This window comes from Gemella sp., from assembly GCF_057272915.1.
On sequence record NZ_DBHIUF010000011.1, the window covers coordinates 1 to 57,671 of the forward strand.

Consider the following 57,671-nt stretch of genomic DNA (forward strand, 5'->3'; position numbering starts at 1 on the left):
GTTCTCTTTTATTTTTTATTTTTTGTCACATATGTATTATAACCTAACATTTTTTTATAATTTTCAAATTTTCAACTACCTATTCAGTATTAATACTCATACCTAATTCCTTACAAGTATTACTAATTTCAATATTTCAACAACTCTCTATATTCATCTTTTCAAAATATCAATTAATAGGGGCTGACTCAAAAGACCTAAATTTTAACAAAGTGTATATGAGAATTCATAGACGCAGTGGTTTATTGATATCTAAATTCACTTTATAAAAGCTTTTTAGATATCTAATAAACTTTGCGGGGGTGACTCTAAAAAATCGATTTCTTCGAAATCACGATTTTTGAGTCACTCCCTATTAAACTACCTATTATTTAGTATTTTTTCTTCTTCTCAGTACGTATACTAAACAAATTAATGCAAGTCCTACAAAGGTTGTAGGTAAAGCTAATGTTCCTGTTTTAGCTAATAGAGAATTTGATTTACCAACAGTTCCAAGATTTGCTTGAGAATTGTTTGCTACCATTCCTTGATCTTTAGCTATATCTGCTAATCCTACACTTGATTTATCTTTATCTTTCTTAAATACATCACCAAGTAAAGTTGACAATCTAGATTTTTCTTTACTTACCTTCTCTGCTGCTTTTTTAAGAGTTTCTAATGCACTGTTTACTTCATCTTGTTTTGCATTTGCATTAGATAATACTAAGATAGCTGCTTTAAGAGCTGCTTTATATTCTTTCTTAGCTGCTTCTTCTGCTTCTTTAAAGCTATCTTGTGATGCAAGGTCTCCATTTTTCTCAACTTCAGCCGCAAGCTCTTTTTTATCTACACTTTGTACTTCTGCTTTTGGTTGTTCTACTTTGCCAGTATATTCTTTAGGAGCTTCTACTTTTTCTGGTTCTACAACTGCTCCTGCTTGCTCCCCTGTGTATTCTTTAGGTGCATCTACTTTCTCTGGCTCACCTTTTGCCTCTTTTGGTTTAACACCAGTAAGTTTAGAAATAGCTACATTTAACTCTTCAACAGCTTTATTCACTTCTTCTTGTATTGCATGTTCATCTTCTAAAAGTTGTTTAGCTTTATTAATTGCTTTGTTGTATGCCTCTTTAGCATCTAATGACGCATATTCATACTTATCACTATCAGTTGTAACTTTGAAATTATCAGAAGCAAGTTTCAATTGACTCTTATCTACTTTAACCTCTTCTTTAGGCGCATTTTTCTCTATAAGAGCCACAAAATTACTAAATCCACCTACTGTAAAGACGAATCTACCATCTACTACTTCACCATTAACCGGTTCAATTGTTCCATCTTTTTTTTCATGACCAAATTTTGCTGGCATTTTATCTAATGATAGAGTAACTTTTCTAGTTCCATCAACTTCTACAACTTTATTATTTCTATCTTCTAAATGGATATCATAAAATACTACATCATATTTAGTTAAATCAATCTTACTATCAGTTAGCTGTTTAAGAATTTTTTCCTTGCTAGCTTTTTCAACATCTCCAACTACAAGTTTATAATCATTATAAAGTTTAGCTTCTCCAAACTCAACAGTCGCTGGAGTAGTTGCACCTTCTGCAGTTGTAACACTAGCTACTTTCTCAGCTACACTTAATTGTAACTCTTTTGTATTACGACCGTTTCCTACTACAAGTTCAAAATTATTTTCAGAAGATCTATATCCCTCAGGTAATACTACTTCAACAGTATATTTACCATTATTTAATCGTTTTTGGAATTCTTTTTCACTGTATAGACTTCTTGATAATTCTGTTTTTTCACCCTGTTCATTTGTAACAAATACTTTTGCTCCAGCAGGTATCACTTTATCAAATTTAATTATTGTCGTATTTCTCTTTTGTTCTTCGAATGTGAATTCTACTGTTTTAGTTGAATTATCTTTAGTAATTTCAAAAGCAACTTCTTTAGGACTAGTTAATTTAAGCGCTTCATCAGTTAAAACTACTTGTACAGTATATTTACCATACGGTAGAGCTGTTAGGTTCTTACCATTTTTCGTGAAGTCTTCTCCTACTAATTCCCCTTTTTCATTCTTAATAGCATATCTTACGTTAGTAGAATAATCACCTGTTCCATCTTTAGCTGTAGTTTTAACTTCTACAGTACCTTTTTCAGTATTCTGAACTTTTGAAATTCCAACACTATCTTTGTTCCCTGCAAAGTCACTCACTTCATAAGTAAATTTATCTAGAGATACTTTTTCTGGAAGAGTAAATGTACCATCTATATTTGGTTCTACTTCCACTTCTTTTTCAACAGTTTTACCGTCTTTGCCTTTTTTAGTCACTTTATAGCTTAATTTCTTATAAAGTAATCCACTTCCATTTTCTTTTACAGCATATGGTTTAAATGTTCTAGTTTTTTCATCATAAACTCCACCTGTACCAACAATTTGTGGTGCAACTCTATCAAGCGTAACGTTAAACGCTGTTTCTTGCATCTTCGCACCTGTTGCAACAGGACTATAACTAACTACATATTGATATTCTCCATCTGGTAGTGGATTTCCGTTTTTATCTTGTCCCTTCCAGTTTGTTTCAGTAACTAACACAGCTTTTTTATTTGTAGCTTTATTGTGGAAGAAGTTCTTTTTACCAAAAACATTACCATTTTCATACAATGGATTTTTACGTTCAACATCATCTTTAGCATAAACTGATAATTTAAGATTCTCATAGTTTCTTAAGAAAGTTGCTTTAAATCCAATCTCATCGTGTTGTCTATCCCCATTTGGAGAAAATGCCAATTTTCCAAAATAATTAGACTTACTCTTAGGATCAGTATACTCTCCTAAAACTTTAATGTTCTTTTCTTCACCATTTACATCAACAGTAACTAATGAAGTAAAGTTATTTTTATCATCACGTTCTGTTGTATTAGGTTTATAGTAATAGAATGGTTTTTCATTCCCTTTAAATTCATATATTGGTTTTTCTACTACAGGTAGATTTTGGAACTCACCTTTAAAACCAACATATGGAATTCCAGCAACAGCTGTATTCGTATCTTTAGGATCAAAGAATCTTACAAATCCTTCAAGATAATAACCATTTGGCATTTGTCCTTCTAATTCATTTCTAAATTGCGTAGCATCAACTGTGATAGTAACTGTTTTTTCTCCTTTTGCAGGAACTACTACAGTCTCTCCACCATTACTTTCTGATAATTGTCTAGGTTTTAGTGTAATTTGTCCATTTTCTACACCATCAGTATTTAAATAAGACTTGTAAACAAGTTCCTTAGGTTGATCAGATAAGTTATGTAGTACTACATTAAATTTAAATGTATCTTGGACATTACCTAAAGAGATACTTCCATAATCATTATCTCCAGTTACATATAAATCACCAAATGCCGCTTTAGAAACATCAATAACTCCAGCTCCTTGTTGTCTTGGTGATGTAAATGCTTTTGTTTCATTATTATAATTTGGAATCGCAGTACTCATTAATAGGTGTTTTATTAATTTCTGTAATTCTTCACCTTGAAGGTCAGGATATCTTTCTTGGAATACTTGTTTCATTAAAGATATAGCTCCTGCTACATGTGGTGAAGCCATACTTGTTCCACTATCTAATCCGTATGTGCCATTATTGAATGAAGAATAAACATCTCCACCTGGTGCTGTAACATCAGGCTTAAACAATCCATCTCCTGTTACTCCCCAACTTGTAAAATCAGCAAGTTGATTCGCTTGTGGGTGAGGTCTCTTACTGAAATGTCCAGTAAATTTTAATTTATAATGATCTGGATAAGTTGCTAATAAATTACCAAATTTATACCCAACAAACACTACAGGGAAATCACTATCGTAATTATTTAATGCTACATTTAGTAATTCTTCTCCACCTTCTTTAGTGTTATATAAAACAGCACCTACAGCTCCTGCTTTTTTAGCGGCTGCTACCTTATCCGCAAAGGTATTTCCACCCCCACGCATCATTACTGCAATTTTACCTTTTACATCTTGGTTTTTAAGATCATTTTCTAAACCATAGCCAGCATTAAAGTATGAGTACTCAGTTTTCGGATCGAATCTTTTAGCAAATGGTCTAATTGTAGCTTCTCCATTATCCCATTCTTCATTTCCTTCTAATCCTACTAAAGTCATTACTTCAGTATTCATTACACTATTATTTATTGCTGCTACAGCTATTGAGTCAGGTGTTACAGACGGTGTTCCGATTAATCCGTAATCTGGATTAGATGCACTTGGTTTACTTTGACCATTTCCAAATACATTATCATTCCCCGCCGCAACTACTACGTTAACTCCAGCCTTTTTAGCAAGTGCAATTGCATCGATAGTACCTTGTCCAACTTCCGTTACTGCTCCAGCTGTTGCACCTAAACTCATATTAATAGAATCAGCACCTAATTTAACAGCATCCTCAATAGCTTTAACATATAAAAACGTACTTGTTTTTGCCCCACCTTGTTTATCTGAGAAAACTCTCATAAAGATTAATTGTGACTCTGGCGCAACTCCAGCTACATATTCATTGTTTGGTGCTTTTTTCGTTGGATTACCTACTGAAGTACCAACAACATGCATACCGTGAGATTTATCTTTTTTCTCTTTTAAGTTATTATCCCAATCGTAGTAGTTAAATGCATAAATCAGTTTATCACTATACCATTTACCATAATCGATTCCAGCTTTTTCTCTTACTGATTCTAGTTCAGCTTTATTTTTATACTTAGCTTTACTAGCATCAGTTAGGTGCAAAATATCGTGATTAGGGTCTAAACCTGAATCAATAACTGCTACGACTCTTCCTTGACCTTTATAACCTTTATCCCAAAGACCTTGAACACCTATAATTCTATTACTGTCGATAACTGTATTTTTTAAAGCAGTATCATCTTCATTATTTTTTGTAGTAGTCTCAGGAACTTCATAATCAACACTCACTTCAACACTGTTTACAAAATCCATCGCCTGAATTTTTTTAGCATCAGCATATGAAGTTTCTAAAGAAAATCCATTTAAAAGTGTATCATATTCAAATAATACTTTATAATCGACACCTTTATCTTTAATTTCTTTTAATGCTCTTTCACGTGGTTCTTTAGTACTTTTTTCACGCTCTTTTCGTCCTTCTTCTGTTTTTAATGAATTAGGATCTACTTTGTCCTCTTTTAAAGATACAATAATTTTAACTTTGTCTTCATCTTTAAAAGTATGTGCAGAGGCATTAGATAAGGCATTAACCTTACCATTTTCCTCAGCATATACCCATTTTTTCTCTAAATTATTAAAATTCATTACATGTAGATTTGTAAGTAATAACGTTGCCGTTACAAACGAAACAGCAGCTTTTCTTCTAAATTGCATTATCCTTCTCCTTTTTTAAGTTTATTTTAATTACATTTCTCTATTTAAACATATATTTTCAGAAAAATCAATAGAATTTTCTTTTTATTGCATAAAAAAATAAAGAAAGGGAGCAACTACAAAATCGCAATTTCTGAGAAATCGATTTCGTATAGTCACTCCCGTAAAGTGTATTATACATATAAAAGGCTATTATAAAACGAATTTAGATATCAAAAAATCTGTATTCTTACATAAACTTTTTATTTGAAATTTTTAGTGCTGCCGCTTTCTTTATCTTTACTCATGTATCTCTAACGGCAGTCCATCTGGATCAAAGAAAAATGCCATTTTCTTATTATCAAAATCATCATATCTTAATTCTTCATGAACAATATTTAATTCATCGAATTTTTTTAGCACTCCTTCCACATCATCTACTTTAAAAGCTAAATGTCTTAACCCACTATGTTCTGGATTTGGCATTTTAGGTCTCAATGGTGCATCCTCCTTAATAAAAATCTCTAATACTAGATTTCCTTGTCTCACATTCAATATTATATCATTCTTCTCTGGACGATTATATTCACTAATAACTTCAAATCCTAATTTACCTACATAAAATTCCTTAGTTTCACTATAATTTGTTCCTATAATCGCTATATGATGCACATTTTTAAACATTTTATTGCATTTCCTTATTTAATTTTTTTACTATGTCTATCGCCAGAGCTAACTCCTTAGGATTCACTTCTTCATAGTCACCTTCGTCAGTATATCTATAAGTTACATCTACTCCCGTCGTCGTTGAATCAATTCCATACTTTTTAAAAGTTCCATGTACTTGGGCAACTCCAGTTTCTTTAATAATATATCCAATATTTTCTGTAGTGATACCCGCACCTGCTAGAATCTCAATTTTATCCCCGAACTTTTCTTGAAGCCGTTTTAAAAGTTCTACACCTTTATTAACATTTGCACCTAGTCCACTAGTTAAAACTCTGGTACAACCTAATTCAATTAATCGTTGAATATTGTATTCTGGTTCATCTGAACAATCAAAAGCTCTATGAAAGACACTTTCCGCTTCAAAACTTTTACATAGGTTTATCATTTTCTCAGTCTCTTCCCAATCAACTTTTCTATCTTCATTTAGAAAACCGAAAACTATTCCTTTTGCACCATGATTAAGTAGTTCTCTAGCTTCTCTAAACATTTGGTCTTTTTCTATTTCTGAATAGCAAAAGCCCCCACCTCTAGGTCTTACCATTGCCATTATAGGTATCTCAACACCATTTTCAAGAGCCATATCTAAAGCTGTCGTCGTTGGGGTTAAACCACCTAAATAACTTGCACTAATCAATTCTATTCTATCTGCACCTTCATTTTGTGCTACTAAGCAATCCTGTACACTATTAGCACATACTTCAATTTTAATCATATCAAATTCTCCTATAATTCTTATAGTTTTATTATATCACAAATTCAACTCATAATATCCGACTACACTACATATTATATATAATAACGTCCTAACAAATATAAATAAGGACATGCGAAATATATTCACACATCCTCACTTATATTTTTATCCAATAAAATAATTTGTATTACTTTTCTCCAAATATTGAAGTTCTAAAGTCATCAGTTTTATCTAGATAAGCTTTAAAAATCGCTTGTTTTAGTTTATGAACTCGGCTATTAGTGTTAGGATATAATATCGAAGTGTAATTATCGGCATCAGCCTGTACTGCTTCTTCAATCATTCTTTCAAGCCTATTAATATTATTAATTCTTACTGTTTCTTGTCGTCCAAAAGAACTATTTGGATTAATAATACTAATAGTTGTTAATCTATTAAACTTAGATTTTCGTTCTTCATACATTGCTTTTTTAAAGTCTACCCAAGATGAGTAACGATTATTAAATACTTTATCAAGCACTAACTTGTCAGTTACATTACCTATTACTTTACCATATGATGTAATAACATGACCATTTTCTTTTGCTTCTTCTGCGTATTGATTAGAAATATATGGTACCATTCCATCTTTAAATCCTTTTGCAGCTAACAATTCAAACGCCATACGACGACCCATTAAATCACCCGGTGTTCCTTCATTATTACTTAAAGCTGAATAAATTGGTGAAAATAGTTTAATTGTATGATAACCATTTCTCTCATACTCACCTTGATCTATATAACCTCTTCTTGTTATAATATCATTTTCAATTAGACTATCAAATGAATTTAACTTATTAAGCTCTTCACTTGTTAAATAACGAACAACATTAGTTGCATAAACGTTACTTCCATCTGGATCTGTTTTAAATTTATTTTCTATTTTTCTTAACATTTCATTTTTCTTGTCAACACCTAGTTTAACAACAGCATTTCCTTCTAGATATTCTAGCATATAAATTACATCAAACATATTATGCATATATTTTTGTAAATCTTCTGCATTTTTAAATCGTTCTGTAGGATCTTTTACCTGAAGTCTAGTTGATTCTTCAGATTTATCATATTTTAGTACAGAGTTAATTGTGATAGTAGGATCATATGGATGATCAGGAGCTTGTAACAATCCTTTAGCATAAAACTCTGGTCCAAGTCCATTTCTTCTTCCATATCCTCCAAGATAAATTTCTCTATCTGAGTTATGTGTCATTTCATGTGTATAAGTTACCGCACCATCTTTATCAAGCATACGATATGCCATATAGTAGAATGCATCCCCTGTAGCGTATGCTCCATTAGAATTATGAACAACATTATTTCCTGCTGGACCGAAGAAGTGTTTTATCGCTGGATGATCAGTTTCAAAATTCGCTTCCTGTGTCTTATTATTTATATCATTTCCAAATCTAAACGCATCATAGACTAAAACACTTCTATATAATTTTTCTTTATTTTTATCATCTAGTATTTTATACCAGTAATCATAGTGATCTCTAAATCTAGCAGCTGCTTCTTTAGCTTTTGTCTCAACATAGTTATTTAAATTAGTTCCTGCTGGATGTTCATTACTTCTATATCTGTCATAAGCTCCAAATCCTATTGTCGAAATGTTCGCTATAATGAATACCGATTTTTCAGGTAATGTTAATAGCGGCAATACCATACTTGGGTATTTCCATGATGGGCTAGTTAATCTATCATATACGCCTATAGATTGTGGAGTGCCTGCTTTTGATTGTTTTTCACTAACTTCTGGAATAGAAGATTTTTCTTCTACAATATAAGCTTTAGTTTGTTCTTTAAACCACTCGTTATTTGTTTTATCTGGTACAAAAACTTTTCTATATTTTTCTAATGCATCAAATAAATTATTAGTTTTATAATTTTTTGCTAATAATACGTTATAAGTTATAACATTATTTTTAGCTAATAGATTATTATATCCAGATTTACCTAATTCAATAACATTATCTAACGCTGAACTATTTGATTTACCGAAGAAATCCAAGTGATACATAACTAAATCTTTTGCTTTTGTTTCACCATATTTGAAATTGTACCAACGCTCTAAATATGTTAATCCTAGAAATAATGCTTCCTTATTGTTTTTAATTTTTTCTATTACATAATTATCTATTATCTTATTACTATTTTCTGCTATTGCAGCATCTGCAGTAAGAAGTTTCGTTAAACTGTCTCTCAAATCACGTTTAGTAGTCTTGAATTGTTCTTCTAAATATAACTCTGTTAAACTAACTTTATTAGAAACATCTAGTACTTTTCTAATTGATTCTGATTTATAATCCACAGTTTCTAATACAGGTAATACTGCATCTAAAATATTATTATAATTGTGAAGCAATGTATTCGGTGTGTAAATTAAGTTTGTATCACCTATTCTATACTCTGCTACATTTGAAAAATCAGTTTGATAATTTACATTAAGGGTCTCTGATGTATTATCCACGTAATATAGTAATAGTTTATTTATACTTGATTTATTTTTGTTAATATCACTAATCACTTCTTTATCTTTCATAGGAACTACTGACAATAATTCTTTATTATAAAGATTACTACTTGACTCTACTAAATTTCCGTACTTAACTATTGTCTCTCTATTGTAGAATGGTAATAGTTTTTCTATATTTTTATATACTTTTTCTTTAGATGAAACGGCATTTTCAAGATTTCTATAGTCTGTTACATATCTAGAAGAGAAATTAAAATCTTCTGTTTTAATAGTATTTTTAGATGCAAAAACAGCTTTTTTCTCTTTTATTTGTGCATCTTCTAATACTTTTCCTCTTTGAACAATAGAATCCTTAGTTAATATTTCATCATCTTCTTGTACTACGTTCACAACCTTATTATTTTTATTACTATATACATTAGTTGCTTTCATATGATCAAAATCTTTTCCAGCTATAGCATTCCCGTTCGTGACATTAACGTCGCTTAGCACATTAAAAAGTTTTCCGGATTTTTCTAATTCACCAACCGGATCCCAAAGATTACCAACTACTCCACCAACATTCGCAAAACGTTGAACATTATTTAGATTTCCTTCAGCATAACTATTACTAATAAGCGCACTATTTTCTACTGCACCAGCTATTCCACCAATAGACTGATCTCCTTGTGTTGCGTTTGAAGATAAATCAATTGATGCTATTGATTTATCAATTAAGCCACTCTGACCAGAAAGTTTACCTACTAAACCTCCAATTTGATAACTTGCAACTGTTTTATATGTATTAGTTATTCTACCTGTATAGCTACTGTTAGAAATAGTAGAATTATTAACTTGTGATACTAATCCTCCAATTTCATGCTCACCAGCTATTGCTCCATCAGCATGAACATTTTCAATACGAGTATTATTATTTGCTTCCTTCGCTATTGTCGCAGCATTGTATTTTGCAGAAATATTAGCATCTTTTAGTGAAAGATTTTCTACTATAGCGCCATTTAGAACGGCGAAAAGTGGTTTTTTCAAGTTATATATAGCATAATATTTCTCATTATTTGTTCCTACTAACTTTCCATGAAATTCATTTTTCACATAACTTTCTTGACCATCTGAAAGTTCAACTTCACGAGCATCCATAGTTGCACCTAAACGGAACTCTCCATAAGGATTACTATTCATTGCATCAACTAAATTTTTAAATGATGTATATACCCCAGTTTCACTTTGCTGAGTTTTTGGTAAATAATATGTATAATCATTCGAAATAACATTGTTTTCGTGTTGAATTAGATTTTCTGCATGAGCTACAATTTTGTACACTTCTTTGTTGTTCTTTGTTGTACTCTCAATTTTAGTAACAGGTAACATTATATCTTTAAAGTTTTCTGATTTCACCTTCATGAAATACTTCGATGAATTATCTAAAGTACTATCTACAGATGTAACATGTCGATATTTATTCTCTTCAAATTTATATAATTCTACATTAGAAATATTTCTAAGCTCTAATTTCTTATCAACTTGTTTTTCTTCTTTAATTTCATCTTTAGGACGTTCCGATTCACCATTTGTAGGATTTGCCTCGTTTCCAGGTTTAGTCTCTCCAGTACTTGGTTGTTCAATTTTACCTGTATATTCTTTCGGCGGTTCCACTTTTTCTGGTTCGACTATTGCCCCAGCTTGTACTCCTGTGTATTCTTTCGGCGGTTCTACTTTTTCCGGCTCAACTATTGCCCCAGCTTGTACTCCCGTATATTCTTTCGGAGGTTCTACTTTTTCTGGTTCGACTATTGCCCCAGCTTGTATTCCCGTATATTCTTTCGGAGGTTCTACCTTCTCTGGTTCGACTATTGCCCCAGCCTGTATTCCCGTATATTCTTTCGGAGGTTCTACCTTCTCTGGTTCGACTATTGCCCCAGCCTGTATTCCCGTATATTCTTTCGGAGGTTCTACCTTCTCTGGTTCGACTATTGCCCCAGCTTGTACTCCTGTGTATTCTTTCGGCGGTTCTACTTTTTCTGGTTCGACTATTGCCCCAGCTTGTACTCCCGTATATTCTTTCGGAGGTTCTACCTTCTCTGGTTCGACTATTGCTCCAGCTTGTACTCCTGTGTACTCTTTTGGTGCTTCGGCTTTCTCAGGTTCTACTATTGCTCCAGCTTGTACTCCTGTGTATTCTTTCGGCGGTTCTACCTTCTCTGGTTCGACTATTGCTCCAGCTTGCACTCCCGTGTATTCTTTCGGCGATTCTACTTTTTCCGGCTCAACTAATGCTCCAGAAGTAACGCCTCCATATTGGGGTTCAACTTTTTCTGGTTCAACTATCGCTCCAGCTTGTACTCCCGTATATTCTTTCGGTGGTTCTACCTTCTCGGGTTCGACTATTGCCCCAGCTTGCACTCCTGTGTACTCCTTCGGTGTTTCTGCTTTTGCTGGTTCTACTATCGCCCCAGCTTGCACACCTTTGTATTCCTTAGGTGGTTCTATCTTCTCTGGTTCTACTATCGCTCCAGCTTGCACTCCTGTGTAAACTTTCGGTACTTCTGCTGTTGCTGGTTCTACTATAGCTCCAGATTGTACTCCTGTGTACTCTGGCTTAACTTCTACTGCAGGTTTTACAAGTTTTTCACCCTTAGTAACAACATTACTTACTACTTTTTTTGTTCCTTTTTCAACTACTTCTGAAACTGGATCTTCTGTTTTTGTAGAAATTAACTCTCTAGAAACTTCTTTTCCCTCTACGGTAAACACCCTTACAACTTCAGTTTTCTTACCTGCTTTTCCTTGTTGTTTTACTCTTGTTGTTCCTTCAGGTAGTTCTGCATTATATTCTATAGTTTGACTATAGTGTAATGGTGTTTCTAATATTTTATCTGAGTATAGTAATTCAGGTTTAGTAAGTTTCCCAGCTAATACTTCATCTTGTGGATTTACAGTATTCACACCCTGTACTTTTTTCTCATCTTTTTTATTAATATTTTCTATTACTTTCTTATCTTCTTTTTTATCTGAATTTTTTTGTGCTGTTTTATTTTCTAGTTTTTTATTTATTAGATTTGCATCTGTACTTTCTTTTAATTCTGGTTGTTTTTTATTATGTTTTTGCGAAGCAATATGTTCTTTAACTTCTTCATTTTCTTTTTTAGTCTCAGCTTCATTTTTAATAAATCCGACAAAACTATATCCAGGAATTGAAGAAATTTCTGGCAACTTATCTCCAACTTTTAAGTTATAATCCATATTGTAGACTGATAACTGTAAGTCCTCCATTGCTCTCACAGGTAACTCTAGAGTAGTTGCACCTAGACTCGTTACTAAAAGAATTGATAGTATTTTACGTGATTTATTTTTACCTTTTGCTACAACGACTACTACTAAACCAAGCATACCGCCCAGAAGCATACTTCCTATTCCATAATTTAAACCAGTATTGGGTAATTTATTTAGTTGTGTTGTTTTAGTCGTTTTAAAAACTAAGTAATATGTTTCTTCTGTACTATTTACAACGCTTGGTACTTCTTTTTTTATTAATTCCTTTTCTTTATCAGTAAGATTGTCTTCTCCTACATATTTATAGTGAACAATTGCATTATCTGCAGCCTTCACTACATAATCTTCAGGTTGAACAGTTGACACTAAGAAAAAAGACCCTATCGTCATCGAGCAAACTCCAACAGTCAATTTTCTTAACGAAAACTTGTTATATTTTTCCCCTAAATATTTTCTCAACTTTATATCCTTCTTTCATATATGATACTAAGATTAATTTTATTTATAATTAATACATTAATTGTAAGCTTTTTCTGATTTAAATGCAAGAAAACAGACATAAGTACAGTCCTTTGATTTATTAATATTTGTTTTTTAAATAAAAAATTACATAATATAATTAACATTTTAAATTTATGTCAACTAATATTCTCTATAAAAAAAACTAGAAGCTACTTTATTCACTTCTAGTTTAAAATCTATTTATTTAACATACCTGCTTGAAGTTGATACATTTTGTAATAATTACCTTTTAACGCTATCAACTCATCATGTGTTCCAGATTCAATAATTTCACCTTTATCCAATACGTAAATACAGTTAGAATCTTGAATCGTAGATAATCTATGAGCAATTGCTATCGTCGTTCTACCTTTTCTCATTTTTTCAAGAGAATGTTGAATTAACTCTTCTGTTTCAGAGTCGATATTTGCAGTAGCTTCATCAAGAATAAGAATTTTCGGCTTACTTGCTATAGTTCTAGCAAATGTTAGAAGTTGTCTTTCTCCAGATGAGAACGTTGAACCTCTTTCTGTAACTAAGCTATCATACTTATCTTCTAATTTATCGATAAAGTTATGTGCATCAACAAACTTCGCTGCTTCAATAACATCTTCTCTTGTTAGACTTTCATTATACATCTTAATATTAGACTCTACTGTCCCGTGATATAAGAATGGATCTTGAAGAACTAGTCCTACACTGTTTCTTAATTCCTTAGAGCTGTAATCTTTAATATTTACTCCATCTATTAAGATTTCTCCTCTATCATAATCATAAAATCTTAAGAATAGATTCATAATAGAAGATTTACCAGATCCAGTGGCTCCCACAAACGCTATACTCTCTCCATTTTTAACACTAAACGAAATATTTTTAAGAACATCACGTTTACCATCGTAAGAAAAGCTAACATTTTTGAACTCAATATCACCACGTGAAATTTTATGGTCACTATCTTTTTGCTCTGGCTCATATTCTTTATTGTCTATTAGTGTGAAAACACGTCCTGCAGAAATTATAGAAGTTTGAAGTATTGAGAAGTTTTGCATAAGTTCAATTAGTGGATTGAATAGCTGATTTGTATATTGAATAAACGCATAGATTATTCCGGCTGTAAAACCAGCACTTTCAAAACTTAACCCAAAATACATTACTATAACACCATATGCTAATACTTTAAATAAAGCCATAGCTGGTCTTAATAATAAACTATCAACCTTTAATGATTTAGTGTAATAACGAAGGTGTTCATTATTAACCTCTCCAAATTCATCAATTAATCGTTGTTCCTGATTAAACGCTTGGATAATCTTCATACCCTCTATAGATTCAGATAATTTAGTATTCATTTCACTAATTTTCGCACGAGAAATTTCTACTAATCTACTAGAAAGCTTCTGGTATAGATATACCGAACCAACCATTACAGGAATAAAAAGTATCATGTAGATTGTTAATTGCCAACTTAAAGCAATCATTGCAGAAAGTGTTACTACAAACATAAGTATCGTATTTAGAAAACTTGAGAAAATTGTTCCAAACATATCTGCAACAGCTTGTGTATCATTAGTTAATCTCGATACGACAGAACCTACAGGAGTTTTATCGAAGTATGACATCCCTAATTTTTGCAAGTTAGAAAAACTATCATTACGCAGATCTCTAACTATACTGTGAGCCACCTTTGCAAAGTAATACTCTCCTAAAAATGTAAACACAACTCTTAGGATAAACAATCCAAAATAAATTATTAAAATATATAATCCAGCTTTAGCAATATTTTTTGTAATAAAATTATCAATATAATATTGAGCTAATAGAGGAATTGCTGTTGCGACTATCGAAGTCATTAATATAAATAATAGTGCCAATATCGATAATCCTTTATAGCGCAACATATAGCGCATTAATCTAAAAAACGTCTTACTTTTCGACATCTTCACTTCCTCCTTTCAAGCTTTCTTCCATTTGTTGACTTTCATAAGTCTCTTTATACCAACCATTATTGGCGATAAGTTCGTCATGAGTTCCTTTTTCAATAATCGTGTTATCACCTAAAACAATTATTAAATCAGCTTCCACTACTGCAGAAAGTCTATGCGCTGTAATGATATTAGTTTGACCACTACGTTGTTCTTTTAAGTTCTCTAAAATAACATGTTCAGTCTTAGCATCAACCGCAGATAATGAATCATCAAGGATTAAAATTTCAGGATTAATAATCAAAGCACGACTCATTGCTAAACGTTGTTTTTGACCACCTGAAAGACTAACACCTTTCTCACCAACAATCGTATCAAACTTCTCAGGCATAGCCATAATATCATCATACAGACCACAAATTTTTGTAATTTCTTCTACTTGTTTATCACCAATTAAAGGATTCGCAAAACGAATATTTTCTTTAATCGACATAGCAAATAGTACTTGATCTTGCGGTACATATCCAATAAGTTTTCTAAGATCACTAATACTATATTCAGCAATGTCCCTATTATTAAGCATGATATTACCAGATTTAATATTAAACTCTCTTAATAATAGCCTTAATAATGTAGTTTTACCTGCTCCAGTAACCCCTACGATACCCAGTGTTTGACCTTTTTCAATAGCAAACTTAATATCTCTTAGGACACTCTTACCTTCTTCAAATTCAAAGTTGTTGATATTATATTCAAGTCTACCATTTTCAGCTTTGATATTACTATCTAAGTTAGTATTTACCTCATTAGCTTCCGCTAATAAACTCTCAATACGCTTATAAGATACTTCACCACGTTGTGATATATTATACAACCAACCAATTGCTTGAAGCGGCCATACTAACATATCAAGATAAGTCACGAAAGTAACTAACTCCCCAACCGATAAATCGCCATTAGAAATAAAAATACCACCAAAGACAAGAGTAAGTGTATAAGATATTCCAACAAATATCAACACCATTGGATCAAATAATGAGTTATACTTAGCAGCGATAACATTCTTACCGAATACTTTGTTATTAACTTCTCTAAAGCTCTTAATCTCATCATTACCATAACCGAATGATTTAGTAACCTTTATCCCAGAGGCACTTTCTTGAACCTTGTTATTTAAATCAGAAAACGACTCTTGTGCCGCCTCAAAACTCTCATAGTTTTTATCACCAATATAATTAGTAGCATATGCTAAAAATGGTAAAGGAATAATAGCTATTAAAGTAAGTTTGAAGTCAATTAAAAATATCATCGTAAATAATGTCACTAAAGCTGTAATACTTGCATCAACCGCTGACATTACTCCACCCCCAGCAACCATTGCTACTGAGTTTATATCATTCGTTGCATGAGCCATTAAGTCACCCGTACGATATTTTTGGAAAAATGATGGAGACATCTTAGTAAAGTGTTCAAATAATCTTGACCTTAAAATTCTTCCTAAGTTGTATGCCGCTCCAAAAATATAAACACGCCAAACATAACGAAGTGCGTACATCGCAAGCGCAGCTAATACAAGGTAACCAACATTTAAGAATAACTCTCCATTAGTTAAATTTCCAGCCTCAATTTTATCAATAACAGTCCCAATAACTTTCGGTGGAATTAAGTTGAAAATACTTACTAATATAAGAGCAATTATCCCTATAATGTAACGCCTTTTTTCTAGCTTCATAAACCAAGCTAATTTTCTAAATAAATACATCTACACATCACCTAACCTTTCTCCTAATTTTGAAAATACTTCTCCGATTTTACCATTAATTACTAGATCAGCCATATTATCCTGAGGTGTAGACGTCTTATTAATAACAACTAAATACTTCCCTCTAAAATAATGTAGTAGATTTGCTGCTGGATAAACACTTAATGAAGTACCACCGATAATCAGTACATCAGCTTTTTCAATAAAGTTAATCGCAGCATTAAATACCGTCATATCTAATTCCTCTTCATATAAAGTAACATACGGTTTAATAACCCCACCACATTTATCACAACTCGGTATTTCTTCATTTTTAGCCAAAAAGTCTTCTAAGTTGTAAAAACTTTTACACTTAGTACAATAGTTAGCATCTACACTTCCATGAAGTTTTAAAACATTTTTACTACCTGCTTGTTCATGAAGAGTATCAATATTTTGAGTAATTACTGCCTTAAGTTTCCCGTGCTTTTCTAAATCAGCTAAATAAAAATGAGCTCTATTCGGTTTAGCATCAGGATAAACTAAATGTTTTTTGTAAAAATCAAAGAAATCTACAGGATATTTCACAAACATAGTTCTGGAAACGAGTTGTTCGGGCGTAAAGTGGCGATTTAATTTAACATTAAATACACCATTCGCACTTCTAAAATCTGGAATATCAGATTCAGTAGAAACACCGGCTCCACCAAAAAAGACAATATTATCATTTAATTCTATTATTTCTTTTAGTTTATCTATATTATTCATAATACTTGCCTCCTTACAAAATATTATAAAAGCCATTAAAAGAAGGAAACCTATTTTCAAGTCTCCTTCTTTAATATTAACTATTAGTTAGTTTCTCTTTCTTTTTGAGCTTTTAACTCTTTAATACGTTGTTTACGTTCTTCAATACGAGCTTTTTTCTCTTCACGAGATGCACTCTTAATTGGACCGCGAGCGATATGTTCTTTACTATCGTTAGTTACAAGGTTTGTTGGTTCTTGTTTCATTTCGATTTCTTCATGACGTTCTACTCTAATACGCATTAAGTTAGTAACAACTTCTACTTGAATATCATCAATCATGTCCTCGAACATTTGGTAACCTTCTGTTTTATACTCACGAAGTGGATCAATTTGTCCATAAGAACGAAGGAAAATCCCTTTTCTAAGTTGATCCATTTGGTCAATGTGATCAGTCCATCTATCATCAATAGCGTTAAGAAGAATGTATCTCTCGAATGAATTCATAGTTTCATCACCAAGTAACGCACGTTTTTCAGCTAACTCTAGGTTAATTCTGTGTAATACAAGCTCTCGAATTTCATCATCGCTCATTACATCAGAATACTCACTATCAGTAATAGGTTTTAGACCTAAGAATTTCTCATTTAGTGATTTGATAATTTCTTCTGTTTCTTCTTTTTCACTATGAGCTTCCATATTTTCTACAATATAAGCCATAGTTTTATCTACTGCGTCCCCAATCATGTCTTGAATAATATCAGTAACAACTTCGTTCTCTAATACTTCATTTCTTTCAGCATACATGATTTCACGTTGTTTACGTAATACATCATCATATTGAAGTACTTGTTTACGTGAGTCATAGTTATTACCTTCAACACGTTTTTGTGCACTTTCAACAGATCTACTTACCATTCTACTTTCAAGTGGCGTATCATCATCTTTCCCCATGATTTTTTGTAATCTATCAGCTCCGAAACGGACCATAAGCTCATCTTCAAGAGATAAATAGAATCTACTATAACCTGGATCCCCTTGACGTCCTGAACGACCACGTAGCTGATTATCGATACGACGTGATTCATGACGTTCTGTACCGATAACAGCCAGACCACCTAATTCACGAACACCTTCTCCAAGTTTAATATCTGTACCACGACCTGCCATGTTTGTCGCAATAGTTACCGAACCACGTTGTCCGGCTTGTTTAATAATTTCTGCTTCACTTTCATTTTGTTTAGCGTTAAGTACTTTATGAGGAACACCGTATTTATATAATAATTTAGATACTAATTCACTCGTTTCAATTGAAACTGTACCTAAAAGAACTGGTTGTCCGTTGTCATAACGTTCTTTTACCTCTTGTGCTACCGCATTAAACTTAGCTTCCATATTTGAGTAAATATAGTCTGGTGCATCAATCCTTTGGATTGGTCTGTTCGTAGGAATTGTTGTAACAAACATATTATAAATGTTTCTAAATTCCTCTTCCTCTGTTTTACCAGTACCTGTCATACCACTAAGTTTTTTATACATTCTAAAGAAGTTTTGGAATGTAATAGTAGCCATTGTTTTACTTTCTTTCTGGATTGGCACACCTTCTTTAGCTTCGATAGCTTGGTGTAATCCTTCAGAGAAACGACGTCCAGGCATTGTACGACCAGTAAATTGGTCAACGATTAAAATCTCTCCGTCTTCAGCAACCACGTAGTCAACATCTAGCGACATTGTATAGTTAGCTTTTAATGCCTGGTTAATATGGTGCGTTAAATCAACATTTTTTAACTCATAAAGATTGTTTAGTCCAAAATAACTTTCTGCTTTATCAATACCATTTTCAGAAAGTTGAATAGATTTAGTTTTAATATCTAAAGTATAGTCTCCATCACTTCCATCTTCTTCCTCTGCTTTTTTCAGAGTTTTAACGAAGGCATTTGCAACTTGATATAATGAAGTTGATTCTTGACCTTCACCAGAGATAATAAGTGGTGTACGTGCTTCATCGATAAGTACTGAGTCAACCTCATCGATTACAGCATAGTTTAATGGGCGTTGAACACGTGCTTCAACTGTTTTAACCATGTTATCTCTTAAATAGTCAAATCCTAACTCATTGTTTGTTGAGTATGTGATATCAGCATTATATGCAGCTCTTTTTTCTTCAGAGTTTAGAGAGTTTAAGTTAAGACCTACAGAAAGTCCCATGTAGTTATAGAAAACTCCCATCTCTTGAGCATCACGTTGTGATAAGTATTCATTAACTGTAACAACGTGTACACCTTCACCTGCTAATGCGTTTAGGTATACTGGCATTGTCGCAGTAAGAGTTTTACCTTCCCCTGTTCTCATCTCCGCGATATCACCACGGTGAAGTGCGATACCACCCATGATTTGAACTTTATATGGTTTCATTCCTAGAGAACGTAATGCCCCTTCACGAGCTGCAGCGAACGCATCTACTAAAATTTTATCTAATATATCCGGTGTATCTTTACCTTTTTCTTTTTGTTCTTGAATATAAGCTTTAAATTCTTCTGTTTTATTTACTAATTCTTCATCGCTAAGATTTGAATATTCTTCATCTTTAGCTAATACTTTGTCAGCTAATTTTGATAAACTTTTTACTTCTCTTTTATTAGCATCAAATATTTTTCCTAAAATAGCCATTAACATTTTCCTTCCGACATATTTTTCTATTAAATGATTTTATAATCATCTTATAATTCATCATTTAATTATAACATTCATTTTCTATTAAAGCAACCACATTACAACGATTTTAAGTTGATATTAAGTAGGCATCATATCTGACTAAGAAAGCTAAATGAATTTATATATTTTTTGATTTTAAATAAGCAAAAATTCTAGTAGAACTCCCTCTTAAAATCCTACTAGAATATTTTTTATTTATATTTTTTTAGTAAACTCTCTACTTCCCTCACATATAAGTCTTGAACATTTTGAGGCGCTAATATTTCAATATCACTACCTAAAGAGAAAATCCAACCTAAGAAATGACTACTACACATGACTTCTACAGAAGTTTGATAAGAATCATCTTTTTTGTGAATAATAATATCTTTACCGAATCTATCGACAATTGCTCCAATTAACGATTCTTTAAACTCCAAAGTCACCCTTTCTAAAGTTCCACCATACATACCGAAGATTTTCTTCGAATAACTCGATATATCTTCTTTTTGAAACTTATCATGACCTAATCTATCATTCTCAGCAATAACAACGTTTCTCATCTTATCAACACGATAATTTTTTATTAAATCTGTCTTAGCATCATAAGCAACCATATAATAATTTTCATCATTCCATACTAGAGCGAATGGACTTACATTATAAACTTCACCATTTTTCCTATCAATCATCTGTTTCTTATAATTCCATTGCCAATAATTAAAATTAATTTGCTTATTTTCTGCAATTGCATTATGAATAGCATCGACATTATAATAAATATTTTCATTTATATATTTATTTTCTTCGAAAGAATATACCTGCCTTTGAATTTTTTGTACCTGTTGTTTACTCGCTAATTTCTTCAGTTTTAAAATTAAATCACGCGATTTTTTCGCAGTTAAGAACTTGCTTGCCTGAATAACATCAATAAGCATTTTAACCTCAGCAAGTTCAAACTCTCTTTCTACTAAAGCATAAGTATTTTCACGACCATTTTTTTCCACCACGATATTAAATCCATAATCTTGTAATAATTCTATATCTTTGTATAAAGTTTTTCTCTCTACAACTATTTCATTTTTTAAAAGTAAGTTTGTTAACTCTTTTACACTTAAATAAGTATTTTCATCGCTATAGTCTCTTAATATTTCTAATAAGTACAATAGCTTTAATTTTTGATATCTTCCTTTTTCCATAAATTTTGCTCCTTATATGCACTTATGTATATAATAACAACTATTTACGAATTTTTCTATTACTTTTATGTATTTTTACATCTTTGTTAACAACTTCTGCAATCACAGAACCACCAGTGACAAAACATACCCTATTATCTCCTACTTTATCATAGATTCTTCCTGCACTTTTTGTACCTTTTGCCACAGTATGACTTGAATTAGCTACGTATCCAACCTTACCAAAAGTTTTCATCATAACTTTTATCGCTTCTTCATCATAATCATTATCAAACTCTTTTTCACAGCTTATAACATCTCCTACTTTAAAAACTGTTGTTCCAAAATAATGTTGCATTCCTGTAATTGTAATATAATCTTTTTCCATTTTTAATCACCTCTTCGTTTTGTGATTTAATTATAGCAAGACATCTGTCCATTTTTTTGTACTTATAATATTTTTTATAAAAAAATAGAACTTAGATTAAATTTAACCTAAGTTCTATGTGTAAGTTATTCTATTATTTGTTTAAAATGCTAGCACAACGTGGGCATAAACCTTCTTCGTTTACTTCATCAACGATGTTCCAACAACGTTCACAACGGTGTCCTTCAGCTTTAGTTACTTTAACAGTAGCAAGATCATAAGCTACACCATCATTTTCTTTAACTTCTACTTTACTTACGATGAAGAATTGGTTTAAGTTAGCAACAGAGTTTAATAGCTCAACTACTTCTGCATCATTGCTGTATACTTCAACAGCTGCTTCTAGAGATTTACCAATAACTTTTTCGTTACGGCTTTCTTCTAATGCTTTATTAACATCATCACGAACCTCTAAAAGTTTATCCCATTTAGCTTCTAATACTGCATCATTGATTAAGTTCTTAACTGGGAAGTCAGTTAAGTGAACAGATTCAGCATCTTCATATGGCATATTGTCGTATACTTCTTCTGTAGTGAATGAAAGAATAGGTGCAAATAATCTTACAGATTTACTTAATACTGTGTAAAGAACTGTTAACATACTTTGACGTTTGTGAGAATCTTCACCTTCGATATAAAGGATATCTTTACCGTAGTCTAGGTAGAATGAAGATAATTCAACGTTAAAGAAGTTAATTAATTCAGTAGTAATACTGTTAAATTGATAGTTTTCGTAGTAATCTAATACTTTCGCAACAACTTTTTCAAACTTAAGAACCATATATTTATCTAATTCTTCAAGGTCTTCATATGCAAGAAGATCTGTTTTGTTGTTGAAGCTTCCATTGTATAAGTTTCCTAGTAAGAAACGGAAAGTATTTCTAATTTTTCTGTATGTTTCAGAAACTTGTTTTAAGATATCTTTAGAGATACGTACGTCTTGAGTATAGTCTACACTTGCAGACCATAAACGAATAATCTCAGCACCTAATTCTTTACCTACATCATTTGGAGAGATAACGTTACCTAATGATTTACTCATCTTGTTACCATTTCCGTCCATAACGAATCCAGCAGATACTAACTCTTTATATGGAGCTACTCCAGATACCGCTACAGAAGTGATTAATGAAGAGTTGAACCATCCACGGTATTGGTCACTTCCTTCTAGGTATAAGTCAGCAGGATATGTTAACTCTTTACGAATTGCACAACATCCTTGGTGAGATGTTCCAGAATCAAACCATACGTCCATGATGTCCATTTCTTTAGTGAATTCACCATTTGGACTTCCTGGGTGAGTGTATCCTTCTGGTAATAATTCTTTAGCTTCTTTGTAGAACCAAACTGTTGATCCTTCTTCTTCGAAGATTTTCGCTACGTGTTCGATTAAGTCGATATCAAGGATAGCTTCACCATTTTCAGCATAGAATACAGGAATTGGCACACCCCAAACACGTTGACGACTGATTACCCAGTCACCACGGTCACGAATCATGTTATATAATCTTGGTTTACCCCACTCACTGTAGAATTTAGTGTTATCTACAGCTTCTAATAATTCAGAACGGAATGCATCCACAGAACAGAACCATTGTGGTGTAGCTCTGAAGATAATTGGTTTTTTACTTCTCCAGTCATGTGGGTATGAGTGAGTAATATCTTCTTGTTTTAATAATGCTCCAGTTTCAGCTAAATGAGCGATAATGTCTTTGTTCGCATCAAATACGAATTTACCAGCAAATTGTCCTGCTTCTTCTGTAAGAACACCTTGGTTATCAACTGGTGATAATACTCCAAGTTTGTATTGTAATTGACCTACAAGATAGTCATCAACCCCGTGTCCAGGAGCTGTATGAACTAGCCCAGTCCCTGAATCAAGAGTAACATAATCTGCTAAGATTAATGTAGATGTTCTATCTAAGAATGGGTGTTGACATAGTAAATACTCTAAATCTTTACCTACTAATACTTCACCAGTTTCATAGTTTTCCCAACCAAATTTTTCAGTTAAGAATGCAACTCTTTCTTTAGCTACTAAGTAACTTTCTCCATTGTACTTAACTACTTGGTATTCAAAATCAGGGTGAACAGCAATACCTAAGTTCGCAGGTAATGTCCAAGGAGTAGTTGTCCAGATAACAAACTTAGTTCCTTTTTCAACTACACCATTCTCACTAACTAAGTCAAACGCAACATAGATAGATGGTGAAGTGTGGTCATGGTACTCGATTTCAGCTTCAGCTAATGCAGATTCTGAAGATGGTGACCAGTAAATAGGTTTTAACCCTTTGTAGATGTATCCTTTGTCTACCATTTTACCGAATACACGGATTTGTTCAGCTTCAAATTTTGGATCTAAAGTTAAGTATGGGTTATCCCAATCACCTAATACTCCAAGTTTTTTGAAGTCGGCACGTTGTTTATCAACTTGTTTTAAGGCATAATCTTTACATTTGTTTCTAAATTTATTAGCTGGCATAGATTTTCTATCAACACCATTGTTTACTAATACTTGCTCGATTGGAAGACCGTGAGTATCCCAACCTGGAACATAAGGTGAAACAAAACCATTCATATTTTTATATTTAACGATAAAGTCTTTTAAGATTTTGTTTAATGCGTGTCCAGTGTGAATGTTACCATTCGCATATGGAGGTCCGTCATGTAGTACATATGATGGTTTCCCAGCATTTTTTTCTAAAATTTTGTTGTATAAATCCATTTCTTCCCAACGTTTTAGGAATTCAGGTTCTTTATTTGGAAGATTTCCACGCATTGGAAACTTCGTATTTGGCATTAATAATGTATCTTTTAATTCTACCATTTTTTCTCCTTTCAAAATAAAAAACTCTTAGTAAAAGTTATAGAGGGCGAAATGTATCCACGGTACCACCTCTTTTAACTCCTACCAAGAGCACTTGTTTGTTCTATTAAAATTATTACACAATAAAGTGATAACTCCTATGCTTCTATAAAACTTTCCACCTACCAGTTTCTCTCTAAAACTCCACATAGTCGTCTTGTCTTTATTTACGATATGTATATTATATTACATAAATCATAAACTTTCAAGTATTTTATGTGAATTTAATTTAAAATTTTCTGAAAACATTTTGAAATTTATAAAAAGACTTCAGTAAAACCTTATATAAATGAGATATGAATAATTTTTTCATTCTTTTATATAATTTTTTCTAAAGTCTTAAATTATTTTTTATCCTCTTCTTAAATTTTTTAATGCATCAGCAGTATATTGAAGTACTTGTTGTTGAGTTAATGAAGCAGTCACGTTAATATTACCACCTGATAGTTCCACGCTATCAACATTAACCGGTAGACCTAAAGCCTTTATTGAAACCAAATTTCCATTCACTCCAACTCCAGTCCCTGTCAGTGCTTCTTTCAAATATTTTTCCAAAGCAAAATCAGGAATAGGTACTTTACCAATTTTTGCATCTTCTAAAATTAACTCTACACCATTATTCGCACCGACGACTCTTATATTTGTGGTAATAATAGTATCCCACAGTCCTAGTTTCACAGGCAATTTCGCTTCAATATGATTTCCAACTAATTTATAACTTCCGTTTAATAATTCTGAATCTTTTTCAACTGCATTTTTAAAGATTGAAAGAAATGTTTTATTATCTAATTTTAAAGATGTTGATAACTTTGAATTTGCAAAACCTACATTAGAAATCAAATCACTATTTAAATCCTGTACTGTTGTAGCTGCTTGAACATTTGCTAGTTTTTCTGAAGTTTTTATACTCTCACTAGGCGTTAATGCATAAGTTAACCCACCACCAAAAAGCGCTAATACTATTAATAACGATAGTAAACTTCTTAGTATTCTCATTTTATACCTCCTATTTTTATAGTTTCTCTTATATTATTATACACTATACTACCTAAAGTTAAAACAAAGTTAAATCTCCTATAATGAATTACTCTTAAATTCTGCATTTTTTCATATACAAACAATATATTTTACGTTATAATAATTAGTAACCTTTTTAGGGTATGAATATAAAAAAAGGAGATATTGTTTATGTCAGAAAAAATTACAATAAAAAAGTTCACCATGAACGTCCTTAATGGTATCGCCTTAGGAACTGTGCTTTGTTTAGTACCAGGTGCCTTACTTGGTGAACTACTTAAATATATAGGAAAGCTATATCCATCACTTGCGTTTTTATCATTATCAATAACTATTTCTAATGCCATGATAGGATTAGCTTCAGGAATAATAATTGGATTATTCTTTAAATTTACACCTGTACAGAGTGTTTCAATCGGATTAGCTACATTATTTGCTGGTGGTTCAATAATACCAACACCAGATAAAACTGGCTTAATGCTAAAAGGTTCTGGAGATATCGTAACGATGATTTTCACAGCTGCACTGGCTACAGCTTTCATACTGCTAATCGGAGATAAAGCTAAAAACTATGCGGTAATTATACTACCACCACTTACATTGGTAATTATCGGAGGTATCGGTAGATTCACACTTCCTTTCTTCTCAGGTGCAACAAAATTACTTGGAGATGGAATTAAACATTTACTTACTTTACAACCGATTATCCTTACTATTCTAATCGCTATGATTTTTGCGTGTCTTGTAGTTTCTCCAATTACATCAGTTGGAGTTGCTCTAGCGATTAATATAGAAGGTATTGCCTCAGGTGCTGCAAACCTAGGAATTTGTGCATGTGGATTTACTCTTGCAATCGCGGGTTGGGCTGTAAACTCTAAAGGAGTTTGTTTTGCGCACTTTATCGGTTCACCAAAGATTTCTATGGCAAATATTTTCGCCAAACCAAAAATCATGCTACCAGTTCTTTGTAGCGCAGCTGTCTCAGGAGTGTTCGCAGCGATACTAAATATTCAAGGAACACCTATGAGTGCCGGATTTGGATTCAGTGGATTAGTAGGACCATTAGCTCACCTTGCGACTACTAACGGAAGTGCTTTAGAATTATTAAAAGCAGCTATAGTCTTCGTAGTAATTCCAGTAGTTTCTGGTTTTTTCTTCGTAAAATTATTCACGAAGATTTTACCGATTATTAAACCAGAGGATTACAAACTTAACTTATAATATAATATACACAGATGTGACTCGACAAATTTTTTTCTAAAATCACGATGTTCGAGTCACTTTTTTATAATATGTAATTCATTAAAACCTTGCATAAATTAGTCGCATAACTTATAATTATAAAGTATTAATTTTTAAGATATAAAATATTATCGACATGTTAAAGGAGTAGCTATGCTAGATCTTATTCGAAATAGAAAATTCAATGTTTATAAAACTTTAAATATTGTGAATCCCTTAATCCCTATTGCTACTGATGAAATGTTCTTACGCACAGTATCTAATAGTGATGATTGTATATTACATTTATATACATTACCAAACTCTGCAATAATCGGTGCACCAGATACACGCGTACCATACTTTGAACAGGCATTATTTGCATTTTATAGAAATAATATAATTCCAGCCGTTAGAAATATCGGTGGTCTTGGGATAATTTCAGACAAAGGAATTCTAAACTTATCAATCGTTATGAATAAACCTAAAGAAAACTTTTCTATTAATGAAGGTTATGAGCTTATGACATCTTTTATTAAGGCAATCTTCCCAGAAGGTGCTGACAAAATCGAAGCGGTAGAAATTGAAAATTCGTACTGTCCAGGGGATTACGACCTAAGCATAGATGGAAAGAAATTTGCAGGGATTGCTCAAAGAAAAATTAAAGAAGCGGTAGTAGTTTCAATCTACATAAGTATTTTTGGTGATCAACAAAAGCGTGCAAACATCATGAAAGATTTCTATGAGATTGGGATCGATGATCAAGAAGTAAGATACAAGTATCCAAATGTTGATCCAGAATGTATGGAAACTCTAGAAAATCTACTTAATAAAAAATTCACACTTGAAGATGTTTTTGAAAGAGTGGAAAAAGTACTTTATGGTTTAGACTGTGACCTAGAAAAAGGTGAATACACAGAAGCAATGGTAGAAGAATACAATTCAATCTTCGAACAAGCAAAAGAAAGAAACGAAAGTTACTTAGAAGGAAAATAAAAAACTCAGAAGTTGAGAAACTCTCAATTTAAAATAATAAATACACAAAAAGCTAGTCAGAAATATTTCTAACTAGCTTTATTTTTTATAATATTTTATAGTAAATGTAAAATTACATTGACCCAAAGCCAACTAAATGGCATAACTAATATCATAGCAGGCACCATATCTACTACTGGAAACATCTTAAGTTTCAATATTCTAAATCCTGCAGCAACCATTAAGAAACCACCACAAGCTTTAAAGTCATTAATCATATCAGGTGTCGTAAGCGGAACTATCAATCCTGCTGATAAAAATAAAAACGTAAAAATAACAAACTGTGGTACTGCTATTAGTGAAACAATATACCCAAGATTACAAGCAAAAATAGCAGCCGTAAAGAAATCTAGAATAGACTTCGTAATCAGTAGACTAGGATCTCCTGTTATTCCTTCACTAAGACTTCCATATATCCCCATTCCACTGGAACAAAACAGCACTATCACCGTAATTAATGTAGCTAAAAACTCCGTTTCTGACATAGAAGTATTAGGTTTTGGAACGACTTTCACCATAAGTTTTTGCATTTTTTGACAGGCTCTATAGACTAAATCTCCAAGATTAAAAAACAAACCTGCTAATGTCCCTATAATAATCGCGAATATTACCGCAGGCATATATTTCATAAGACCAATCGACGCTATACCCATTCCCATCGAACAAAGACCAAATATCATATTCAGCTGTTCTTTATACTTTTCAGGTAATTTATCTCCCAACAACGCCCCTGCTATACCTCCTAGAAATATTGCGACAGTATTAATTAAAACCCCAATCGGCATAACATCTCTCCTCTACTCAAAAAAATACGTAAACTTATTCTAACATGTAGTTTATTTTCTTACAATACTTTTTCAGTTATAGATAAATAATTTTATCTATAGTATAATAATTATAATTATTTTGTGAGGTGGATTTATGGATATACTAGCTATTGGACTTGGAACTATCGGAACTTCATATAGCAATTTATTTAATAAAGCTGGTCATAATGTAGAACATTATATTAGAAAAAGCAGTAAAAAAATTAATATAACAAAATTAAATGTTGATATGTTAGATGGTAGAAATAATAAAAAAGGTGATCACTATACTGATACTTATAAAGTAAATACTCATACAAAAGATAACTATGATTTTATTTTTATTAGTATGCCAGCAGGAAATATTGAAAGTGTTATCGAAACTTTAAACTCTGACAATATCAAAGGAACTATTATACTATGTTGTGGTATTTGGGAAGATAAGAAGTATCTTGAAAAAGTAATGCAAGGTAGAGAATATATTCTTGGTTATCCTGTAGCTGGTGGTAATATTGTAGATACTACTCTTACATGTTGTATTTTTGATCATTTTATACTAGAGAAAAAAGAAAATTCTAAAATAAATAATTATGATAAGCTAGTATCACTATTTGAAAGTTGTAACATTAAGTTAGAAACACCATATGATATGCTTGAATGGATTTGGTTACATATGGCTATTAATGCTGGTGTAGTATCTATCGCAGCAAAACATGCAGATATGGATAATCCTACTGAGGCTGCAGAGAATCTTATGTCTTCATCTAAACTATTAGCTGAAGCGGTTTGTGCAATAAGAGAAACTTCTAAGATTATAAAAGCACGTGGTGTAAACTTAAAACACTATAGAAATGAACTTTGGGGTTATAAACTTCCTATATTCATTTCTGCACCAATAATGAAACGAATGTTTGCTACTAATATTCTTACTAGAAAGATTATGACACTGCATAACAATACAAAAGATTTATTATTCGTCTGTAAATGCCTATACGATACTGGAAAACAATATAATATAAATGCACCAATATTTTATAATGCATATGAAAAAGCAGAAAGTAAATTTTAATATTAAAATGAAGTAATTCTAATTAATTTTATAGAATTACTTCATTTTTTATTTTATCTTTTCTCCATACTATTAATCATAAATACACCAACATCTATAATTGGTAGTTTTGTGATTTTTTCTAGCTCTTTTTTGATATAAGGAAAATGAGTACATCCAAGAACAACAGCTTCTACATTCGTTAATTCAAAATAATTAAACAATTTTTTGAAGTTGAAATCTTCTACTATCTGTTCAGGTTTATAGCCCTCTTCAATCGCCTTAACAAGCTCCAACATCGATAATCCTAATACACGTAGACGCGGATTCGATACATAAAGATTGTTCTCTACACCTGTAAGACCATGAGAGTTCGCAGCCATTACAGCCAGATACTTATACTCAAGACCTAGATTTCTATACATCTGCATAGGAGTAATAATAGAAATATTCATTTTTTCTGCCAATCTATCGAAATCGACAACCGAACTAAGTGAGTTACAGTATACAAAAATTGCATCACAATCTTTCTCTTTTAGTTCTTCAATAATTTTTACAATAATATTTTCGCGTTCTTCATCTTCTAAAGCTTGGAACGTAGTTTGCTCTACTGGATTATTAGAAATTGGCACTAAAACTACATCATCATAGCCATATGAATTTAGTAGCTCCGCACCTAATTTCGAATCAATTGGTGTTCCAGCCATAACCGCTATTTTCATTAAAATTCCTCCTATACACATACTTCATCTGGGTTTTTATTTATTTTATCATTATACTATAAATTTCATTTATACAAAAGATAATAAATTACAACACTTTAATCTTTTTAAATTCATATAACCTTATAAAAAAGACCCCAGGATTTCTCCTGAGGTCTATAGTTATTTGAGAGTGACTCAAAACTTACGATTTAAGATAAATCGAATTCGTCAAATCATTCTCTGTATGGGGCTAAATAATATTATTTAATATCAATTTTCAATTCGTCATCTACATAGTCTAAGTGAATTTCCATTCCATCTTCGATACCATGACGGATTAATTCAACTGAAAGTTTGTTTTCGATTTGACTTTGAATGAATCGTTTTAGTGGACGAGCACCGAATTTTATATCGAATCCAGCGGTTGCAACCCAGCTAGAAATATTATCAGTATATGTTAAAGCAATATTTCTATTAGCAATACGCGCAACAAGTTCGTTAAGAAGTTTATTAGCGATTCCTTTAATATTATCTTGTGTTAATGGTTTGAAGATAATTATATCATCCATACGGTTAAGAATTTCTGGTTTGAAGTATCCGTAAAGTTGGTTAGTAACATTTTTACGAGTTTCTTCAGAAATCACACCGTCTTTAACTTCTTCTAATAGTTCTAATGAACCGATGTTAGAAGTCATGATAATAATTGTATTTTTAAAATCTACTACTACACCTTTAGAGTCAGTAAGTGTACCTTCATCAAGAAGTTGAAGTAAGATATTGAACACATCTGGGTGAGCTTTTTCGATTTCGTCCATTAAGATAATGCTGTAAGGATTACGTCTTACACTTTCTGTAAGTTGTCCACCTTCTTCATAACCGATGTATCCTGGAGGGGCACCGATTAAACGGCTAACTGAGTGTTTTTCCATGTATTCACTCATATCGATACGCACGATATTACGTTCATCATCGAATAAGTTAAGAGCTAATGCTTTAGCAAGCTCAGTTTTACCTACCCCTGTAGGACCTAAGAATAGGAAGCTACCAATAGGTCTGTTAGGATCTGCGATACCAGCACGAGAACGTAAGATTGCGTTAGTTACACTCTCTACAGCTTCATCTTGACCTATTACTTTTTCATGAATAGTGTCAGCTAGATGTAATAATTTTTCTTTTTCAGTTTCTACTAGACGAGTTACAGGGATACCAGTCATTTGACTTACGATAAATCCAATCTCATCTTCAGTAACTTCTTGTTTTAGAAGTTTATACTCTTCGTGTTTAGATTTTTCTTCTAATTCTTCTAACTCTTGAGTTAATTTTGGTAAAGTAGAATATTGTAACTCAGAAGCTTTTTCTAAGTCATAACTATTTTGAGCTTGTTCTAATTCAACTTTAACTCTATCGATTTTTTCACGAAGATTTTTAACAGCTGATAATTTTTCTTTTTCACTATCAACTTGTAATTGAAGTTTATTTTGTTCTTCTTTTAGATTAGCCAACTCTTCTTTTAAGTTTTCTAAACGTCTTTTAGACACATCATCATCTTCACCACTTAAGGCTTTTTCTTCTATCTCAAGCTGCATAACTTTACGATTGATTGTATCTAATTCAGCTGGATTAGAAGAGTTTTCAGTTTTAATAGTTGCACAAGCTTGGTCGATTAAATCGATAGCTTTGTCTGGTAAGAATCTATCAGTAATATATCTATTAGATAATTCAGCAGCTTCTACAATCGCACGGTCAGAGATTTTCACACCGTGGTAAACTTCGAATCTTTCTTTAAGACCACGTAGAATTGAGATTGTATCTTCTACAGTAGGCTCATTAACAAGAACTTTTTGGAAACGACGTTCTAATGCAGAGTCTTTTTCGATATATTGACGATATTCATTAAGAGTTGTAGCACCGATACAGTGTAGCTCACCACGAGCAAGCATTGGTTTTAAGATATTACCAGCATCCATCGCTCCATCAGTTTTACCAGCACCTACAAGCATATGAATTTCATCGATGAATAGAATTATTTTTCCATCTTGTTCTTTAACTTCTTTTAATACAGCTTTTAGTCGTTCTTCGAACTCACCACGATATTTAGCTCCTGCGACTAAACTGGTAAGGTCAAGTTCGAATACAGTTTTGTCTTTAAGACTTTCAGGTACATCACCGCGTACAATACGTTGAGCCAGTGCCTCAACAATCGCAGTTTTACCGACCCCAGGTTCCCCTATCAACACTGGATTATTTTTTGTTTTTCTTGATAAAATTCTAATTACATTTCTTATCTCTTCATCACGTCCTATCACAGGATCAATTTTACCACTACGTGCAGCTTCTACAAGATCACGACCATATTTTTCTAAAACTTCGTAGTTGTTTTCTGGATTTTCGTTCATAACTTTTTTACCTCCTCTGATATTATCGATAACAGCTACTAAATCTTTTAACGTAGTCACCTTATCGATATATTTTTTTACTATACTATTTTTCAAATAACTCGCAAGAACAATATGTTCACACGAAATAAATTTATCTTCATATTTCTCTTTATATTTATTAGCTTCTATTAATAAAGCATTCAAATCATTACTTAGATAACTAGCGTAATTGATATTATCTCCTTCTACACTATTTACCTTCGCAATTTCGTTATCTAACTCTTGAGTTAAATTCACCTTATCAACATTTACTCTTCCTAATATATCACTATATAAATTACTACCAGTAAGAGCTGCTTTTAAGAACATCTCACTCGTAATACTTTGACTTTTTTTCTCAGTTGCAAATTCGGAAGATTTCGCTAAGATTTCTTTCACACTATTAGTAAAACTATTAATATCCATTGTAAATCTCCTTTGAATAAATTATTAGATCAAGAGGTTTTTATATTCGTTGATCAGTATCTCTAATACAATAAAGATACTACCCTCAAAAGATACACCTAAACACTCAATAAACTAAAAGGGTTTATGGAATATATTTAAGTTTTATCTTTTTGACCTTCTTTGACCTTAAATAAATTATAACATGTTTGACCTTTTTTGACAATAGTTTTTTTAAAAAATTTTTAAAAAAGAAAAAAAGCTCACAAACCTTATGTTGACAAGCTTTAAACTATATATTAAACTTAATATTATCTTAGAGATATAAAAATATATGCTCTACTGGTAACTTTCTCAGAGAGATAAATTTCTGCTCTGCAAGACACTTATGAGATTTCATAGGTGTCTTTTTTTAGTAATAAAAAACACCACATATATTGTAGTGCTCAAAAAATTTATAATTGCTATAAATTAGTGATAATTTCTAATATCTTTTCAACATCACTAAAAAATACTTTATTTCCCTTTTTATTTAACGCTATACAAGCTTTCATTTTTTTATCAATTTCTTTACTCAACTTATCATGAACTTTAACTGGACTATTTCCCACTGTATGAATATGAGAAATAAATTTAGTATGCACTGGAAATGCATTTTGAATAAGAAAAGCACACTTTCTTCCTGAAAATTTCCCTAATACTATAGTATCGCAACGTCCAACTTTTTGAATTTTTTTATCTACTATTTTTTCATATTTCTCAAAACGTGAACTTATTGGAATCATCCAGTGTATATTTTCATTTGATAAATCTTTAACAGCATAATAATGTGGTCTGTACGAACCATTTTCTTTATTTTTCATTAAATACCTATCAATTACTAGTAAAAAAATTCATCTTTCAAATGGTAACTATAACCTAATTTAATTTCCATAATTTCTCCTAAAAAAACCTCGTCAATAAATTGACGAGGATTTACGAACTGAATTACTTCTACCCCGCTCCATCAGCAAGCGGCACTATTTGCGAACTGAATTACTTCTACCCCGCTCCATCAGCAAGCGGCACTATTTTCAAAGAATTAAATTAACTCTTCTACACTTTTAGTATATCTATTTTTTTAAGTAATGTCAATTATTTCACTTAAATTTATTTTTTCTTCTCACTCACAAAACCTTTTTTTCTAATAGTTCTTTAGTTACTTTTTCTATTCCTGAAGGTTGTGCATAGAAATCAGTGAATTTCTTAGTCCATGTTTTTGTCTCACGTGCTTCAGCGAAGTCTACCATAGTTTGACGGTATTCTTTTAATACTTCTACATTTGATTTAGGGAATTCATTGTATCCTACATTAGCCGCGTCTGGTAATCTAGGTTTAACTTTTTCCGTAGATAACTCTTCATCTTTAACACCGATACTTAGTCCACATAGGAACAGAGCATTTTCTGGAATATTTAGTAATTCAGAAATCTTATCTCCAAAACCTCTTACTCCACCACAATAAACAATTCCGTATCCTAAAGACTCAGCAGCTAAAGCAGCATTTTGCATCGCAATACCAACATCTAAAGTACCGATAATTAATGGTTCATATTGATTAGAAATATCAAACTCTCCACCTTCAATATCAAATGCTAATTTGATATTAGTATAATCTAAACAATATAGTAAGAACGCAGCAGAATTTTCAATATGAGCCGCATTACCAGGTGCCTTATCACGGATTAAATCAGCGATTTGTTGTTTAGTCTCACCTGTAGTTACGATAATACTATAGTGTTGACCATTCATCCAGCTAGATCCTTGTTTAGAACTAGCTATAATTTGCTCAAGATGTTTCTTAGGTAGTTCTTTTCCTTTTACAAAACTACGAGTCGTACGATGATCTAGTATCGTTTTAATTACTTCATTCATATGTTACCTCCGAAATTTTCTTGTAATAGTAACTTAATTATAACGTGAAAAAGAATAGAATGAAAGGAAATAGGCTGATAAGATACAACAATTTTAATCTTTATATAAATACACTATATCCATCCCATCCTTTATATTTTCTATCTCACCTGTCCTCTTATAACCCAACTTCTCATATAAATAAATATTACCTTGTTCTTGTAAAATCGTATCTAATTGCCAATGATGTGAGCCATATATTTTTTCTACTTCTCTCATAGCAAGTTGAGCCAGTCCTTGATTTCTATATGCAGGCATAATCCAAATAGGTGCTATACGTTTCCTACTTCCATCTTTTCTATCTATGATTCTAACCACTCCAACTTTTTCATTATTTCTAGTAATAAAATAGTAACTAGTCCAAGGCTGTTTATATTTATTCAAAACATTCTCATAACTTTCTGTCGCTGGGTTCATATCATAATCTTGATACTTTTCTAATAAATTCTTAAATGCCTTTACTTGCATTTCCCATATTTCTTTCATATCGGATTCTTTTGCTTTTACTAATGTAATACTCATTTATTATTCCCTCAATTCTCTATTTATCAACTATAACACTATTCAAATCTTGAACAAAAAAATACATTTTTTTAGATAATTATAATCCTCTTTTTTCCCATTCTTTTATAATTCTCTCTACCTCTTCATCTGTCCAACCATCAACAAATCTTGTTGCTCGTAATTCCTCATCTGAGAGATTTTCAATATCAATTGGTTCATATTTATCTCCAAAAATTATCTCACTAAATTTTTTACCTTTATTTTTTTCTTTTTCTGTCATAACTCTTACCTTATTATTCATAAATTTTTAAACTAATATATTTATATGTTGAAATTTTACTGCTATATTCAAAATTCACTTTAATATACTCAAGATTCAATGTAATATTAACACAAATTTCCAATACACCATACAAATGCTTTAGCTATACGTAAATCTGAATCGCTAAAATGACCACCTTTATTCCACTCTAATATTATATTTATCTTATCATTTTTTAACAGTTGTTCCTGTTTTCTAATATTATCTCCAACAGCAGACATTACTTTATTTTTCGTTTTCTCTTCAGTATCTCCTAAACTTAGGTAAATAGTGTTACTTAATGACGTATTATTATTCATAAATTCTTCCCAACCATTAAACCAAACTGACGGAGAAGCTGCAGCAATCCCTGAAAATGTATTTGACTTGTACGCACTCCAGAGACTGAATAATCCCGCTAGAGAATAACCACCTAATATCACCTGAACATCATCAGCAAAATCGTATCTTTCTTTAACCTCTGGTATTAACTTACTTTCAATAAATTCTAAAGTATCTATAGCACCAGAACCGAAAGATTTTTTTCCAAATGCTGGAGGTGCTTCTCAAGGAGAAAGTTCATTATTCCAGTCCTCTATTTTAAAAGCAATAAGTGAGAATTGTTTATCTGTATTTTTTTCAATTTCTTCTACTTCGTTATCCAATACTTCTATATCATGTTCATCAACAGGTTGTATTAATAAATATTGTGTATCCTCTGAAATATATCCAATACATTCTTTATTATCGATGACAAACTTCTCGTTTCTTAGTTCCATTAATTTCTCCTATAATATTTATTATTTTATATTACCGACCAATAGAATAATTTATTTCTTCCTAATCCATATTTTCCAATATAATCTCCTTAACAATTTTCAGATGTGCTTCATCTATTTTTATATAATTAATCAACTCTTTACTAGATACATGTTTTTTTATAAGTGCATAATCATAAAAATCTCGTTTATCATATGTCTTCCATTTTTTTCTTGAAGAAGATTTTTGTAAAATTGGATTATCCTCTAGATTGAAATGATACAAACAAGTTTTCTCTTTTATACTGTCACATATTCTTTCTAAATCACCTAATTTTGCTTTATCTTCAAGAGAAAAATTAACCTTATGCCTATACTGATTTCCTTGTATCTGAATATCAAAAGAAGACGTAGTACCTTCAATAGGAAGATCAATTCCAAAATGATGTCCTCCCCTTATTCTACCAGAGTATGTTTTATACCCCAAATCAGAAATCTTATTCTGTAAATTCGCATAGTGAATCTTCTCGATAACCGACCTTAATCTCATACCATCAAGTACCTTATTACTAGATTCTTCTAAAAAGTATGATTCACCATAACTCATCTTTTCAATAAATTTTTCCACATTTTTCATATAATCAATATAATCTATTAAGAATAGTCTAAAAGTCTCATCTACTTTTTAAGTAAATCATTATAATACTCAATTAACTCACCGTAACTTCTTCTATACCAACTATAAGGAAAATCAAATCCAGGTTCAACTAAACTTAGAAGTATACCTTTAGCATTATAATCTTTTTCAGAATAACGAATTAATTGATTCTCATCAGGTAAAGACTTAACTTTATTTTCTATAAAAATTACATGAGTCTGTCCATCCTCATCAATAACCTCGATAGTTAAATCAATCGAGTTTTTTTCTCTATATACCTTCAATTCGGTATATTTTTTATTAATATCAATAACATTACTAAAAAACTTATGATTAATAAATTCAGATTTTTCCAGAACAACAGCAAATAGATTGCTGTGATATAATTCCAAATTACTTAATGAAGTTGATAATTCAGTGTGTTTTCTATTTTATTCCTAAGAGTTAATAACTCATTATAATTTCCCATTTAACAATTCCTTTACTTTGATAATTAATATAATCTGTTATGTTTTATTATAACATAAATAATAAGAGAATGTTTTTATTGTAAAAAAATAAAGTATAGAAAAATTTAAAACTTATTTTAGTATTATTATATTTACAACTTCCATATATTCATTTTTAGTACAAATTACGCTACGTTTTTAATTTATCCTAAAAATGGAATTAACTACATCATATTACATCTGAAATTATTTAATTTTTTTTCGCACTCATACGATCTTATTAAAAAGTTTTTTTAGTTAATAATAGCTTATTTATCTAATCTAATTACCACTATAATTATGTATGAGTTGTTTTATAGATTTTATTTCTTGTATTATTATATACTTTTTCATAAAATCATAGTCAATATGCTCTTCTTCATTAACAGGAAGTAATATTTTCTGGCGTTTCAAGCGAGCTGTTCCCATCTTATAACCATACCCATACTTTTCTTTTTGACTAGAAATCATAAATGAGATAAACTTCGCCACATGGTCATCTCTGTATTTCGGAATTAGTTTTCTAGTATCATTTCCAAAAAGTGCAGGATATGAGTGATAAAATGAATATCCTACCGAGCCATTACGGTTAACCGATATACATTTTTCTTGCAATGTTGTATTTTTATTAGAAATAAAATACCCTATTCCATTATTGTTTGCTGTTGCTGTAATGTAAGGAGTCCTGCCTTCAATTCTCTCTCGTTCATAAATATCTTTTCCTGATTTAATTTCACAAATATCTTCGATAAAAAACTCTTTCCATGAAACATTTTTCAGTAAATATTTGTTTTCAAATTTCTTAGCCACTATATATATATATATATATATATATTTAAGCGTTTTCGCTGCATTTTCTTTTTCTAGTTTTTTTATAAAGTTACTCATATATTCCCAGTGAGGTTTACCATTTTTGTCGATAGGAAGGAATAATTTTTCCCTTGAAATTCTCTTATCGTTTATTTCACGATTAAAGGAATATTTTTCTTCTAATCTGCTAATAATCGTTGACATGAATTTATAAACATATTCATCTGCATATTCTGAAGTTAATGCTGTTATATGATCACTTGCTATATATTCATACTTATGATAAAAACAAGAACCCACACTTCCACTATTAGCTAAAGATAAATTATTAGCATACTTTCTCACTTTTTCATCATTACCAATAAAATTATCAACACCATTATTTATTCCCGTTGATGATACATATGGAGTATTACCATCAATTTGATTACTTTTAGTTAATCGTTTCCCACGTTTAATCTCTTTAAAAATATCTGTAAAGAAAAACTCTTTCCATTCTACTTCTAAGTCGAGTAAATCAAAACCTAGCTTCATTAGTTTATTTTCGTAATAAGAAGCTACCTTTTTACTTTGAACTTTCATCTCTTGTTTGACGTAATCTTCCATAAATTGCCAGTTAGGTTTTTCTTTACAGTCGATAGGAAGAAGAATTTTACTAGAACGAAGTCTTTTTTGTGAACACATTCTATTGTAAGAAAATACATTAGAAAAATTTTTATCGATTTCTGCTACTATAAAGACTGCTATAAACTTTGTTATTTCAAATTTAGGAATAAGAATATTTATTCTACCATGAGATACAGAAAAAAAATTATATTCATGATAAAATGCTTTCCCAAACATATCAACAGTGAGGATATTCCCAGCAAATAACTCAGACTTGCCGTCCCCTTCTCTTATAAATTTTGAAATCCCATTTATATTTAATCCAGAGGACACTAGAGGAATATTTCCTTCATCTAACAAATTAGCTTGATTATCTCCTTTCGAAAGATGAAGCTCAAACAAATCTTTTATTCTAAACTCTCCCCATTCCACACTATCTAAAGTTAACTTACTCATAATCTTCCTCACTTTCAGCAACCTTCAGCAATGTTTCTTTTATTTCATATTCCTCCTTGTTATCTTCTATTCCAAATAAATATCCACGACCGTGAGTTATCATATTTACTTCGAACGTTAAGTAATCAGCGATAGTTCTTTTAAAATCTTCATCACTTGGAATTTCATCATTAAAATAATAGAAAGAATGTAGCCATTCATCAGTTGCTTCAACCGTTGTTTCTACACAGAATTTAGTAGGTGCTTCGTTTCGACCGAACCATACATCAAGCAAGTGTTGTTTTTTATCTTTATGTGAACCATCATCTATAAGACCAATATGTTTACTTACTATATATCCATCACTCTCAAAGTTAATAAATTTACATACTTTATTTTTAGGGTGTTTATTGTGTGCTGTGAAGAGTGCAATACAAGGATTAGTACCGACACCATAAAAAGTATTTTTATTAAGAGTGATAACACCTTCTAATGTATGATTTTTCAAAATCTCTTCTTTGATTTTTTGTTCGTCTTTTGTTTTTCCTGTGAATGTACTTTGTGGAACGATAATAGCAGCACGCCCATCCTCAACTAATGAATCTAACAAATGTCTTGTGAAATTAATTTCATATAAGTTAGGATTTTGTTTAGAGCCCATTGAATACGGTGGATTCATCATACCTACGTTACACCCTTTTAGTTGTAATTGTGCTGGATTTTCTGCCAAAAAGTCTCCATTTTCTAGATTACTTTTCCCATCTCCACGTAAAATCATATTAGTGGTAGCGATAGTAAACATATACGATTGTTCTTCTATTCCAAAAAGTTGGTGTTTTTTAATATGTTTGATTTGACCTTCATCATCTGTTTGACCTACCATATTGTGCATGGCAGCAATTAAAAATCCTGCCGTACCACAACACGGATCAAGTATTTTATCACTTGGTTTTAAAGCTAATAAATCACAAAATAGTTCCGTAATATGTTTAGGAGTCAAAACAATACCTAAGTTTTGTCCATCTCCTCCACTATACGACATGAATTCTCCATAAAATCTACCAAGATAATCTTCAGAAGAATTATTATATTTTATACTATGATAAATACTCTCATATAAAAATTCTGTAAAATGTTTTAGTGGTGTCTTCCCTAGATTAGGATTTACTTCATTTATTTTGACATTATCACGGATAATAGAGAATTGACTTAGTAGTTTATTTTTCTTAACTTGTGGCGAAACATTTGCACGTCCTAAATTTGCTTCTATAGCATCATATATTTTTTGACCATCAGTTTTTTGTGTATCACCAATTAAACTATCTATACTAAAGTTTTTGTACTCAATTTCTCTAAGTGCAAGCAGTATCCCAGACACTACTAAAGGTTTACTTTTTTCTTCTAAGTTCCCATAATTTCTTAAATCTTCATGAAGTTCACTTGCATCTTTCAAAATTTCTGCTGTTTCTTTTTCTTTTTGAGTATCTTCTTTTAAAATTTCTTTTGTGTAATACTCATCAATATTTTTTTCACTAAATGAGATTAGAGTTTCCAAATCATCAAGAACTTTATAATTCCCTCTATCATCTATATAGATAGGGGTAATTTTGTGATTTTTTTCATTTCCACTAATACCTATAGCTATTATTTCTTTATAATTTGTATTTTTTGCAAGATGCTTTCCATAAAACAATGCACCATTTACAGCATAATCACAAACACTAGCTACTTGTTCACTAATTATCTCTTTATCTGTTAAATCGATATGTTTATTTGTATCGGCTTTATCTTCAATAACTATTAAAAAGTTTCTAACCACACCTACATATTCAGGAAATCCTACTTTACCAGTTCCTCGCTTTGATGCTGTTTGTAGTGCTTCGTGAATTTCTTTTATATTACTTCCTTGAGCTGTGAACTTATCGCTAATCTTCGCCTCTTTTAATAGTTCATAAACCCACAAATCTGTATTTACTTCTTTCTTTGCCATTAACCTATATTTCCTTACTAAATTTTATCGTACTTTTTCAATTATATCATAAATGCTACATATTAAAATATACATATTCAGAATTTTTAGTCTATTTTTTTATTAGTTTAGTAACCTTACAAAACTAATAAAAAAAATAACCATCTTTGCTTTGATCGGGAAAGATGATTATTTTTTATAAATAAATTTACCTGTGGCACCGTTATAAAATCGACAACTTCATTTTTATATTAACATTACGTTTTAATCTATCAATACTTAAATCACTATTTTTTCTATCTTCTTAAAACTATTTTATGTCTTAAGTATTAGAGTTAATAATATTATAACTAAAACAAGTATTATTTCTACTTTAATTCTAAAATAGCTACTATTTCATCTCCATCTTTTTCATCAGTTTCTACAAAACCAACTGACTTATATAGTTGTCGTGCTACATCATTATCACTTTCATATGATAACCAACAATATTTTGCTGTTCCGCAAGGAAAGGCATTAATAAATTCTAAAGCTAAATCCATCGCTTCTTTACCAAATCCTTGCCCTTGGAATTTTTTATCTATCATAAGACGCCATATATTATAATTTCCTTTAGCTATCTTAGGAGCACCGTCATCATCTGAATTCACATCATAACCTATCATTAGAAAACCAATAGGTGTATCGTCTTTATAAATACCAAATGTGAATACATGATTATTCTCAGTAATTGCTATATATGCTTCTATGATACTAATATTATTTGTAGCTACAAAACTTTTCTGATTATCAAAAACCTCTAATTTCAGAATCTCCCCTATATTGTTTCTATTAATCTTTTTCAATTTAAACATAATCTATTCCCCATTGATTTTTTGATTTTTATAGAAGTTTATTTTTATGATTATAAAATAATATCGTAATTTTAATATCTTGTTCCTCAGTATCCCTACCATACTTCCTACTTAATAAACTTCGTTATTTTACCTTCTTTTTTGTATGTTTCTACTGCTTTTGCTACTCTCTCGAAGTCACGTCTTAAGCTGTATGAATAGATATCTCTGAATAATCTATATCCTAGTTTTTCATTTACTTTGAATGCTAATGTATATAGTTCATACGTTTCCATCGAGTCGAAGTTTTCGTGTGCTTTTACTACATCTACTAATATATCGTCGCAATGTTCTACTAATGCTTTTTCTAGTCTATCATTTAAGAATTTTGATTTATCTAGAGTATATTTATACATTTCTCTTGATGTAGTTGAGAAGTCTGCTACTAAACTTTCTTTATCTAGTTTATCATACAGTTCATATCCTAACTGTTTATTTACATCTTTTGCGATTTCTACTAATCTTTCATCTGATACTGGGTCTAAACTAAATGCTGCGTTACTAACTTCCGATAATGCGTTGTAGTTTTCTTCTATCGCTTTTTGTAATAATTCTAATTCCATAAAGATCCTCTCAATCCTAATTTTCTTACATTCTATTATAACATATTTACTAATAATTCTTATATCTCTTTATAACTTTTCTTCATTCTTGTATATATCCTTGAATTTAACTTTTTCGTATAAAGTTCTCTTTAAAATTAACCATTCTACGTTAAAATTAATGTATTAAGTTTTAAAAATGAGTGAATCGGAAATTGTTTTAACTATTGATGATGAATTGAAAAATGATGCTGAAGATTTATTCTTTAGTCTTGGATTAAATTTGGAAACTGCAATTAGCATGTTCCTTACAAAAGCTGTTAATGAAGGTGGAATACCTTTTGAAGTGAAACAAACAAAATACGTTGAAAGTCCTGATTTTATCTCTAGTCACTTCACTATTAAATCAGCTGTATATGAGATTAATGAATACATTAAAGATAGATTTAACGAAGAACCTTCATTTTATCTAGCATGTGAAAATAGAGGTCTTACAGATGATGAAGCTAGTAAATTATTCATTCTATTTTCTAATAATACTGAAGAGATTGATCAAGAAGAGTTCACGGAAAAAAATATTGATAACCTAGTAGAATTATCAACAATCGCCTTCCCAGCATTAAGACGACTATCTGATGAACAACTGCGCGATATCGTGAATGCATATATTACAAACTACTATTTAATTAGATAATAATAAGTGACTAGTAAATTTTTAAAAGGATATCCAAAATAAAAACTCAAAATTCTACAACTGAATTTTGAGTTTTATTTTTTATTTACACTTTAATTCAAAAATTTTAGATATTATTCTTCCTCAATTAACCAATCGACAATATATTTAATTTCTATACCATCAATATGGTCTGTTCCTTCATATCGACCTGTAATTACTATTTTTTTATAATTATCTTTTATCATTAATAAATTATCAGTTTCATGTGAATTATTTGGAATTTGATATGCTACTTGATAGTATTCAATTACCCCATCTCTTTTAGCGATAAAGTCTATTTCTTTATCATCTAATCTAACTATATCAACTTTATATCCTCGTCTCAGAAGTTCTAAATATACGATATTTTCTAATCGATTTCCTAAATTACCATCTTTATGACTAACCGCATGGTTTCTAAGTCCATTATCGGCTATGAAATATTTAGAATTTTGTTTTAAATACCCTTTACCTCTAATATCATACGGCTTAGCTTCATAAAATAGATAGGCATCTTGTAATAATTCTAGATATCTATTTACTGTATGATTAGATATTGATAATTTTTCTTGTTTTAGCATATTTGATATTTTTGTAGGATTTATTAATTGACCTACATTATCAGCTAAAAATGCAACCACTCTCTTTAAAACTAACGTGTCTTTCACAGATCCTCTTATTGCTATATCGTTTAATAATATCGAATCATAAATTCCTGATAAAATAGTTGTCTTTATGGCTTCAGGTGACAATACAACTCCTGGAAATCCTCCATATTTTTCATAATCTTTATACGCAGAATCTACAATTCTAGAATTAATGTCAATGTTATTTACTTCTAAATACTCTCTAAATGAAAATGGATATATTTCTATTTCTACATATCTTCCACTAAGTAAGGTAGCTAATTCACCTGATAACAGTTTTGCATTTGATCCAGTTATTACTATATCTATATCAAAACTAACTCTTAAACCATTAATTACTTTTTGCCAACCATCAACAAATTGAACTTCATCTATTAATAAATATACTTTTTTTCCGTTATTTGGTAACAACTCTTTTAGAATCTCTGAGAATTCTTCAGAACTTTTTATATGTTGATACTCAAATGCTTCTAGATTTATATAAATTACATTTTCTTTATTTATTCCTTGTTCATATAAATAATTACTATATTGTTTTAATAAGACCGATTTCCCTGAACGCCTAACTCCAGTGATAACTTTTATAAAATCTGTATCTTTGAACGAAATTAGTTTACTTAAATAATTATCTCTTATATACATTTTTTTCTCCTTTCGTTAAATTGATTATCATATTACCATTATCATACCATATTTCTTCATTAATTGGAAGTAGACTTCCAACTTTTACCTTTTTTGCCTTAAATTGGAACTGGACTTCCAACTTTTATCTATTTTACCTGTAATTGGAAGTGGACTTCCAACTTTTATCTATTTTACCTATAATTGGAAGTAGACTTCCAACTTTCTTTTTTCCTTATTCCTTTTCTTCAGATTTTTATTTTTACAATCACTTTATTTTCTGATAAACTATAATTGTAAATAAATAAAATACTTACATTTATGTAAATAAGAGGAGATTAAAATGGGAAAATTTAATAAAAAAGTTGTTTCAGTAGCTTCAATTGCCGCAACATTACCTGCATTGGTGGGTAGCTATGCAGGGTATCAAAAATTACGTTATAAACGTAGTGCTAAAGCTGGTTTAATCGAGTTATATCTTGGTAACAAATATAAGAAACTAAGAGATATAGATGAAAATAAAAGACTAGAAAAACAAAAAGAAGATAAGAACGAAGAAACTGTAAATGTATATGAATTCGATACTAAATCTAAATTCTATACTAGAATTGTTTCTGATAGACAGGTATGGCATTTAAACAGTTTTAATAATTCTAACTCTACTATTTTCTATATTCATGGTGGTTCTTACGTTCATGAATTCGTAGATATTCAATGGGAGATGGCTGATAAAATTGCTCAAGAAGCTGATGCTGAGGTTATTATTCCTGATTACGGTCTAGCTCCATTCTATACTTATAAAGATAGCTATGAACTACTAACAAAATTATATACAGACTACGTTGCTGAGAATCCAGATAAAGATATCTATATTATGGGAGATAGTGCTGGTGGTGGCTTAGCTCTAGGATTAGTTCAAGACTTTGTTCAAAATAATATTACTCTGCCTAAAGGTCTTATTTTACTAAGTCCATGGGTTGATTTAACAATGTCAAATCCTGATATTCAAAAATATATCAAAAAAGATCCTCTACTACATGTAGATACTTTGCTAGCTGATGCCAAATCTTGGGCTGGTGATGCAGACTTATCAGATTGGAAAGTTTCTCCATTATACGGTGAAATGAATAATTTACCAGAGGTATTGTTATTCTCAGGAACACGTGAATTATTATATCCTGACATAGCATTATTAGCTGAAAAACTTCGTGAAGCAAATGTTAAGACTGGATTTGAAATCGGTAAAAATTTAAACCATGTTTATCCTGCCTTTCCAATACCAGAAGCAACAAAGGCTATTTCCAAAATGGTTGATTTTGTGAAGAGTAAATAAGTAAAATTAAATATAAAAAAGATGTACTCAAAATTATGATTAAAAAATCTATTTTTTGGTACATCTTTATTTAATATTTTTCTCTATATTTCAAAGCACTTTATAAGTTCAACTTACAAAACACTTTTATTAACAAATAAGCATCACATATTTTCTATTTATACTTTATAGTTTCTTCTGCGATTGCATTCGTTAATAATTGTGAAAAATTAATATTGTATTTTACTGCAACATCATTAGCCCATTTAGGAATAGACAATGTCTTTTTAATTAGCGTGCTACTATCTAAATATTCTCTCAAATCTACAACAACCATTGAGACAAAGGATTTATTAAGAACATAAAAATTCTTCATCTCAGGATCATCTTTAAAAGGAAAATCATCTTCTATTGACAACTCATTTATATTACTCGACTTAGGTAATCTTTCTCCATCTTCCAAATAATCACTAAGGGCTAATCCTAAATAATCCGATGCCATACTCATTGATTCTGCTATACCTATACCTTGTGTTCCACTTCCTTTTAAATCTGGAAAATATACATTATAAATCTCTTTTTCTTCACTTTCTTTGTTAAAATAAAAAATTGCTGGATAACTTACTAACATTATATCACCTCATTAGTTCGGAGCTGGATTATAATAATCCAGCATCCTTTAATATTCCCTTCTCTGTGAATTTATTCAATTCACCTTTCGGGATAATGATAGGTCTCTTCTGTCCAGGTTTTTTCATTTTTATATGAGATCCCTTTCCGCCTTTACATAACGTAAAACCGTACTTTTTCAACAGCTTAACCATCTCTTCTTGTGTCATCGGCATAATATTTAACCTCCTGACACTTTAACTATACTACGTATTTATACGTATGTCAATAATATTACTCCCATTTCTCAAAATATATTCTACATAAATTGAATATTTTCGATTTTCCACTTTTTCATCTGCGAATATTCACTTCCACTTCCAATTTCCATTTTTTTTACTACCAAAGTCCACTTTTATTCCTTATTATCCACTTTTTTAAACATGAAAGTCCAGTTATATTCTCCATTGTCCACTTTTTTCATCTATGAATATCCAGTCTTACTCACCAATGTCCACTTTTTTCATCTACGAATGTCCAGTTTCATTCCTCAATGTCCACTTTTTAATGACAAATGTCCAGTTTCATAAATTAATATAAAAACTCAAAACAAAGATTTCCCCTTGTTTCGAGTTCGTATATTCTTATCATTTTGTGAATTCTATTAATTTAGCACTATTCTAAATTTATATTTTCCTTTTCCATAACCCTCTACTTTTTCAATAATTTCGTGCACTAGCATTTCTTTGATTATTTCTGATGCTCTTGATGTTTTTAGTTTTGTAACTTCCATCACTTCTTTTCTTCCAAATACAGAATCAAAATTGAATTTATCATAAAGGTTCTTAATATATTCCTTATTTTTATCAGAGAAGTTTTCTAGTTTATCGTTATAATTATATGTTGAAATCTCTCTATCTTCTTTTATCCAATTGATATGTAATTCTCTATTTTTTAATAGTGTACTTTCATCTAGTAGTAAATTTCCTAAAAATAACTCTACAAATTCAAATGTTGAATAGATTTCTTTCTTTAAATTTCTGTAGTTTGCTCTAACTAATGCATTTCTAAAATACCAAGAGTTAGCAGCGAATATATCATTTGTTACATCAAAACCTAATGTTCTTAGATATTTGATAAAAAATACAGCTGTTGTTCTTGTATTCCCTTCTTCAAAAACATGGATTTGCCATAGTCTTGAGATAAATTCTGATAAGTGTTTTATTATTTCATTCGTTGATAAGCCATTATACTGGAATTTTTTCTCTTGCTCAAGGTCATACTCTAGAGTTCTAACTAATTCACTTGCACTTCCGTATATTACTGTTTCTCCGTCTAAGACCCATTCTTTTTTTGTAATATTATAAGTTCTGATTGTCCCTGCATGTTTATATATTCCTTCAAATAACTTCCTATGAATAGCTAAATATTCCGTTGGGGAAAAGGTAAAAGCTTCTTCGGATAAGATTCTAGCTATTCGAACAGACACTTTATCAGCTTCTTCTACGCGACTTTCTTTATTTAGTTCTGGATTTTCTTCATAATATGAATGAAGCAGTATATCGGCTTCTTCTAGTGTTATTTCACCTTCTATGTTTCGCAATGCTGTATTAATTAAATATTGAGATGGAGTTAAACCATCAACTTCCTGCAAACCTATTGCTGTCTGCCATGCATAACCTTTTTCTCTCTTAGAAGGTTCTGATTGTATTAAATATTCTTTAAACGGATCTTCAGTCATTTCATTTTCCTCCCATAAGTTATTTTTCAATAATTACACATTAATAGATTTGATTTTAACATTATATAGTAAATGTATATTGTTTAACTCAAAAAATTATAATTCTTATTTTATTTCCGTAATATTTATTATATATAACAATTATGTTCTTTGCAATACATAAGAGACTTTTCTACGTTTTAAACACTAAAAAACTCGAAACAAGGATTTCTCCTTGCTTCGAGTTCGTTTATTATTTTCGTTATTATCGTTTTGCGATTTCTTCTAATAACATTTTGTTGATCATTTGTGGGTTGGCTTGTCCTTTTGAGGCTTTCATGATTTGACCTACTAGGAAACCAATCGCACGGTCACGACCGTTTTTGTAGTCTTCGATAGATTTTGGATTGTTATCTAATGCTTCGTTAACCCAAGCTAATAATTGTCCACTATCTGATACTTGTACAAGACCTTTTTCTTTAACGATTTGTGCAGCATCTCCACCGTGTTCGATAAGTTCTGCGAATACTTTTTTAGCGATTTTACTTGAGATTGTTCCATCAGTGATTAATTTAATCATTCCTGCTAAACCTTCTGCAGTTAATGCTGTATCTTTAAGCTCTTGTTGAACTTTGTTTAAGTATGCATTCACATCTACCATTAAGTAGTTAGAAGCTAATTTTGGATCTGCTCCTAAAGCTACAGTTTGTTCGAACATGTCTGACATTTCTTTAGTTAATGTAAGTACGTGTGCATCGTATGCTGGTAATCCAAGTTCTTCTTGGTATCTTCTTTGACGAGCATCTGGAAGTTCTGGAATAGTTTTTCTTACTTCTTCCATCCATTCATCAGAAATAATCATAGGTACGATATCTGGCTCTGGGAAGTAACGGTAATCGTCTGAACCTTCTTTAACACGCATAAGTTTAGTTGTTCCTGTTGTTTCATCGAAACGACGAGTTTCTTGGTTGATTACTCCACCTGAAAGGATAACTTGTTCTTGACGTTTTTCTTCGTACTCTAAACCTTTTTTAACGAAAGTGAATGAGTTTAAGTTTTTAAGCTCTGTTTTTGTACCGAATTCATCTTGACCGTAAGGACGGATAGAGATATTCGCGTCACAACGCATTGATCCTTCTTCCATCTTAACGTCAGATACTTCGATATATTGAATTATTGAACGTAATTTTTCTAAGTAAGCATATGCTTCTTCTGGAGTTCTAATATCTGGCTCAGATACGATCTCGATAAGTGGTGTACCTTGACGGTTAAGGTCAACTAGTGAATAACCATTTTTGTGAGTTAATTTACCAGCATCTTCTTCAAGGTGAGCACGTGTAATACCGATACGCTTAGTTTCTCCGTTTACTTCGATATCAATCCATCCGTTTTCTCCGATTGGTTGGTCAAATTGTGAGATTTGGTATGCTTTCGGGTTATCTGGATAGAAGTAGTTTTTTCTATCGAATTTTGACTCGCGAGCTACTGTCATGTTAAGCGCCATTGCTGCTTTCATTCCCCATTCTACCGCTCTTTTGTTTACTACTGGAAGTACCCCTGGATATCCTAAGTCGATAACGTTTGTGTTAGTGTTTGGTTCTGCACCAAAGTGAGCTGGAGATGGTGAGAATATTTTTGAATCTGTTTTTAATTCTACATGGACTTCTAGTCCAATTACTGTTTCAAAATGCATCTTTTTTCTCCTATTATAATTCTATTTTTTTATCGTGTAAGTTGTAGTGTTGTTCGAAGTTGTACGCTACATCGTATAGTGTAGATTCTGCGAATGGTTTAGCAATAATTTGCATACCGATTGGACGGTTACCTTTGAATCCACATGGAATGCTGATACCTGGTAATCCAGCCATATTTACTGGGATTGTTAAGATATCGTTAGCGTAGATTTTAATTGGATCTCCTACTTCTTCTCCAATGTTGAATGCTACTGTTGGAGCAGTTGGTCCAATGATTACATCGTATTCTTCGAATATTCTATCAAAGTCTTGTTTAATTAATGTACGAACTTGCTGTGCTTTTTTGTAGTATGCATCGTAGTATCCTGAAGATAGTACGTATGTTCCTAACATGATACGGCGTTTAACCTCAGCTCCAAATCCTTCTCCACGTGTTTTTTTGTAGATTTCTTCAAGGTTTGTTGCGTTTGGACTTCTAAATCCGTAACGAATACCATCGAAACGAGAAAGGTTTGAACTTGCTTCAGCAGAAGCGATAATGTAGTAAGTTGAAATAGCGTAGTCTGTGTTTGGAAGACTTACTTCTTCTACGATAGCTCCTTGGCTTTCTAAGTATTTAACACCTTCAAGTACTGCTTGTTTAACTTCTTCGTCAATTCCAGCACCGAAGTATTCTTTAGGAAGAGCAATTTTCTTACCTTTGATGTCTCCAGTGATGATTTTACTGAATTCTGGTACTTCTACAGGTGCACTAGTCATATCGTTAGCATCTAATCCTGAGATGATTTCTAATACACGAGCGTTATCTTTAACTGTACGAGTCATTGGTCCGATTTGGTCTAATGATGAAGCGAATGCTACTAAGCCAAAACGAGATACACGTCCGTATGTTGGTTTTAATCCGACGATACCACAGTATGAAGCTGGTTGACGTACAGAACCACCAGTGTCACTTCCTAGAGTGAAGCTAACTTGTCCTGCTGCTACTGCTGTAGCTGAACCACCACTTGATCCTCCTGGTACCGCATCTAAATCATGAGGGTTACGAGTTAGTTTGTAGTATGATGTTTCTGTAGAACCACCCATTGCGAACTCGTCCATGTTTAATTTCCCTAAAAGGATTGGATTTTCTTTGTTAAGTTTGTTCATTACTGTTGCATCGTAAATTGGATTAAATCCTTCTAAGATTTTTGATGCACAAGTTGTTTGAATATCTTTTGTAACGATGTTATCTTTGATTCCCATTGGGATACCGAATAATTTACCTTCAGCGCGCCCCTCTTCTTGAGCACGGTCTAAAGCTTCAGCTTGTTTTAATGCTACTTCTTCAGTTACTGTAATGAATGAACCTACTTTATTATCAGTAGCTTTAATTCTGTCTAGTGATTCTTTTACTAAATCACTTGGTTTAATTTCTTTATTTTTAAGTTTAAGTTCTAAACTTTCAATTGATTCATGTAATAAACTCATTAAATTATCTCCTTATTTTATTCAATAATAGTAGGTACTTTGAATTGTCCTGCTTCAGTTTCTTTAGAGTTTTTAAGAACTTCTTCTCTATCCATTCCATCATGAGCTACGTCTTCTCTAAATACATTAACTAAGTCTAGAACGTGATAAGTTGGTTTTACATTTTCTGTTGGTGCGCTGTTGATTGTATTGAATAAATCTACAACTTTCTCTAATTTTTCGATGTATCCATCTACTTCATTTTCTTGAATTTCTAATCTAGAAAGATGAGCGATGTGAGCTACTTGTTCTTTTGTAATTGTTGTCATAAGTTCCTCCATATTTTTGTCTATTTTAACTACTAATATTAGTTATAACCTCTTATATTTTGAAATAAAAAAACGCCCCATATAGTCATTTAACTACATGGGACGATTACTAGTTTCGTGGTGCCACCCGAATTCATATCAGTTTCCTGATACCTTTCAATTTATATTCGGTTTTATAAAGAGTGTTACTTATTTCAATCATTATTATTTAATCTTTCAGCCTCGGGATTAAACTCTCTTCTAAAAAAACATGAAATAAAAGTCTCTCTACTAATATTTTATATTACGGTTTACTTAGTCTATATTATACTAAACAACCGTCATTGTCAAGGATTTTGTAAAAAATGTTAGAACGAGTGAAAAATCATTAATTTTTATAATTGAATTTTCTAATCGCTCTAGGCTGAATATATATTTATTTTTTTATATTAGTTAGGGATAACTCGACAAATCGACTTTCGAATCACTCTCTCTTTAAAATGCTACTTTGTTCTTCTAGGTTTTAAAGCTGATAAACCATGCGCCTTAAGTATAATTACTTTCTAACAAGCTACTTTTAATTAGTTTGTCATCTTATTCTCCTAAAAATTCTATTAACTCTTTTGAAAATTCATCTGCGTATTGGAATAATGATCCGTGTGCTGCATTTGGATAAATTATTAATTTACTATTCTCTATTTTTTGATGCATGTTATATGAGTTAATAGTAGGTACCATTAAGTCTTTATCCCCATTTACGATTAGTGTAGGTTGCGTAATAAATTTTAAATCGTCATATCCTATAGTACTCCAACGTTTGATTGCTTTTAATTGTCTTAAGAAGCTAGGAACTTTCATATCGGCATCTGCATTTTCTTTACTACGACTTGCTAATCTATCTAGTACTTTATTCGCTTCAATTTTTCCTTTTTCATCGTGGTTATAGAAGATAAATCTCTTAGGATCTACCCTATTTAATCCTGCTTTTAGCATGAATTTGAAAGTAGTACTAGTCACAGTTCCGATTCCTTCCCCGTCTCTTGGTCCTGTTCCTACTAATATTAATTTTTCTACTAAGTCATTATTTAATCTTGTTACTTCTTGAGCGATCATTCCACCCATTGATAATCCAAGTAGGTTTATTTTGTTATAACCTAATGCTTTAATAATGTCGATAGCTTGTTGTGCCATCCCTGGAATTGTTGTAGCTACTTTTCCTTCACTTCCTCCAACTCCTGGTAGATTTAATAAAATAATATGATGTTTTTCTGCTACTAGGTCGATAAATTTCGGATCCCAATTATCCATTGTCGCCGCTAAGTGTACTAACATCACTAATGGTCTTTCTGATTTACCTTTATTAATTTCTCTATATGCTATTTTTAATCCATTAACATTAATGTATTCATTTCTTTTATTTATATATGACATGATTGTCTCCTAACTTTATTATGTTTGTTGATATTTTGAGATAATAAGAGCGACTTGAAAAATTGATTACTAAGAAATCATAATTTTCTAGTCGCTCCCTTCTCTTGTTATTTCTATATTTTTATATTATTTAAAACTTAAAACTGTTTTACCTCTTGAACGTCCATTTGCTACTTTATCTAAAGCTTTATTTACGTCTTTAAAGTCAAATACAGTATCTACAGATGGTTTAATTTCTAATTTTGTGAAAATGTCAGCTACTTCTTGTAATTGTTTGCCATTTGACTCTACGAAAATGAAGTCATATGATACTCCATATTTATTTGCCATTTTATCGAATTTTCTTCCAGCTAAACCTAAGATGAATTGTTTCCAGCAAGCTAAGTTCATACGTTTAGCAAAACTTCCATTTGGCATCGCTCTTAGTGACACTAATTTACCTCCAGATTTCATAATAGTCATTTGTTTTTCAGTTTCTGCTCCTCCAAGAGTATCCAATACGTAATCGATATCTTTTAGTACAGTTGTGTAATCTGTTGTTTTATAGTCGATGAATTGATCAACACCTAATTTTTCAACACGTTCTTTATTTTCTACACTACCATTAGTGATTACTGTTAATCCTTTTGCTTTAGCGATAGGAATAGCCATACCACCTACTCCACCTGTTCCACCTGAGATGAAGATTGTTTTTCCTGATTCTGCCCCCATAAGTTCTAAAGCTTGCATAATTGTTAATGCTGTTAATGGAACAGCTGCTGCTTCTTCATCAGTTAGATAATCTGGTACTTTAGCGATTGCATCTTGATTAATAGCTACATATTCAGCAAAAGCTCCGATTTTATCTAATGGTAATCTAGAGAATACTCTATCTCCAATTTCAAAATTAGCTACATTACTTCCTTTTTGTTCAATTATACCTACTACCTCATTACCTGCAACTTGTGGAAGTTTGTAAGGTACGATAATCTTTACTTCACCACGTGAAATCATGTTATCTAGTGGATTTACTCCTGCTGCTGTAACTTTTACCAACACTTCATTTTCATTTATTGTAGGTACTGCTACTTCTCTAATTTCAAGTTCTATATTATTTTTATTATATTTTGTGTGTACTGCTGCTTTCATTGTTTATTTTTCTCCTATTATGTATAATTCTTTAATTAATTTTTCTAATGTTTTACTTTCAAGTTTTTTATAAAAAGCTTCTTGTGCTTCATTAAATACTGGCTGTAATAAGTTTTCGATATTTAAACCAACTGGGCATTCTTTATTAGCACCTTCATGGATATTTACTAAGTATTTATCAGGATAAATAATTTGATAAATTTCTGATAATGTAATGTCTTTAGGCTCTTTTGCCAATGTTATTCCAGTTTTTCCTTGTTGACTTTCTATTAGTCCACCTTTTTTCAACACTGCCAAAATTTTTCTTATGTGACTACTATTTGTGTTAACACTTTTAGCTAGTAGCTCCGAAGAAACTACTTTATCTGTTTCTGAAATATATATTAGTATGTGTAATGCTACTGAAAATTTTGTATCCATATTTTTCTCCTTTAACTGTCTTTATTCAACTTTTCAACTTGTTCTCGTATCTGATACAAGTATAAGTTTAACATCGAATTTTATATATGTCAACTTCTTTTTTAAAAAATATTTATAAAAATGACTTTAAGCTCCAGCTATAGAGATAAGCCACTACGTCCTTACCATACATATTTTCTAATTTTATATTTCTCTACAATTTTTAGAATATTTTACTGTGCTAATATTTCCTCGTGTATTCTACACTCGAAATATTGACGACTATACCACCTTTTTAGTTGCTTAAATATTGAAAATAGTATAATATGTGTAGGTATGTAGGTTACTAGAATACTCTAGTTAATATGTAAAAATAAATATTTGTGAGGTATAAAATGGAAAATTGGGTTGAAATTACAATTCATACTACTAATGAAGCTAGTGAAATAGTTGAGTCTATTCTTCTTGATTATGGTTCAACTGGGGTTGCTATCGAAGATCCTACTACTCTTGAGGAGAACTTACATGATGATTTCGGTACTATCGTTGAGCTTAGTCCTGCTGATTATCCTGAAGTCGGAGTTGTCGTTAAAGGATACATTAATGAGCTAAATTTTGATGAGGAAACTTTCAAACGTTTCGAAGCTGAGCTTCTTGCTTTAGGTGAAAATATCAATATTGGAGATTTCTTCAAAATTGAAACTACTATTATTCAAGATAGTGATTGGGAAAATTCTTGGAAAGATTATTTCGATATTCTTAATATCGGTGAAAAATTCGTTATTGTACCTACATGGTGTGAATATGAAAATACTGAAGATAAATATATTATAAACATCGATCCTGGTATGGCTTTTGGTACTGGAGGTCACGAGACTACTTCATTATGTATTAAAAACCTTGAGAAATATGTTCAAAGAACTGATAATGTTATCGATGTTGGTTGTGGAAGTGGTATTTTAAGTATCGCGGCTAGTTATTTAACTGATGGTAATATTAAAGCTGTTGACTTAGATAAGCTTGCTGTTGATGTTTCTTTTGAGAACTTCGCTTTAAATAATCTTGAGAAAAGAATCGAAGTTGATCAAGCTAGTCTTCTTACAAAAGAAACTAAAAAATACAACATTATCGTAGCGAACATTCTTGCTCATATCATCGAGCTTATGATTGATGATGCGTATAACTTATTAGAAGATGGTGGTTACTACATTACTTCTGGTATTATCGAAGAGAAGAAAGACGAGCTTCTTGAAAAAATGTTAGAACGTGGTTTCAAACTTGTTGAAGAAACTTCTGATAACGGATGGTACTCATTCGTAGTAACTAAATAATATACTTAAGTTTTTGATTTTCTATAGTATTTTATTAGGGGATGCCTCAGGAATTATGATTTCAGAGAAATCGATTTATGGAGTCATCCCTAAAAGTTCATGGGAGTGACTCAAAAATCGTGATTTCGTAGAAATCGATTTTTCAGAGTCATCCCCGCACAGTTTATTAGATATCTAAAAAGCTTTTATAAAGCAAATTTAGATATCAATAAACCACTGCATCTATGAGTTCTCATATAAACCTTGTTAAAATTTAGGTCTTTTGGGGCAGCCCCTTCCTTTGAGCTCTCATAATAAATTTTTTAAATTTAATTTTTTTGTGAGCAGCCTCATATTTCTTTAAACTGCCTTTTTATATCACAAAATAACCTTCAAAAGTCACTTTACTTTTGAAGGTTATTTTCATTAATTTTTTACTATAATTTTTATATTATGTTAGTGATGATACGATAAAAATTTTTATAATAATTTTTATAATAGTTTTTCTAATTTACTTTCTGATTCAACTGTAAATACTGATACAGGTCTTCCTGAAGTATAGTATTCTGCATCTTCATTTAGGACATTTATATTGACTAAGTGATTTAAGTATTTTCTAATTGTAATTCTAGAAATATCTAATATATCAGCTATTTGTTGTGTTGTAAATCCTGTATTTTGTTGTTGAATAGCCTCTATAACCTTTTTCAATGTTATTCTTGATAGACCTTTAGGTAAACTATCTTCCTCTTCGTCTACTCTACCAGAGTTTAAGTAATCATCGATTAAATCTTGATTAATTTTTTCTTTTGATAGTAGATTGACATAATCTTGAACTTTATCAATGGCTTGTGAAAATCTTTCATAGGTAAAAGGTTTTACTAAATAATCCACCACTCCGTTAGATAATGCAGCTTCTACTGTTTGTACATCATTTGCTGCTGTTATCATAATGATTGGATACCCCTTTAATTCTGGTAAGAATTCAACACCTTGACCGTCAGTTAGATAATTATCTAAAACTATTAAATCAACTTTATTTTTTTTTAGATAATCTTTTGCAGCCTCTAATGATGTAACATGGTTAAGGTCATCAGTTAATTCTTTTCTTTTAAAATATTCTTTATGTATC

General features: G+C 31.2%; 44 protein-coding genes (1 of these 44 running past the window's edge). 6 read left to right on the forward strand and 38 right to left on the reverse strand.

The genetic code is table 11. The features are described from left to right. Window positions 1-367 precede the first annotated feature (367 nt). The 12 genes from ACO6OL_RS05720 to ACO6OL_RS05775 all read right to left on the reverse strand — a co-directional run bounded on the left by ACO6OL_RS05720 (window position 368) and on the right by ACO6OL_RS05775 (window position 25,623). Window positions 368-5,368: a S8 family serine peptidase gene (locus tag ACO6OL_RS05720; RefSeq protein ID WP_485502438.1), complete on the reverse strand. Its 5,001-nt coding sequence runs from the start codon at window positions 5,366-5,368 to the stop codon at window positions 368-370. Between the two features lie 279 nt (window positions 5,369-5,647). Beyond that, the gene (gloA2, locus tag ACO6OL_RS05725; protein WP_485502439.1) at window positions 5,648-6,031 is read right to left on the reverse strand and encodes an SMU1112c/YaeR family gloxylase I-like metalloprotein; all 384 of its coding nucleotides are present in this window, start codon (window positions 6,029-6,031) and stop codon (window positions 5,648-5,650) included. Between the two features lies 1 nt (window position 6,032). After that, window positions 6,033-6,788, reverse strand: a complete 756-nt coding sequence (locus tag ACO6OL_RS05730; RefSeq protein WP_485502440.1) for a copper homeostasis protein CutC — start codon at window positions 6,786-6,788, stop codon at window positions 6,033-6,035. 169 nt (window positions 6,789-6,957) lie between these two features. Further along, window positions 6,958-13,011, reverse strand: coding sequence for a ZmpA/ZmpB/ZmpC family metallo-endopeptidase (locus ACO6OL_RS05735; protein WP_485502441.1), 6,054 nt, complete (start codon window positions 13,009-13,011; stop codon window positions 6,958-6,960). Between the two features lie 239 nt (window positions 13,012-13,250). After that, window positions 13,251-14,990, reverse strand: coding sequence for an ABC transporter ATP-binding protein (locus tag ACO6OL_RS05740; protein ID WP_485502442.1), 1,740 nt, complete (start codon window positions 14,988-14,990; stop codon window positions 13,251-13,253). Further along, window positions 14,977-16,737, reverse strand: a complete 1,761-nt coding sequence (locus ACO6OL_RS05745; protein WP_485502443.1) for an ABC transporter ATP-binding protein — start codon at window positions 16,735-16,737, stop codon at window positions 14,977-14,979. Before ACO6OL_RS05745 ends, ACO6OL_RS05740 begins: the two co-directional genes overlap by 14 nt. Further along, window positions 16,738-17,484, reverse strand: a complete 747-nt coding sequence (locus tag ACO6OL_RS05750) for an NAD-dependent protein deacylase (RefSeq protein ID WP_485502444.1) — start codon at window positions 17,482-17,484, stop codon at window positions 16,738-16,740. It lies immediately after the preceding gene. Between the two features lie 83 nt (window positions 17,485-17,567). After that, window positions 17,568-20,132: a preprotein translocase subunit SecA gene (gene secA, locus ACO6OL_RS05755; RefSeq protein ID WP_485502445.1), complete on the reverse strand. Its 2,565-nt coding sequence runs from the start codon at window positions 20,130-20,132 to the stop codon at window positions 17,568-17,570. Window positions 20,133-20,368: 236 nt separating this feature from the next. After that, on the reverse strand, window positions 20,369-21,355 hold the full coding sequence (locus tag ACO6OL_RS05760; RefSeq protein ID WP_485502446.1) for a helix-turn-helix transcriptional regulator: 987 nt from the start codon (window positions 21,353-21,355) through the stop codon (window positions 20,369-20,371). Between the two features lie 40 nt (window positions 21,356-21,395). Further along, window positions 21,396-21,722 (reverse strand): HIRAN domain-containing protein, encoded by a 327-nt coding sequence (locus ACO6OL_RS05765; protein ID WP_485502447.1) that lies wholly within the window; start codon window positions 21,720-21,722, stop codon window positions 21,396-21,398. 133 nt (window positions 21,723-21,855) lie between these two features. Continuing rightward, entirely contained in the window at window positions 21,856-24,588 is a 2,733-nt protein-coding gene (gene ileS, locus ACO6OL_RS05770; protein WP_485502448.1) for an isoleucine--tRNA ligase, read from the reverse strand. A gap of 390 nt (window positions 24,589-24,978) precedes the next feature. Further along, entirely contained in the window at window positions 24,979-25,623 is a 645-nt protein-coding gene (locus ACO6OL_RS05775; RefSeq protein WP_314396411.1) for a hypothetical protein, read from the reverse strand. A gap of 192 nt (window positions 25,624-25,815) precedes the next feature. Between ACO6OL_RS05775 and ACO6OL_RS05780 the strand changes: the two genes are divergently transcribed. Further along, a complete protein-coding gene (locus ACO6OL_RS05780; RefSeq protein ID WP_485502449.1) occupies window positions 25,816-26,865 on the forward strand; it encodes a PTS sugar transporter subunit IIC in 1,050 nt (349 codons plus the stop codon). 174 nt (window positions 26,866-27,039) lie between these two features. After that, a complete protein-coding gene (locus ACO6OL_RS05785; RefSeq protein ID WP_485502450.1) occupies window positions 27,040-27,861 on the forward strand; it encodes a lipoate--protein ligase family protein in 822 nt (273 codons plus the stop codon). Window positions 27,862-27,956: 95 nt separating this feature from the next. Here the strand turns inward: ACO6OL_RS05785 and ACO6OL_RS05790 are convergent, their stop codons facing one another. Then, window positions 27,957-28,685, reverse strand: coding sequence for a DUF554 domain-containing protein (locus ACO6OL_RS05790; RefSeq protein WP_485502451.1), 729 nt, complete (start codon window positions 28,683-28,685; stop codon window positions 27,957-27,959). Between the two features lie 136 nt (window positions 28,686-28,821). Between ACO6OL_RS05790 and ACO6OL_RS05795 the strand changes: the two genes are divergently transcribed. Further along, window positions 28,822-29,775 (forward strand): ketopantoate reductase family protein, encoded by a 954-nt coding sequence (locus ACO6OL_RS05795; protein ID WP_485502452.1) that lies wholly within the window; start codon window positions 28,822-28,824, stop codon window positions 29,773-29,775. A 53-nt stretch (window positions 29,776-29,828) separates the two neighbouring features. Here the strand turns inward: ACO6OL_RS05795 and ACO6OL_RS05800 are convergent, their stop codons facing one another. From ACO6OL_RS05800 to ACO6OL_RS05865, 14 genes are all read right to left on the reverse strand, one after another. Then, window positions 29,829-30,476: a glutamate racemase gene (locus ACO6OL_RS05800; protein ID WP_485502453.1), complete on the reverse strand. Its 648-nt coding sequence runs from the start codon at window positions 30,474-30,476 to the stop codon at window positions 29,829-29,831. A 242-nt stretch (window positions 30,477-30,718) separates the two neighbouring features. Then, entirely contained in the window at window positions 30,719-33,301 is a 2,583-nt protein-coding gene (clpB, locus tag ACO6OL_RS05805) for an ATP-dependent chaperone ClpB (protein WP_485502454.1), read from the reverse strand. Between the two features lie 443 nt (window positions 33,302-33,744). After that, entirely contained in the window at window positions 33,745-34,173 is a 429-nt protein-coding gene (cptIN, locus tag ACO6OL_RS05810) for a type III toxin-antitoxin system CptIN family toxin (RefSeq protein WP_485502473.1), read from the reverse strand. A 273-nt stretch (window positions 34,174-34,446) separates the two neighbouring features. After that, complete coding sequence (locus ACO6OL_RS05815; RefSeq protein WP_485502455.1) at window positions 34,447-35,193, reverse strand: nitroreductase family protein; 747 nt, start codon at window positions 35,191-35,193, stop codon at window positions 34,447-34,449. Between the two features lie 93 nt (window positions 35,194-35,286). Beyond that, window positions 35,287-35,754 (reverse strand): GNAT family N-acetyltransferase, encoded by a 468-nt coding sequence (locus ACO6OL_RS05820; RefSeq protein ID WP_485502456.1) that lies wholly within the window; start codon window positions 35,752-35,754, stop codon window positions 35,287-35,289. Between the two features lie 79 nt (window positions 35,755-35,833). Then, window positions 35,834-36,016 carry a hypothetical protein gene (locus ACO6OL_RS05825; protein WP_485502457.1) on the reverse strand — a complete coding sequence of 61 codons (183 nt, stop codon included), beginning with the start codon at window positions 36,014-36,016 and terminating at the stop codon, window positions 35,834-35,836. A 107-nt stretch (window positions 36,017-36,123) separates the two neighbouring features. Continuing rightward, a complete protein-coding gene (locus ACO6OL_RS05830) occupies window positions 36,124-36,558 on the reverse strand; it encodes an alpha/beta hydrolase-fold protein (RefSeq protein ID WP_485502474.1) in 435 nt (144 codons plus the stop codon). A 45-nt stretch (window positions 36,559-36,603) separates the two neighbouring features. Next, window positions 36,604-36,816 (reverse strand): hypothetical protein, encoded by a 213-nt coding sequence (locus ACO6OL_RS05835; protein WP_485502458.1) that lies wholly within the window; start codon window positions 36,814-36,816, stop codon window positions 36,604-36,606. 61 nt (window positions 36,817-36,877) lie between these two features. Further along, window positions 36,878-37,432, reverse strand: coding sequence for a hypothetical protein (locus tag ACO6OL_RS05840; protein ID WP_485502459.1), 555 nt, complete (start codon window positions 37,430-37,432; stop codon window positions 36,878-36,880). Window positions 37,433-37,473: 41 nt separating this feature from the next. Further along, window positions 37,474-37,845, reverse strand: a complete 372-nt coding sequence (locus ACO6OL_RS05845; protein ID WP_485502460.1) for a PD-(D/E)XK nuclease family protein — start codon at window positions 37,843-37,845, stop codon at window positions 37,474-37,476. A gap of 378 nt (window positions 37,846-38,223) precedes the next feature. Further along, the gene (locus ACO6OL_RS05850; protein ID WP_485502461.1) at window positions 38,224-39,813 is read right to left on the reverse strand and encodes a restriction endonuclease subunit S; all 1,590 of its coding nucleotides are present in this window, start codon (window positions 39,811-39,813) and stop codon (window positions 38,224-38,226) included. Then, on the reverse strand, window positions 39,806-41,782 hold the full coding sequence (locus ACO6OL_RS05855) for an HsdM family class I SAM-dependent methyltransferase (protein ID WP_485502462.1): 1,977 nt from the start codon (window positions 41,780-41,782) through the stop codon (window positions 39,806-39,808). The genes ACO6OL_RS05850 and ACO6OL_RS05855 overlap by 8 nt, the downstream gene beginning before the upstream one ends. Window positions 41,783-42,129: 347 nt before the next feature. Continuing rightward, window positions 42,130-42,615: a GNAT family N-acetyltransferase gene (locus ACO6OL_RS05860; protein ID WP_485502463.1), complete on the reverse strand. Its 486-nt coding sequence runs from the start codon at window positions 42,613-42,615 to the stop codon at window positions 42,130-42,132. Window positions 42,616-42,722: 107 nt separating this feature from the next. Continuing rightward, window positions 42,723-43,217: a hypothetical protein gene (locus tag ACO6OL_RS05865; protein WP_485502464.1), complete on the reverse strand. Its 495-nt coding sequence runs from the start codon at window positions 43,215-43,217 to the stop codon at window positions 42,723-42,725. Window positions 43,218-43,395: 178 nt separating this feature from the next. On the opposite strand from ACO6OL_RS05865, the gene ACO6OL_RS05870 reads away from it, so the two are divergent. Then, window positions 43,396-43,890 (forward strand): type II toxin-antitoxin system RelB/DinJ family antitoxin, encoded by a 495-nt coding sequence (locus tag ACO6OL_RS05870; RefSeq protein ID WP_485502465.1) that lies wholly within the window; start codon window positions 43,396-43,398, stop codon window positions 43,888-43,890. 113 nt (window positions 43,891-44,003) lie between these two features. On the opposite strand, the gene ACO6OL_RS05875 is transcribed toward ACO6OL_RS05870, so the two are convergent. Continuing rightward, a complete protein-coding gene (locus ACO6OL_RS05875) occupies window positions 44,004-45,200 on the reverse strand; it encodes an ATP-binding protein (RefSeq protein ID WP_314160822.1) in 1,197 nt (398 codons plus the stop codon). A gap of 322 nt (window positions 45,201-45,522) precedes the next feature. Between ACO6OL_RS05875 and ACO6OL_RS05880 the strand changes: the two genes are divergently transcribed. Further along, window positions 45,523-46,512 (forward strand): alpha/beta hydrolase fold domain-containing protein, encoded by a 990-nt coding sequence (locus ACO6OL_RS05880; RefSeq protein ID WP_485502466.1) that lies wholly within the window; start codon window positions 45,523-45,525, stop codon window positions 46,510-46,512. A gap of 154 nt (window positions 46,513-46,666) precedes the next feature. Here the strand turns inward: ACO6OL_RS05880 and ACO6OL_RS05885 are convergent, their stop codons facing one another. From ACO6OL_RS05885 to ACO6OL_RS05925, 9 genes are all read right to left on the reverse strand, one after another. Beyond that, a complete protein-coding gene (locus tag ACO6OL_RS05885; protein ID WP_485502467.1) occupies window positions 46,667-47,122 on the reverse strand; it encodes a type II toxin-antitoxin system HicB family antitoxin in 456 nt (151 codons plus the stop codon). A gap of 28 nt (window positions 47,123-47,150) precedes the next feature. After that, on the reverse strand, window positions 47,151-47,336 hold the full coding sequence (locus ACO6OL_RS05890; protein WP_274459086.1) for a type II toxin-antitoxin system HicA family toxin: 186 nt from the start codon (window positions 47,334-47,336) through the stop codon (window positions 47,151-47,153). A gap of 428 nt (window positions 47,337-47,764) precedes the next feature. Then, on the reverse strand, window positions 47,765-48,841 hold the full coding sequence (locus ACO6OL_RS05895; RefSeq protein WP_485502468.1) for a Fic family protein: 1,077 nt from the start codon (window positions 48,839-48,841) through the stop codon (window positions 47,765-47,767). A 244-nt stretch (window positions 48,842-49,085) separates the two neighbouring features. Further along, window positions 49,086-50,513: an Asp-tRNA(Asn)/Glu-tRNA(Gln) amidotransferase subunit GatB gene (gene gatB, locus ACO6OL_RS05900; protein WP_274459084.1), complete on the reverse strand. Its 1,428-nt coding sequence runs from the start codon at window positions 50,511-50,513 to the stop codon at window positions 49,086-49,088. Window positions 50,514-50,526: 13 nt separating this feature from the next. Further along, window positions 50,527-51,984: an Asp-tRNA(Asn)/Glu-tRNA(Gln) amidotransferase subunit GatA gene (gene gatA, locus ACO6OL_RS05905; protein ID WP_485502469.1), complete on the reverse strand. Its 1,458-nt coding sequence runs from the start codon at window positions 51,982-51,984 to the stop codon at window positions 50,527-50,529. A 17-nt stretch (window positions 51,985-52,001) separates the two neighbouring features. Further along, a complete protein-coding gene (gene gatC / locus ACO6OL_RS05910) occupies window positions 52,002-52,292 on the reverse strand; it encodes an Asp-tRNA(Asn)/Glu-tRNA(Gln) amidotransferase subunit GatC (RefSeq protein WP_455485677.1) in 291 nt (96 codons plus the stop codon). A gap of 573 nt (window positions 52,293-52,865) precedes the next feature. Continuing rightward, window positions 52,866-53,702 carry an alpha/beta fold hydrolase gene (locus tag ACO6OL_RS05915; RefSeq protein WP_314161134.1) on the reverse strand — a complete coding sequence of 279 codons (837 nt, stop codon included), beginning with the start codon at window positions 53,700-53,702 and terminating at the stop codon, window positions 52,866-52,868. Between the two features lie 126 nt (window positions 53,703-53,828). Next, complete coding sequence (locus ACO6OL_RS05920) at window positions 53,829-54,830, reverse strand: NADP-dependent oxidoreductase (RefSeq protein ID WP_485502470.1); 1,002 nt, start codon at window positions 54,828-54,830, stop codon at window positions 53,829-53,831. 3 nt (window positions 54,831-54,833) lie between these two features. Continuing rightward, a complete protein-coding gene (locus ACO6OL_RS05925) occupies window positions 54,834-55,250 on the reverse strand; it encodes an Rrf2 family transcriptional regulator (RefSeq protein WP_048802964.1) in 417 nt (138 codons plus the stop codon). 374 nt (window positions 55,251-55,624) lie between these two features. Between ACO6OL_RS05925 and prmA the strand changes: the two genes are divergently transcribed. Next, window positions 55,625-56,560 (forward strand): 50S ribosomal protein L11 methyltransferase, encoded by a 936-nt coding sequence (prmA, locus tag ACO6OL_RS05930; RefSeq protein ID WP_485502471.1) that lies wholly within the window; start codon window positions 55,625-55,627, stop codon window positions 56,558-56,560. A gap of 471 nt (window positions 56,561-57,031) precedes the next feature. On the opposite strand, the gene ACO6OL_RS05935 is transcribed toward prmA, so the two are convergent. Next, window positions 57,032-57,671, reverse strand: the 3' portion of a protein-coding gene (locus ACO6OL_RS05935; protein ID WP_485502472.1) for a response regulator. 41 nt of this gene lie beyond the right edge of the window; only the last 640 of its 681 coding nucleotides appear in the window; the start codon falls outside the window, past its right edge — the gene reads right to left on this strand; the stop codon is at window positions 57,032-57,034.

What these genes read in the sequence shown, in the direction of transcription:
- ACO6OL_RS05720 (WP_485502438.1), bottom strand. Translation starts at nt 5,368, where the DNA reads ATGCAATTTAGAAGAAAAGCTGCTGTTTCGTTTGTAACGGCAACGTTA.
- gloA2 (WP_485502439.1), bottom strand. Translation starts at nt 6,031, where the DNA reads ATGTTTAAAAATGTGCATCATATAGCGATTATAGGAACAAATTATAGT.
- ACO6OL_RS05730 (WP_485502440.1), bottom strand. Translation starts at nt 6,788, where the DNA reads ATGATTAAAATTGAAGTATGTGCTAATAGTGTACAGGATTGCTTAGTA.
- ACO6OL_RS05740 (WP_485502442.1), bottom strand. Translation starts at nt 14,990, where the DNA reads ATGTCGAAAAGTAAGACGTTTTTTAGATTAATGCGCTATATGTTGCGC.
- ACO6OL_RS05745 (WP_485502443.1), bottom strand. Translation starts at nt 16,737, where the DNA reads ATGTATTTATTTAGAAAATTAGCTTGGTTTATGAAGCTAGAAAAAAGG.
- ACO6OL_RS05750 (WP_485502444.1), bottom strand. Translation starts at nt 17,484, where the DNA reads ATGAATAATATAGATAAACTAAAAGAAATAATAGAATTAAATGATAAT.
- secA (WP_485502445.1), bottom strand. Translation starts at nt 20,132, where the DNA reads ATGGCTATTTTAGGAAAAATATTTGATGCTAATAAAAGAGAAGTAAAA.
- ACO6OL_RS05760 (WP_485502446.1), bottom strand. Translation starts at nt 21,355, where the DNA reads ATGGAAAAAGGAAGATATCAAAAATTAAAGCTATTGTACTTATTAGAA.
- ACO6OL_RS05765 (WP_485502447.1), bottom strand. Translation starts at nt 21,722, where the DNA reads ATGGAAAAAGATTATATTACAATTACAGGAATGCAACATTATTTTGGA.
- ileS (WP_485502448.1), bottom strand. Translation starts at nt 24,588, where the DNA reads ATGGTAGAATTAAAAGATACATTATTAATGCCAAATACGAAGTTTCCA.
- ACO6OL_RS05775 (WP_314396411.1), bottom strand. Translation starts at nt 25,623, where the DNA reads ATGAGAATACTAAGAAGTTTACTATCGTTATTAATAGTATTAGCGCTT.
- ACO6OL_RS05780 (WP_485502449.1), top strand. Translation starts at nt 25,816, where the DNA reads ATGTCAGAAAAAATTACAATAAAAAAGTTCACCATGAACGTCCTTAAT.
- ACO6OL_RS05785 (WP_485502450.1), top strand. Translation starts at nt 27,040, where the DNA reads ATGCTAGATCTTATTCGAAATAGAAAATTCAATGTTTATAAAACTTTA.
- ACO6OL_RS05790 (WP_485502451.1), bottom strand. Translation starts at nt 28,685, where the DNA reads ATGCCGATTGGGGTTTTAATTAATACTGTCGCAATATTTCTAGGAGGT.
- ACO6OL_RS05795 (WP_485502452.1), top strand. Translation starts at nt 28,822, where the DNA reads ATGGATATACTAGCTATTGGACTTGGAACTATCGGAACTTCATATAGC.
- ACO6OL_RS05800 (WP_485502453.1), bottom strand. Translation starts at nt 30,476, where the DNA reads ATGAAAATAGCGGTTATGGCTGGAACACCAATTGATTCGAAATTAGGT.
- clpB (WP_485502454.1), bottom strand. Translation starts at nt 33,301, where the DNA reads ATGGATATTAATAGTTTTACTAATAGTGTGAAAGAAATCTTAGCGAAA.
- ACO6OL_RS05815 (WP_485502455.1), bottom strand. Translation starts at nt 35,193, where the DNA reads ATGAATGAAGTAATTAAAACGATACTAGATCATCGTACGACTCGTAGT.
- ACO6OL_RS05820 (WP_485502456.1), bottom strand. Translation starts at nt 35,754, where the DNA reads ATGAGTATTACATTAGTAAAAGCAAAAGAATCCGATATGAAAGAAATA.
- ACO6OL_RS05825 (WP_485502457.1), bottom strand. Translation starts at nt 36,016, where the DNA reads ATGACAGAAAAAGAAAAAAATAAAGGTAAAAAATTTAGTGAGATAATT.
- ACO6OL_RS05835 (WP_485502458.1), bottom strand. Translation starts at nt 36,816, where the DNA reads ATGGAACTAAGAAACGAGAAGTTTGTCATCGATAATAAAGAATGTATT.
- ACO6OL_RS05840 (WP_485502459.1), bottom strand. Translation starts at nt 37,432, where the DNA reads ATGAAAAATGTGGAAAAATTTATTGAAAAGATGAGTTATGGTGAATCA.
- ACO6OL_RS05850 (WP_485502461.1), bottom strand. Translation starts at nt 39,813, where the DNA reads ATGAGTAAGTTAACTTTAGATAGTGTGGAATGGGGAGAGTTTAGAATA.
- ACO6OL_RS05855 (WP_485502462.1), bottom strand. Translation starts at nt 41,782, where the DNA reads ATGGCAAAGAAAGAAGTAAATACAGATTTGTGGGTTTATGAACTATTA.
- ACO6OL_RS05860 (WP_485502463.1), bottom strand. Translation starts at nt 42,615, where the DNA reads ATGTTTAAATTGAAAAAGATTAATAGAAACAATATAGGGGAGATTCTG.
- ACO6OL_RS05865 (WP_485502464.1), bottom strand. Translation starts at nt 43,217, where the DNA reads ATGGAATTAGAATTATTACAAAAAGCGATAGAAGAAAACTACAACGCA.
- ACO6OL_RS05870 (WP_485502465.1), top strand. Translation starts at nt 43,396, where the DNA reads ATGAGTGAATCGGAAATTGTTTTAACTATTGATGATGAATTGAAAAAT.
- ACO6OL_RS05875 (WP_314160822.1), bottom strand. Translation starts at nt 45,200, where the DNA reads ATGTATATAAGAGATAATTATTTAAGTAAACTAATTTCGTTCAAAGAT.
- ACO6OL_RS05880 (WP_485502466.1), top strand. Translation starts at nt 45,523, where the DNA reads ATGGGAAAATTTAATAAAAAAGTTGTTTCAGTAGCTTCAATTGCCGCA.
- ACO6OL_RS05885 (WP_485502467.1), bottom strand. Translation starts at nt 47,122, where the DNA reads ATGTTAGTAAGTTATCCAGCAATTTTTTATTTTAACAAAGAAAGTGAA.
- ACO6OL_RS05890 (WP_274459086.1), bottom strand. Translation starts at nt 47,336, where the DNA reads ATGCCGATGACACAAGAAGAGATGGTTAAGCTGTTGAAAAAGTACGGT.
- ACO6OL_RS05895 (WP_485502468.1), bottom strand. Translation starts at nt 48,841, where the DNA reads ATGACTGAAGATCCGTTTAAAGAATATTTAATACAATCAGAACCTTCT.
- gatB (WP_274459084.1), bottom strand. Translation starts at nt 50,513, where the DNA reads ATGCATTTTGAAACAGTAATTGGACTAGAAGTCCATGTAGAATTAAAA.
- gatA (WP_485502469.1), bottom strand. Translation starts at nt 51,984, where the DNA reads ATGAGTTTATTACATGAATCAATTGAAAGTTTAGAACTTAAACTTAAA.
- gatC (WP_455485677.1), bottom strand. Translation starts at nt 52,292, where the DNA reads ATGACAACAATTACAAAAGAACAAGTAGCTCACATCGCTCATCTTTCT.
- ACO6OL_RS05915 (WP_314161134.1), bottom strand. Translation starts at nt 53,702, where the DNA reads ATGTCATATATAAATAAAAGAAATGAATACATTAATGTTAATGGATTA.
- ACO6OL_RS05920 (WP_485502470.1), bottom strand. Translation starts at nt 54,830, where the DNA reads ATGAAAGCAGCAGTACACACAAAATATAATAAAAATAATATAGAACTT.
- ACO6OL_RS05925 (WP_048802964.1), bottom strand. Translation starts at nt 55,250, where the DNA reads ATGGATACAAAATTTTCAGTAGCATTACACATACTAATATATATTTCA.
- prmA (WP_485502471.1), top strand. Translation starts at nt 55,625, where the DNA reads ATGGAAAATTGGGTTGAAATTACAATTCATACTACTAATGAAGCTAGT.